49 protein-coding genes (2 of these 49 cut by a window edge) are annotated in these 57,671 nt (G+C 40.1%); 18 read left to right on the top strand and 31 right to left on the bottom strand.

Translation table 11 applies throughout. From position 1 onward, the window contains the following. Nucleotides 1–46 carry the 3' end of a pyruvate kinase PykF gene (pykF, locus tag PVK71_RS04910; protein WP_274419402.1) on the top strand. 1,367 nt of this gene lie to the left of the window's left edge, so the window shows 46 of its 1,413 coding nt (coding positions 1,368–1,413); its start codon lies off the left edge, out of view; it ends in the stop codon at nucleotides 44–46. 182 nt (nucleotides 47–228) lie between these two features. Further along, nucleotides 229–891 carry a GntR family transcriptional regulator gene (locus tag PVK71_RS04905; RefSeq protein WP_274419401.1) on the top strand — a complete coding sequence of 221 codons (663 nt, stop codon included), beginning with the start codon at nucleotides 229–231 and terminating at the stop codon, nucleotides 889–891. A gap of 370 nt (nucleotides 892–1,261) precedes the next feature. Here the strand turns inward: PVK71_RS04905 and ilvN are convergent, their stop codons facing one another. The 6 genes from ilvN to PVK71_RS04875 form a co-directional block, all read right to left on the bottom strand. After that, entirely contained in the window at nucleotides 1,262–1,756 is a 495-nt protein-coding gene (gene ilvN / locus PVK71_RS04900) for an acetolactate synthase small subunit (protein ID WP_274419400.1), read from the bottom strand. Continuing rightward, a complete protein-coding gene (locus PVK71_RS04895) occupies nucleotides 1,756–3,477 on the bottom strand; it encodes an acetolactate synthase 3 large subunit (RefSeq protein WP_274419399.1) in 1,722 nt (573 codons plus the stop codon). Before PVK71_RS04895 ends, ilvN begins: the two co-directional genes overlap by 1 nt. 349 nt (nucleotides 3,478–3,826) lie before the next feature. Continuing rightward, complete coding sequence (locus tag PVK71_RS04890; RefSeq protein ID WP_274419398.1) at nucleotides 3,827–5,677, bottom strand: AMP-dependent synthetase/ligase; 1,851 nt, start codon at nucleotides 5,675–5,677, stop codon at nucleotides 3,827–3,829. 247 nt (nucleotides 5,678–5,924) lie between these two features. Beyond that, complete coding sequence (gene leuO / locus PVK71_RS04885; RefSeq protein WP_443111725.1) at nucleotides 5,925–6,914, bottom strand: transcriptional regulator LeuO; 990 nt, start codon at nucleotides 6,912–6,914, stop codon at nucleotides 5,925–5,927. A gap of 348 nt (nucleotides 6,915–7,262) precedes the next feature. Continuing rightward, on the bottom strand, nucleotides 7,263–9,680 hold the full coding sequence (locus PVK71_RS04880) for a bifunctional aspartate kinase/homoserine dehydrogenase II (RefSeq protein WP_274419397.1): 2,418 nt from the start codon (nucleotides 9,678–9,680) through the stop codon (nucleotides 7,263–7,265). After that, nucleotides 9,680–10,846 (bottom strand): O-succinylhomoserine (thiol)-lyase, encoded by a 1,167-nt coding sequence (locus PVK71_RS04875; protein ID WP_274419396.1) that lies wholly within the window; start codon nucleotides 10,844–10,846, stop codon nucleotides 9,680–9,682. Before PVK71_RS04875 ends, PVK71_RS04880 begins: the two co-directional genes overlap by 1 nt. 184 nt (nucleotides 10,847–11,030) lie before the next feature. Between PVK71_RS04875 and metJ the strand changes: the two genes are divergently transcribed. The 4 genes from metJ (at nucleotide 11,031) to PVK71_RS04855 (ending at nucleotide 16,210) form a co-directional block, all read left to right on the top strand. Then, the gene (metJ, locus tag PVK71_RS04870; RefSeq protein WP_274419395.1) at nucleotides 11,031–11,351 is read left to right on the top strand and encodes a met regulon transcriptional regulator MetJ; all 321 of its coding nucleotides are present in this window, start codon (nucleotides 11,031–11,033) and stop codon (nucleotides 11,349–11,351) included. Between the two features lie 116 nt (nucleotides 11,352–11,467). Then, the gene (locus PVK71_RS04865) at nucleotides 11,468–13,489 is read left to right on the top strand and encodes an alpha-amylase family glycosyl hydrolase (protein WP_274419394.1); all 2,022 of its coding nucleotides are present in this window, start codon (nucleotides 11,468–11,470) and stop codon (nucleotides 13,487–13,489) included. Nucleotides 13,490–13,901: 412 nt separating this feature from the next. Beyond that, a complete protein-coding gene (locus PVK71_RS04860) occupies nucleotides 13,902–15,314 on the top strand; it encodes a carbohydrate porin (protein ID WP_274419478.1) in 1,413 nt (470 codons plus the stop codon). A gap of 71 nt (nucleotides 15,315–15,385) precedes the next feature. Then, the gene (locus tag PVK71_RS04855) at nucleotides 15,386–16,210 is read left to right on the top strand and encodes a MalM family protein (protein ID WP_274419393.1); all 825 of its coding nucleotides are present in this window, start codon (nucleotides 15,386–15,388) and stop codon (nucleotides 16,208–16,210) included. Between the two features lie 120 nt (nucleotides 16,211–16,330). On the opposite strand, the gene PVK71_RS04850 is transcribed toward PVK71_RS04855, so the two are convergent. Both PVK71_RS04850 and rpmE read right to left on the bottom strand, forming a co-directional pair. Continuing rightward, entirely contained in the window at nucleotides 16,331–17,578 is a 1,248-nt protein-coding gene (locus PVK71_RS04850) for a malic enzyme-like NAD(P)-binding protein (protein ID WP_274419392.1), read from the bottom strand. 234 nt (nucleotides 17,579–17,812) lie between these two features. Next, nucleotides 17,813–18,031, bottom strand: a complete 219-nt coding sequence (gene rpmE, locus PVK71_RS04845; protein WP_130047173.1) for a 50S ribosomal protein L31 — start codon at nucleotides 18,029–18,031, stop codon at nucleotides 17,813–17,815. A gap of 240 nt (nucleotides 18,032–18,271) precedes the next feature. Between rpmE and priA the strand changes: the two genes are divergently transcribed. The 5 genes from priA to hslU all read left to right on the top strand — a co-directional run bounded on the left by priA (nucleotide 18,272) and on the right by hslU (nucleotide 24,495). Then, nucleotides 18,272–20,473, top strand: a complete 2,202-nt coding sequence (gene priA, locus PVK71_RS04840) for a primosomal protein N' (RefSeq protein WP_274419391.1) — start codon at nucleotides 18,272–18,274, stop codon at nucleotides 20,471–20,473. Nucleotides 20,474–20,666: 193 nt separating this feature from the next. After that, on the top strand, nucleotides 20,667–21,674 hold the full coding sequence (cytR, locus tag PVK71_RS04835) for a DNA-binding transcriptional regulator CytR (protein WP_274419390.1): 1,008 nt from the start codon (nucleotides 20,667–20,669) through the stop codon (nucleotides 21,672–21,674). A 176-nt stretch (nucleotides 21,675–21,850) separates the two neighbouring features. Further along, a complete protein-coding gene (locus PVK71_RS04830) occupies nucleotides 21,851–22,426 on the top strand; it encodes an SPOR domain-containing protein (RefSeq protein WP_274419389.1) in 576 nt (191 codons plus the stop codon). Between the two features lie 191 nt (nucleotides 22,427–22,617). Continuing rightward, complete coding sequence (gene hslV / locus PVK71_RS04825) at nucleotides 22,618–23,142, top strand: ATP-dependent protease subunit HslV (RefSeq protein WP_005421069.1); 525 nt, start codon at nucleotides 22,618–22,620, stop codon at nucleotides 23,140–23,142. An 18-nt stretch (nucleotides 23,143–23,160) separates the two neighbouring features. Then, on the top strand, nucleotides 23,161–24,495 hold the full coding sequence (gene hslU / locus PVK71_RS04820) for an HslU--HslV peptidase ATPase subunit (protein ID WP_130047175.1): 1,335 nt from the start codon (nucleotides 23,161–23,163) through the stop codon (nucleotides 24,493–24,495). 80 nt (nucleotides 24,496–24,575) lie between these two features. Here hslU and PVK71_RS04815 read toward each other — a convergent pair whose 3' ends face one another. Then, nucleotides 24,576–24,977: an OsmC family protein gene (locus PVK71_RS04815; protein WP_130047176.1), complete on the bottom strand. Its 402-nt coding sequence runs from the start codon at nucleotides 24,975–24,977 to the stop codon at nucleotides 24,576–24,578. Between the two features lie 245 nt (nucleotides 24,978–25,222). Between PVK71_RS04815 and crp the strand changes: the two genes are divergently transcribed. After that, entirely contained in the window at nucleotides 25,223–25,855 is a 633-nt protein-coding gene (gene crp, locus PVK71_RS04810; protein ID WP_005421074.1) for a cAMP-activated global transcriptional regulator CRP, read from the top strand. 72 nt (nucleotides 25,856–25,927) lie between these two features. Here the strand turns inward: crp and PVK71_RS04805 are convergent, their stop codons facing one another. The 17 genes from PVK71_RS04805 to pilM all read right to left on the bottom strand — a co-directional run bounded on the left by PVK71_RS04805 (nucleotide 25,928) and on the right by pilM (nucleotide 42,868). Further along, the gene (locus PVK71_RS04805; protein ID WP_274419388.1) at nucleotides 25,928–26,722 is read right to left on the bottom strand and encodes a DUF1338 domain-containing protein; all 795 of its coding nucleotides are present in this window, start codon (nucleotides 26,720–26,722) and stop codon (nucleotides 25,928–25,930) included. A gap of 12 nt (nucleotides 26,723–26,734) precedes the next feature. Then, entirely contained in the window at nucleotides 26,735–28,192 is a 1,458-nt protein-coding gene (astD, locus tag PVK71_RS04800; protein WP_274419387.1) for a succinylglutamate-semialdehyde dehydrogenase, read from the bottom strand. 12 nt (nucleotides 28,193–28,204) lie between these two features. Beyond that, on the bottom strand, nucleotides 28,205–29,221 hold the full coding sequence (gene astA / locus PVK71_RS04795) for an arginine N-succinyltransferase (RefSeq protein ID WP_274421762.1): 1,017 nt from the start codon (nucleotides 29,219–29,221) through the stop codon (nucleotides 28,205–28,207). Nucleotides 29,222–29,371: 150 nt separating this feature from the next. Continuing rightward, nucleotides 29,372–30,586 carry an aspartate aminotransferase family protein gene (locus tag PVK71_RS04790; protein WP_274419489.1) on the bottom strand — a complete coding sequence of 405 codons (1,215 nt, stop codon included), beginning with the start codon at nucleotides 30,584–30,586 and terminating at the stop codon, nucleotides 29,372–29,374. 308 nt (nucleotides 30,587–30,894) lie between these two features. Beyond that, nucleotides 30,895–31,473, bottom strand: a complete 579-nt coding sequence (locus PVK71_RS04785) for an aminodeoxychorismate/anthranilate synthase component II (protein WP_274419490.1) — start codon at nucleotides 31,471–31,473, stop codon at nucleotides 30,895–30,897. 85 nt (nucleotides 31,474–31,558) lie between these two features. After that, nucleotides 31,559–32,575, bottom strand: a complete 1,017-nt coding sequence (trpS, locus tag PVK71_RS04780; protein WP_065594199.1) for a tryptophan--tRNA ligase — start codon at nucleotides 32,573–32,575, stop codon at nucleotides 31,559–31,561. A gap of 106 nt (nucleotides 32,576–32,681) precedes the next feature. Then, nucleotides 32,682–33,365: a phosphoglycolate phosphatase gene (locus tag PVK71_RS04775; protein ID WP_274419491.1), complete on the bottom strand. Its 684-nt coding sequence runs from the start codon at nucleotides 33,363–33,365 to the stop codon at nucleotides 32,682–32,684. 5 nt (nucleotides 33,366–33,370) lie between these two features. Continuing rightward, nucleotides 33,371–34,048, bottom strand: coding sequence for a ribulose-phosphate 3-epimerase (gene rpe, locus PVK71_RS04770; RefSeq protein WP_130043895.1), 678 nt, complete (start codon nucleotides 34,046–34,048; stop codon nucleotides 33,371–33,373). Nucleotides 34,049–34,197: 149 nt separating this feature from the next. Continuing rightward, the gene (gene dam, locus PVK71_RS04765) at nucleotides 34,198–35,028 is read right to left on the bottom strand and encodes an adenine-specific DNA-methyltransferase (RefSeq protein ID WP_274419492.1); all 831 of its coding nucleotides are present in this window, start codon (nucleotides 35,026–35,028) and stop codon (nucleotides 34,198–34,200) included. Between the two features lie 83 nt (nucleotides 35,029–35,111). Further along, entirely contained in the window at nucleotides 35,112–36,617 is a 1,506-nt protein-coding gene (locus PVK71_RS04760) for an SPOR domain-containing protein (protein WP_274419493.1), read from the bottom strand. Nucleotides 36,618–36,620: 3 nt separating this feature from the next. Continuing rightward, the gene (gene aroB, locus PVK71_RS04755) at nucleotides 36,621–37,709 is read right to left on the bottom strand and encodes a 3-dehydroquinate synthase (RefSeq protein WP_130043892.1); all 1,089 of its coding nucleotides are present in this window, start codon (nucleotides 37,707–37,709) and stop codon (nucleotides 36,621–36,623) included. 38 nt (nucleotides 37,710–37,747) lie between these two features. Further along, entirely contained in the window at nucleotides 37,748–38,266 is a 519-nt protein-coding gene (aroK, locus tag PVK71_RS04750) for a shikimate kinase AroK (protein ID WP_012551169.1), read from the bottom strand. A 224-nt stretch (nucleotides 38,267–38,490) separates the two neighbouring features. Beyond that, nucleotides 38,491–40,212, bottom strand: a complete 1,722-nt coding sequence (locus tag PVK71_RS04745) for a type IV pilus secretin PilQ (RefSeq protein WP_274419494.1) — start codon at nucleotides 40,210–40,212, stop codon at nucleotides 38,491–38,493. Between the two features lie 20 nt (nucleotides 40,213–40,232). After that, nucleotides 40,233–40,748, bottom strand: coding sequence for a pilus assembly protein PilP (locus tag PVK71_RS04740; protein WP_274419495.1), 516 nt, complete (start codon nucleotides 40,746–40,748; stop codon nucleotides 40,233–40,235). Next, nucleotides 40,745–41,323 (bottom strand): type 4a pilus biogenesis protein PilO, encoded by a 579-nt coding sequence (locus PVK71_RS04735; protein ID WP_274419496.1) that lies wholly within the window; start codon nucleotides 41,321–41,323, stop codon nucleotides 40,745–40,747. The genes PVK71_RS04740 and PVK71_RS04735 overlap by 4 nt, the downstream gene beginning before the upstream one ends. 1 nt (nucleotide 41,324) lies before the next feature. Then, complete coding sequence (locus PVK71_RS04730) at nucleotides 41,325–41,885, bottom strand: PilN domain-containing protein (protein WP_274419497.1); 561 nt, start codon at nucleotides 41,883–41,885, stop codon at nucleotides 41,325–41,327. After that, nucleotides 41,870–42,868 (bottom strand): type IV pilus biogenesis protein PilM, encoded by a 999-nt coding sequence (gene pilM / locus PVK71_RS04725; protein WP_274419498.1) that lies wholly within the window; start codon nucleotides 42,866–42,868, stop codon nucleotides 41,870–41,872. Before pilM ends, PVK71_RS04730 begins: the two co-directional genes overlap by 16 nt. Nucleotides 42,869–43,006: 138 nt before the next feature. On the opposite strand from pilM, the gene PVK71_RS04720 reads away from it, so the two are divergent. Beyond that, nucleotides 43,007–45,505, top strand: a complete 2,499-nt coding sequence (locus PVK71_RS04720; RefSeq protein WP_274419499.1) for a penicillin-binding protein 1A — start codon at nucleotides 43,007–43,009, stop codon at nucleotides 45,503–45,505. A 72-nt stretch (nucleotides 45,506–45,577) separates the two neighbouring features. Here PVK71_RS04720 and oxyR read toward each other — a convergent pair whose 3' ends face one another. Beyond that, the gene (gene oxyR, locus PVK71_RS04715) at nucleotides 45,578–46,474 is read right to left on the bottom strand and encodes a DNA-binding transcriptional regulator OxyR (RefSeq protein WP_130043885.1); all 897 of its coding nucleotides are present in this window, start codon (nucleotides 46,472–46,474) and stop codon (nucleotides 45,578–45,580) included. 170 nt (nucleotides 46,475–46,644) lie between these two features. Between oxyR and PVK71_RS04710 the strand changes: the two genes are divergently transcribed. The 3 genes from PVK71_RS04710 (at nucleotide 46,645) to PVK71_RS04700 (ending at nucleotide 49,360) form a co-directional block, all read left to right on the top strand. Beyond that, entirely contained in the window at nucleotides 46,645–47,373 is a 729-nt protein-coding gene (locus PVK71_RS04710; RefSeq protein ID WP_130043884.1) for a glutathione peroxidase, read from the top strand. Nucleotides 47,374–47,550: 177 nt separating this feature from the next. After that, nucleotides 47,551–49,017: a dihydrolipoyl dehydrogenase gene (locus PVK71_RS04705; protein ID WP_274419500.1), complete on the top strand. Its 1,467-nt coding sequence runs from the start codon at nucleotides 47,551–47,553 to the stop codon at nucleotides 49,015–49,017. Nucleotides 49,018–49,120: 103 nt separating this feature from the next. Next, entirely contained in the window at nucleotides 49,121–49,360 is a 240-nt protein-coding gene (locus tag PVK71_RS04700; protein WP_274419501.1) for a DUF3624 domain-containing protein, read from the top strand. 267 nt (nucleotides 49,361–49,627) lie between these two features. On the opposite strand, the gene argH is transcribed toward PVK71_RS04700, so the two are convergent. The 4 genes from argH to argC form a co-directional block, all read right to left on the bottom strand. Further along, on the bottom strand, nucleotides 49,628–51,502 hold the full coding sequence (gene argH / locus PVK71_RS04695; protein WP_274419502.1) for an argininosuccinate lyase: 1,875 nt from the start codon (nucleotides 51,500–51,502) through the stop codon (nucleotides 49,628–49,630). A 266-nt stretch (nucleotides 51,503–51,768) separates the two neighbouring features. Then, nucleotides 51,769–52,980 carry an argininosuccinate synthase gene (locus PVK71_RS04690; protein WP_274419503.1) on the bottom strand — a complete coding sequence of 404 codons (1,212 nt, stop codon included), beginning with the start codon at nucleotides 52,978–52,980 and terminating at the stop codon, nucleotides 51,769–51,771. A 67-nt stretch (nucleotides 52,981–53,047) separates the two neighbouring features. Next, nucleotides 53,048–53,830 carry an acetylglutamate kinase gene (argB, locus tag PVK71_RS04685; RefSeq protein WP_274419504.1) on the bottom strand — a complete coding sequence of 261 codons (783 nt, stop codon included), beginning with the start codon at nucleotides 53,828–53,830 and terminating at the stop codon, nucleotides 53,048–53,050. A gap of 15 nt (nucleotides 53,831–53,845) precedes the next feature. After that, complete coding sequence (gene argC / locus PVK71_RS04680; RefSeq protein ID WP_274419505.1) at nucleotides 53,846–54,850, bottom strand: N-acetyl-gamma-glutamyl-phosphate reductase; 1,005 nt, start codon at nucleotides 54,848–54,850, stop codon at nucleotides 53,846–53,848. Nucleotides 54,851–55,056: 206 nt separating this feature from the next. On the opposite strand from argC, the gene argE reads away from it, so the two are divergent. Together argE and ppc are read left to right on the top strand one after the other, a co-directional pair. After that, nucleotides 55,057–56,193 carry an acetylornithine deacetylase gene (argE, locus tag PVK71_RS04675; RefSeq protein ID WP_274419506.1) on the top strand — a complete coding sequence of 379 codons (1,137 nt, stop codon included), beginning with the start codon at nucleotides 55,057–55,059 and terminating at the stop codon, nucleotides 56,191–56,193. Nucleotides 56,194–56,372: 179 nt separating this feature from the next. Next, nucleotides 56,373–57,671, top strand: the beginning of a protein-coding gene (gene ppc, locus PVK71_RS04670) for a phosphoenolpyruvate carboxylase (RefSeq protein WP_274419507.1). It continues 1,332 nt past the right edge of the window; only the first 1,299 of its 2,631 coding nucleotides appear in the window; the start codon lies at nucleotides 56,373–56,375; the stop codon falls past the right edge of the window.

The raw sequence follows: 57,671 nt of genomic DNA, 5'->3' as shown, positions 1-57,671 counted from the left end.
AGTTCCATCAGGCACAACAAACACAGCATCTGTACACGTACTATAATTCGACTATTTAGATCGCTTTAACAATACGTTCAATAAAAGAGGGCCTTCGCCCTCTTTTTTTATGAAATTTATTGCGCCATATATACAACACGATATACTAGAAATAAATAACAGTATTTGTGACGGTATGTGATTTTCCATGTCTTTCATAAATAATACGAATTTATAAGAGAGCCTATTGTGTCTAGTCCAACCCTTACAGATAAAGTATCAAAAATGATCTATCAAGATATCCTTAATGGCGATCTTATACCTGGTCAAAAATTAGTTGTTGCCGAATTAAAAGAACGTTACCACGTTGGAGCATCCCCTATTCGTGAAGCTCTTGTGCAGCTATCTTGGAATAAATACGTAACATTAGAACCTCAAAAAGGCTGTTGGGTAGCCTCTATATCAGAAGCAGAGTTAAAAGATCTATTTGAAGGTTTACGAATTGTTGGCAAGGTTTTACTGGAAAAATCCATTTCAAATGGTGATGAAGCTTGGGAATTAAACATTCTTACTAGCTTTCATAAATTAAGCAAAGTAAGCCTAGAGGAGCCATCAGTTAATGTAATCAAAGAATGGGAAGATCGCCATTCCGCATTCCACAGTGCGCTCATTGAAGGTGCAAATGCGCCTATTATGTATAAATTTCATCAAGAATTAACCAATCAAATTAAGCGCTATCATCACCTACAATCTGATAACCAAAGCATTTATAAAGCACAAATCAACTACCTAGAAGATCATGAAGCTCTAATGAAGCTCGCTTTATCTCGTAATTCAAATAGATCCGTAGAACTTCTAGATAATTACTATTTAAAAACAATGGATATGTTATCAGCCTCTTTTTCGGCTTAGATATAAAAATAAAACGGAAAAAACCAGACAATGTCTGGTTTTTATTACCATCCGAAAAATTCTTTATTATGAGTACTAATTAATAGCACCATTAATAGGAAGTAAATCGCACTCAACTTAAAACCTAAAACAGCCAAACTTCCTACAGTAAGCCTTACTAAAAAGTCAGTAAACATAGAAGCCTCACATCATTTTCAGTCCTCTCCCATCACCCTACTGCCTGAGTAATGTTCTCTATAGACTTGTGTATCAGTAGCCATAAGTATAGACAAGGTTAGACTTTAGTCTAATAACCATTATCCAAACAAAATAAAACCCTCACAAGGAAGGCTTTATAGTTAAGATTAAAAAGTAACAAGTAATAAACAGATTATACTTTTAACGCCTTTTCTCCACGAGCAATGCCTACGACGCCACTTCTAGCTACCTCAACGACTTCAGTTACCTCTGCGACGGCCGTAATAAATGCATCAAGTTTCTCGGACGTTCCAGCAAGCTGAATGGTATATAGAGAACTGGTTACATCAACAATCTGTCCACGAAAAATATCTGCTGTACGTTTCACTTCTGCTCTTGCAAAACCACTGGCTTTCACTTTAACCAATAATAACTCTCGCTCAACATGTTCAGTTTCTGTCACTTCTTGAACTTTAATGACATCAATTAATTTATGTAATTGTTTTTGGATCTGTTCAAGCTCCATCGCATCACTTGCTGTTGTAATATTTAAGCGAGAAAGCGTTGGATCTTCTGTTGGTGATACGGTTAACGATTCAATGTTATAACCACGCTGAGAAAATAAGCCAACAACACGTGATAAAGAACCTGATTCATTCTCTAATAATAGTGAAATAATATGTCTCATTAGGTTCTCTCCGTTTTGCTTAACCACATTTTATCCATTGCCTCACCTTTGATCTGCATAGGATAAACATGCTCTGTTTCATCTACGTTTATATCAACAAACACCAGGCGTTCTGTTAATGACAGCGCCTTCTCTAATCCAGATTCAAGCTCATCAGGATGATTAATTCGAATACCAACATGACCATAAGCTTCTGCAATCGCAGCAAAATCAGGTACTGATGTCATGTAAGAATTAGAGTGGCGACCTTGATAGATGATATCTTGCCATTGCTTAACCATGCCTAAGAATCGATTATTTAGATTGATGATTTTTACAGGGATGTCATATTGCAATGCCGTTGATAACTCTTGAATGTTCATCTGAATACTGCCATCACCAGTGACACACACAACCACTTCATCAGGATGAGTAAACTTCACACCTAATGCTGCTGGTAAGCCAAATCCCATGGTGCCAAGACCACCAGAGTTAATCCAACGACGTGGTTTATTAAATGGGTAATATAGCGCAGCAAACATTTGATGCTGACCAACATCAGACGCGACATAAGCGTCACCATTCGTTAGTCGATGTAAGGTTTCAATGACTTGTTGAGGCTTAATACGGTCAGGTGAGGTTTCGTAAGATAAGCATTTTTTATCTTGCCATACTGAAATGTCTTTCCACCATTGTTCTAAAGCTGCCTCATCATTACTCCCACCTTGCTCAACAAGCAATTTCAGCATCGACTCTAAAACGACCTCTGCCGAGCCAACAATAGGCACATCAACTCGAACATTTTTAGAAATAGATGAAGGATCGATATCAATATGCATGATGGTGGCATCAGGACAATATTTTTCTAAATTATTGGTTGTTCTATCATCAAAACGTACCCCAACACCAAAAATAAGATCAGCATTGTGCATCGCCATATTTGCTTCATAGGTACCGTGCATACCTAGCATACCTAATGCATTTTTATGAGTACCAGGAAAAGCACCCAAGCCCATAAGCGTACTGACTACAGGTAAATTAAGTGATTCTGCTAATTTAATAACGTGTTGTTCTGCTGAGGAGATAACAGCGCCACCACCAATATACAGCACTGGTTTTTTTGCAGCTAAAAGGGTTTTAAGGCCTTTTTTAACCTGACCTTTATGCCCTGTTGTCGTTGGATTATAAGATCGCAATGACATCGACGTCGGATATTGATAAGGGAATTTAAACGCAGGGCTCATGACATCTTTTGGGATATCAATAACAACAGGTCCAGGACGGCCTGTTGAAGCAATATAAAATGCTTTTTTTATAATTTCAGGAATGTCTTCTGCTTTTCTAACTAAAAAGCTATGTTTAACTATCGGACGAGAAACACCTACCATGTCACACTCTTGAAAAGCATCAGTCCCAATCATGTTGTTTGGTACGTTTCCAGAAAGCACAATCATCGGAATAGAATCCATATAAGCGGTTGCGATTCCTGTAATCGTATTGGTTGCTCCAGGGCCTGAACAAACAAGAACCACACCCGGTTTACCGGTTGCACGAGCAAATCCATCAGCCATGTGCGTAGCTGCTTGCTCATGTCTTACCAACACATGCTGAATATCCTCAGATTTCATGTGTAGTGCATCATAAATGTCTAGCACTGAGCCACCAGGGTAACCAAAAATGTGCTCAACACCTTCATCAATCAGAGACTGTACGATCATCTCTGCGCCAGATAACATTTCCATATTTATCTCCAGACATTTAAACCCTCAACTTATACGAAATGAATTATCGATAAGTTCATGGTTTACATAGTTAGGGCTTATTTTTAGCCTAAACCGATATTAATTAAATTAAAATCCTATGTAGACAACAGTTATTGGTAACAAAAACCACCATCACGAAACAACTTTAACCTTTTATTAGCACCTTGGTCTAGAGGTGTTTTATTAAAATCACCTATATAGTTAACAATAAATACTAAAACTCTGATTTTGTATTTAATGCAATGCTCCTATTAACTTTGCTCTCAAATAAAAAAAACCAGCCTATATAAGACTGGTTTCTTTTATTATTCAGAAGGATAAAGATTAGTTATGATTTATCTTTCTTTCCTTTTTGATCTTTCTTCTCATCGTACATTTCTTCAATCTCGTCTTGGTAACGCTCATTGATCACTTTACGACGTAGTTTTTGAGTTGGCGTCAGTTCGCCTTTGTCCATCGAAAATTCTTTAGACAACAAAGTAAACTTTTTCACTTGTTCAAAACGAGCTAATTCTTTTTGTAAATTTGCTACGCGTTTTTCAAGCATCTCTACTATTTCACTGTGTTTTATTAATTCCATGCGGTCATGGTAAGCAATATTTAGTTCTTTCGCGTACTCTTCTAGAGCGTCATAGCAAGGAACAATAAGTGCAGATACAAATTTACGAGTATCGGCAATAACGGCAATTTGTTCAATGAAGTGATCTTTGCCAATCGCACCTTCAATCACTTGTGGTGCAATATATTTACCACCAGACGTTTTCATTAACTCTTTAATTCTGTCAGTGATATATAAGTTACCTTCTGCGTCAAACTCACCTGCATCACCGGTTTTTAAGAAGCCATCTTCAGTAAAGTTACTTTCTGTCTCTTCAGGTTTATTGTAATACCCCTTCATGACCATTGGACCACGAACAAGAATTTCACTGCTCTCACCAATTTTAACTTCGGCACCAGGCATTAATGTTCCGATAGAATCCGGATGAAATTTACCGTCTTCCCAGCATGAGATCGTTGCTGTGGTTTCTGTCATGCCGTAACCTAATTTTACATTTACGCCAAGTGCATGGAAGAAACGCCCAATTGTCGCATCTAATTTTGCACCACCACATGGCATAAAGTTGATCTTACCGCCTAAAATCAGGCGTAGCTTTGACAATACTAGTTTATCTGCAATCTTATGTGATTGTTTAAGTAGCCATGATGGTTCACGCTGTTCTTGCTGGCACGCTGACATTTTCGCACCCATGTTTACAGCCCAAGTGAACATCACTTTGCGATGAGCGGGTGCACGAGATACTTTTTCATGAACCGTTGAGAAAATCTTTTCATAAAAACGAGGAACAGCACACATGACTGTTGGTTTGACTTCTATCAACGCTTCTTTGATTAAGTTTGTATTTGGTAGGTAGCAATTTGTTGCCCCTTTATAAAGCACATAGAACGTCCATGCACGCTCAAACACATGAGATAAAGGTAAAAAACACAGTGACACATCTTTTTCTGTTAATGCTAAATTTGTGTTATGCGCCTCTAGCTGTGAACCGACATTAATATAATCTAACATCACGCCTTTTGGCTCACCGGTTGTACCTGAGGTATAAATCAATGTCAGTAAGTCATCCATTTCAGCGCTATCTAGACGAGCTTGAAGCTCCTCTTTATGTATATCATCAGCTTTAGAAACAAAATCATTCCACGAGATACCCGCTTGATGATCATTTAAATCAATATCATCACTCAATGCTACAATATGAGTCAATTGAGGGCATTGCTCAAAAATAACCACGGCGGCATTATATTGAGCTTGCTCACCAACAAATAAAATACGAATATCAGCGTCATTTATAATGTAAGCCGCTTGAGTTGGTGTATTTGTTGGGTAAATAGGTACAGGTACAGAACGCAATTGCATCGTTGCAAAGTCGGCAACCGTCCAACGAGGCATATTATTTGAGAATATCCCTACCTTTTCTTGTACTTTCAATCCATGAGCTAATAGGGCTAATGATAATGTATCCATTTGCTCACCAAATTGCCCCCAAGTAATATCACTCCACGCTTCGCACTCAGTATCAATTAAAATACTGCACTTACGTTCACGCAATGCGGTAGTATTTGGCTTATTAGCAATATGTTGGCGGATCTCTTTTACAATATGTGGGTTTTGGATAGTCATCTCGAATTCACCTTTAGGCTTACACTTGTAAGCTATAATCTGCACAAAGTGTACAATTGGTGGCAAAAAAGGCAACTGTTTCTCTGTATAAAATGTAAGTATTGTTGTGTGAAACCCATTTCACGAGTGTGCTATTAACAATTTAATTATTTAAAAGCTACATTTTATTTATATCGTATGAACACCGACAAAAAAGGCAGTGTAAATACACTGCCTAAAACACTTATACTATTTCTAATACCGTAAACTAAAACATCATACCTTTACTTGATGCTACGACTTCTTCACCACAAATAAGCATTAGTTGATCACGCATCCAAATATGCCCTTTGTCCTTTTGGTATGAATCGTGCCAGCTTAAGTAACCACTGATACTTTTTGATTCTACTGGTAAGTCAAGAATCGATAACTGAGCACGGTTTGGCATTGAGTTTACTAGCCATCGTGGTGCTACGGTAATCAACTCTGATTGAGAAACTACATAAAGAATGTTGCTGATACTCGCCCCTTTATAAGCTTGATCATAAATTGGGTCCATGTAAATATGATCAGCAAAACCTTTGGTATTCTCAAGACGAGCTGGCACGGCATGTTTCTCACTCGCCAATTGATCTTTTGTTATGCTTCCTTGAATTCGAGGATGATTTACAGAAGTTACAACCACAAGTTCATCAGTAAATAACTCGGTACTCATGTATCCCGGCTGATCAAAGCGCACATAATCAATAACAAAATCGACTTCTTGGTAACGTAATTTTTGAGCGATATCAGATTCATGCTCACCAGATAGCTTAAGGTTTATATAGGGCGCTTTTTGTTGGATCTCTCGCATAAGACGCGGAGCAAAACGGATGTCCGATGGACTGCAAATAGAGAGTTTAAATTGTCTTGCTGAAGTTTCAGGTGAGAATGTAGAGCTTGGTAATTCATTTTTTACTAATTGTAAGGCCTGGCGCATTGGAGCAAATAGTTGACGAGCTCGTTGTGTCGGTTGTATGCCTCTTCCATGACGAATAAATAATTCATCATTAAACATCACTTTTAATCGAGAAACCGCATTGCTTACTGCTGGTTGTGACATTCCTAAATTGTGAGCCGCACGTGTAATATTTTGCTCTTGCATCACAGCATCAAATACAGTCAATAGATTCAAATCGACACTTCGCAGCACTTGTTCTGAACTGACACTATTTCCTGCTATATCTCCAAGCATTGGGGTAATTTTTGGCGTATTCATTATGGTTCTCTCAATCTGCAGTGAATCAATTAATTCAAAAAATTAATAGCTAAAGAATGAGTGGCTACGCTTATTATTGTTATGTTTCGAACTATTTATCGTATATATGTTAGCCAACTCAGGGCCATCATCACTGAATAGATTTACAAAATCCATAGCATGCAAAATATTTTAATTTTAATTTATGCTTAATTTAATTTAACAGCCGCCAACTTATTGTAAATAAAAGAACATACAAGAAAATATAAAATAACCTAAAAACGCTTTAAATCCGTTTTTTCTTACAATAAGTAAAAAAAAGCCATGTGATATAACATGGCTCAAATAATAAGACGATCATTTAAGGTATTAAAAAAGTGCAGAAATACGATTTAAATCTGATTGGATTGCCCCAGCCGTTACCTCTCTTCCAGCACCCGGCCCTCGAATAACTAATGGATTATCTTTATACCATTTACTTTCAATAGCAAAGATATTATCGCAAGGTAATAAGTTTGCTAAAGCATGATATTCAGACAACGCTTCGATGCCTACTGTCGCACTGCCATCTTTATTTAAGCGAGCAACATAACGCAATACTTTCTGTTCTTTTTTGGCTCTCTCTAAGCGTTCGAGCAACTCTATATTAATGAGCTCTCCTTTTGATAAGAAATCGTCTAAGCTGACTTCTTTTAATTCAGTAGGCACTAAAGATTCGACTTTAACTTGAGTAGGTTCAATTTTTAATCCTGCCTCTCGAGCTAAGATAACTAGCTTTCTCATGACATCAGAACCATCTAAATCGTTTCTTGGATCTGGTTCAGTCAAGCCTTGCTGCCATGCAAGATCCACTAACTCTGTAAACGGCACATCACCATTATACTGCTGAAATAACCAAGATAAGGTACCTGAAAAAATACCGGATAACGCAAGGATCTCATCACCACTTTCTCGTAAATCTCTTACTGTGTGATTAATCGGAAGGCCTGCACCAACGGTTGCATTATATAGCCAACGACGACCTGTTTTAGCAAATGCATCAATCACGGCTTGATATTCATCGCTTGGCGCTGAGCCTGCGACTTTATTAGCAGAAATAAGATGAATACCTTGTTCTGCAATTTTTGTATATTGCTGTGATAGCTCGGCACTTGCTGTGACATCTAATACCACCACATCATCGTAACCCTGTATTGCACCAAGTTGTTCTATCCAAGAAAATTCTTGATAAGCAATCGCTTCATCATCAAAGCGTTTCGTTATCGCATCGCTCTCTAATCCATCAAAATCCAGCCAATGACGGTGACGGTCAATTACGCCAACAAGAGAAAACTGCATCCCATGGCGCTTTTCAAGATTACGTTTTTGTTGAGTAAACAAAGATAACCACTGAGATCCAATGTTGCCATGCCCACATAAAACCAGTGCTACCCGCTTTTGAGCCTGAAATAAATGCGTATGAATACCATTGATCACTGGCGTAGTATCTAGCGTGCGTAATATCGCCACCAAACTTAACCCAGATTCTGATTCACACACAAACTCAAGTGGACAGTTTTTTAGCTGATGATAGAAACCATGGCTATGAATAGCATTGCTTGTCACGCCAGCCCCAACGGCAGCGATCATTGAATAGCCTTCTTTGAGTTTAATCTCAGCATGAACAGCAGAGCTCTGTAATACGTCTAATGCTTCATTGACGACTTCAGAGGTATAAGCAAGTAATAATGTAAATTGATCCGCTTGTGCTTCTAAAGCCAAAGGCTGAAGCTGAGAGCGAGTAAGAAGGGAAAGCACCTCTTGTTTCGCACGTTCAAAATCTTGCCCTCGACCAAAGCCTAATTGAATTAAGTACACTTCTTCAAGTGATGTAACAATTTTAGCTCCGCGCCCTGAAGCTAATACTCGCTCAATTCTAGTTGAACCAGATTCTGGTTGATAACTGCAGCGTAAACTTAAATCAAGCGCACTCTGAGCAACAGGTTGTAATGTTCGACTGTGCAATACAGGAGCAGCTAACCGAGCTAACTCACTCGCTTCATCTAAACGAAGTAATGGCAATAAACACGCGTCGTCGACTTTACGAGGATCGGCACTAAATACCCCAGCAACATCGCTCCAAATGGTAACGCGAGAAACTTCAGCTAATGCGCCTATGACGGTTGCTGAATAGTCTGAACCATTACGACCAAGCAGAACGGTTTCTCCTTTTTGATCGCGAGCCATAAACCCGGTGATCACAATACGTCCATGAGGATGCTGAGCAATTTGCTCTTTGAATAATGGCCAAGAATGTGTGCGATCGACCTCTGGCTGAGCAGCTCGCTCTGCGCGTAAAAAAGTACGAGAATCGAGCGGAGTAGCTTGTAGATCAATTTGATTTAAATAAGCAGCAAGTAATCTTGAAGACCATACTTCACCATGACCAAGTACATCCGCTTGCTGAACATCTGTCAAAGGAGCATGTAATTGACCAATAGCGACCAACTCCTTATGCAGCTCCTCAAGTAATGGCTCTGCATTTTCAGCAGTCAATAATTCAGAGACTAAGCCTTGTTGGTATTGGCGTAAGGAACCCAATGCTTCATGCGCAAGGCGACCATCTTTTGATAGTGCCTCAAACCACTCTAAAATACGATTCGTTGTATTACCCGCAGCAGAGACAACCACTAAATCATGATCATGAGAATATTCTTTTAATATGGTAGCTACACGACGGTAACACTCTGGATCAGCAAGGCTACTACCACCAAACTTATGTAATTGGCGCGTGACGACTCCTGTCATTATTTCACTCCTGCTGCTACAAGGAAGGCTTGTTTAAGATCGGCAATCAGATCTCGGCTGTCTTCTAATCCAACGGAAATACGTAATAGTGTTGGAGCCAATCCAGCTTCTGCTTGCGCTTCATCAGACATCGCTCTATGGGTCATGCTACCCGGATGAGCAATGAGACTTTCTACTCCACCAAGTGATTCAGCTAAAGAGAAATATTTGAGCTCTTTTAAAAACACTTTTAGTTGTTCTAATGAACCATTTAACTCAAAGCTTAACATTGCACCAAATCCTGCTTGTTGGCGTTTAGCAATATCATGGCCCGGGTGTTCAGGTAAACTTGGGTGATAAATTGTGCCTACTAATGCTTCTTCTTGAAGACACTTAAGTACCTCCATTGCATTCTCTTCATGCACTCGCATACGCGCACCTAAGGTACGAATACCACGTAAGGTTAAGTAGCTATCAAATGCAGTGCCTGTTGCACCAATGCAATTCCCCCACCATGCGAGATCGTCTGCGTGCGCTTGTGTTTTTGCGATTAATACACCACCAACAACATCAGAATGACCATTAATGTATTTAGTTGTCGAGTGAAGGACAAAGTCAGCACCAAGAGTTAAAGGTTGCTGTAAGACAGGAGAAAGGAAAGTGTTATCAACAGCAACTAAAGCACCTACTTTTGCGGCTTTTTGACAAATTTCAGCAATATCTACCACTCGAACTAATGGATTAGAAGGGGTCTCTAATAAAATAAGTTTAGGCTTTTTAGCAATGGCGGCATCTAAAGCCTTAGTATCCGATTGATCAACAAATAAGGTTTGGAAGTCACCTTTATTAGCGCGAGTGTTAAACAAACGATACGTGCCGCCATAACAATCATGAGGGGCAACAATGAGATCATCAGGGCCAAGCAAAGCTGAAACCATAAGATTAAGAGCTGAAGTACCGCAGTTTGTCACAACCGCACCAGCACCACACTCTAAATCAGATAAGGTGGTCTCTAGTTGTGTTCGAGTTGGGTTTCCTGAGCGAGCATAATCGTACTTTGGTACATCACCAAATTCAGGGAAGCTGTAGTTAGTTGATAAGTAGATAGGAGGCACAACCGCGTTGTGTTGTGAATCGCTTTCAATGCCAGTACGAACTGCAATAGTTGCCGGTTTTCTCTCGCTCATAATTTCCCTTCCAAACTGCTAGGCAGTGGTATAATCTAATCCATAAGTTATATTCTTCTACTTTACCACTACAAAATGAGACGTCAATACTTCTAGACGTCTATATATCTTTGCTTATAGCCGTAAATATCGCTAGAATTAGAGACTCTAACTCAACATCAATAATTCTGAACGAAGGTGAACAATGGCTGATTGGAATGGTGACTATTTAAGTCCTTATGCCGAACATGGTAAAAAAAGCGAACAAGTAAAAAAAATTACTGTTTCTATTCCAACAAAGGTACTGCAAATCCTTACTGATGAACGTACGCGTCGCCAAGTAAGTAACCTACGTCACGCAACGAATAGTGAACTATTATGTGAGGCTTTCCTTCACGCTTATACAGGCCAACCTTTACCAACGGATGAAGATTTGCGTAAAGACCGTCCTGATGATATTCCTGCAGAAGCAAAAGCATTAATGACCTCAATGGGCATTGAATTCGAAGCGTTTGACGACGAGTAAATAACTTTCATCTCCGCCTCCTGTCTCCTCCTCATTTTTTATAAATCAGGAGGATTACATTTCTACTTGCTTAATAAACAATCACAGTGCCCTACTATAAATATAAAGGATTAACTGTGAAAAATAACATAGCAAAAACAGCGATAGCACTCGCTATTACTTCTCTACTGAGCGCTTGTAGCTCAACCTCAGAAACAACACAAACAACCTCAGCCTATCAATGTAATCCACAGATGATGGAAAAAAGTAATCATTTACGCATCTATCAAATCATGGTGGAAAGCTTTGTTAATGGTGACAGCAGTGTCGGTCATGGCACCGGCTATGGTCCGAGTCATCATAATGGCGACCTGCAAGGGATCATTGATTCATTAGACTATATTCAATCACTTGGTATGAATGCCATTTGGATGACGCCTATTTTTGAATCTGCTCCAATTGAGGGACAAGATCATTGGGCAGATAAGCTAGATGCTACAGGTTACTTTGCTACTGATTTCTTCAAAATTGATCCTCGCTTTGGCACATTAGAAAAAGCAAAAGAATTAGTAGAAGAAGCACATAAACGTGGAATGTATGTCTTATTTGATGGCGTATTTGGTCACCATAAAGAAGGCCTCATTAAGCCATCACCATCAGGCTTACTACCGAGTGGCAGCAATAATCCAGTTGACTATCCTGAGAGCGAAGATTTTTACTCTGAAGTCGCTGCTTATTGGATATCCGAATTAAAGATTGATGGCTGGCGATTAGATCAAGCTTACCAAGTCCCTACTGAATCTTGGATAAACATTAGAAAAGCCGTTGATAACGCATCACAAAATACGACGTATATTAATAATAAAGGCGAACAAGTTAACCCGCTCGGTTACATGGTGGCTGAGATCTGGAATAACGAAAGCTACATTACAGAAACAGGTTATGGTACTGAGCAAAACCCAGCGCTTTGCTCTGCTTTTGATTTTCCTTTACGCTTTCGTGTCGCTGAAACCTTTGCCGTCAATGAGAGTAGTGTAGGAAATAAAGGAGGTGATTGGCTTAATGAAGGAATGCAAATGCATGAACTCTATCCTTCACACGCAACGCCAAACCTAATGCTAGGCAACCATGATGTCGTTCGCTTTGGTGATTTATTACAACGTGGTGATATTGCAGAACCAAGTGACAGAAATTATTGGCTACGTCATAAAGCTGCTCTTTCATTTCAAGCAGCCTATACCGGCCCTATCACTCTTTATTACGGAGATGAAATTGGCGATCAAGTTGATGATTTCTCTAACAAAGAAAATAAAGACACTTGTGCTATTAAAGGAGTATGTGATGACCACATCGCTCGCTCATCCGCCAAAATTCATGGCCTTACTGCAACACTAACACCTGACCAACTTAACTTAAAAACCTACGTCTCAGAGTTAATGACTTTACGTATTGAAAACCCCGCGTTATCGGAAGGTGTCAGAACCAATATTATCGCTAATAAGGCGGTATATGTAGATCATAAGCAAGCAGAAAATAATACGATTTTATTCATGGTTAGCACTCAAAAGCAGAACCAAACGCTTTCTCTTAAAGCTGAACAGATAGGTTCAAAAGGTAATTTAGTCGACTTATTAACTAACCAAGTATTCACTCCCATTGAAGGAATATATACCATTCCGTTATCTAACTTCGAAAGCCGATTTTTAAAGATAGAAAAACCAAACCCTACAGGCCCGAAAGTAGAAGCAAAAGAAATTACTCTATATGGCACCGGTTTTATGGCCCAATGTGATAATCCGACAATGCCTATTACTAATGCGCCCATTAAAGACACTCTATACCTTGTAGGTGATTTCTCAGATTCTCGCTGGGGCCACAAAGAACCTAGATCCTATCAATATAAAGGAAACGGTATCTATCAAGTAGTGATAAACGAAAAACGAGGTCCTTATAAAATGCAATACGCAACAAAAGACTGGGGAGCTCAATACACTGTTGATGGATTATCACCAAAACTAGGCCAATCGAATGCATTGATTAACGGTGGCTACGGCCAAGATACCGCGATCTATCTTCCTGAAGATGGTAATTATGTATGGAGTTTAGAATTTAATCCTCAAGGAAAACCAAAATCAATGATGGTTTCGAAATGTAAATAATCGAATATAAAGTGAACTATTTCTAGCTAATGAGGTCAATTATTAGCTAGATCACATTTCTGATTATTTCCTATTTTCTTTATTTTCTCTATTTTTACATTAATTCCTATTTTTAAATATCTTCTCACGTGAGCACTATCTCATTTATATTCTGAATACACCCTACCAAGTGTGATTATTATCAACAGAAGACCTATCGCTATTTTTTCTCATCCCTAGCTCTACGCCCTCCCTTTTATAAAAAGAGGAGGAGTTAAACATTGTGATTTATTTTTAATCTGCTTCCCGTTCAATAACGAGAATAAATGTTTACTTCTCTTTCCTACACTGCCTTGTTTCGGAATTAAATTTGGGAGTAAACATTTTCAAATCAAAATATCCTCTAAAAAGGAAATAGGATTTTAAGATGAAAATGAATAAATACACATTGCTTGCCGCTGCTGTTTCTACAGCTCTATTTTCTGGCGCTACACTTGCTGAAACCGAAATAGCACTAGATGTTATTTCTGGTGACGAAGCTGCACCAAAAGTTGAAAAAGTAAATGGTACTGATGTTATTTCTGATGGTTGGGAAGTACACGGTTACGCGTCAATGAACTATCGTATGGTTGATGGTGAAACCGTTGATACTGAATTTGGTAAACCAGACTATAAAACAGCAGGTACTCACGGAAAAAGTACTAATCAAGTTGAATTTGTATTAAAGAAACATACTGAACACGCAAACGGTGTATGGTCAAATTTTAACGTACGAGCAGAATACGGTAATGGCAACTCTTACGCATACACTTCATCAGGGAGTCAAAAAGACAATACAACAGCACAATTTGAAATCAAAGAAACCTTCGTTGAAATTGGTGGATTATCGTATCTAGGTGAAGATACATCTATTTGGGGTGGTCAACGCTTTTTAAACCGTTCTGCAAGTGCGCTATCGGGTGAATTCTGGAAACAATCATCAGGTGTTGGTGCTGGTATCCAATCTAAACTCGCAGGCAATACCGCAGGATTTGCAGTAGTTAGTGCTGATCCAGATGCAGGTGCTGCAGACTCTTATTCCATTAATTGTAAACAACCAAATGGAAATATCTCAACAAATCCAAATGAATGTAAAATCGACAAAAATGGAGCAGCAGAACGCACAACGCTAACGTCATTTGATTTTTATTACTATGGTGTAGATGTTGGTTTTGGTAGCTTAGATTTTGATGTGAAATACATGCAACAAGCTAATAAAGATAGCTCATCTGAAGATGGTATTGGTGCTTCTATCACATTAAACTCTAGTTACTATGGCTTAGATGGTTGGTCACAAACAGCGATTGCTTATGGTAAAGGTGTAGCTCAAAACCGTGGTGTAAACTTTGGCGGATGGTCTGGTGGTAATGAAAATGCTGAATCAATCTTCTTCACTTCAGGCGGTGTAGTAAACATTTCTGAAAACTGGCAAATGGGTTCTGAACTTACCTATTTTGGTGCTCTAGATGAATTATTTGGCGCTAAAGATCTAAAACGCTATATTGCAGCGGTGCGTCCATCTTATAAAGTAAATGAAAACTTCCGACTAGAAATGACGGCATCTTATGGCCATGAAGAAGGCGCTGATGGCTACTGGGGACGAACTGGTGATGCTGTTGAAAGCGACATCATGAACCTAGAAGTTGCAACAGTATTTACAGTGAATGCGGACTACTTCGGTCGTCCACAAATCAAACCATACGTAAGTTATGTATCTGCTGATGATGAGGCAAGTGCTAAACTTATTGGTATCGATGATGGTAAGTCAGAAACAATTATCGGTGTTCACACTGAAATCTGGTTCTAATTACTTTAAAATTAAAGGCAGCCACATCGGCTGCCTTTTTGCGTTTATTTGTCGAATCATGGAGAGTCTTGATGAACACCAAAAAATTATTACTTAGCTTATTTATCGGTCTTTCTTTAACCGCCTGCTCTTCGACTCAAGTTATTCAAGAGCCAATGGTTCCAATTACCTCGTCAGAAGTGTGTTGCTCTGATTTTTCACAATACCCTTGGATACAACTGGCGACAACGGAAGATATCGATTTTCAATTAGATAAAGATTCACCTATTGGTCATTTTTCTGATGGAAACAGCTATTTTAATGCCTTTAAATTATCCGACCGTTCAGGAAAAGTACAATTACGTCTTTCAAGTTTAATGATTAATGACTCGGTTGTTGCTCCAAAACTCATTGCTCTTGATGACCAATTCAATATTGTTAGTACGACAAGTTTAGAGCAATTTGGTATTAAACCATCCGATGCGTTTACTCGTACTCAATTTCAATTAAATTTCCAACTTGATGCAACTAAAACCCCTTATTTTATTATTTACTCATCAGATACTTATTTAGGACAATCAATAAAAGTTAAACACCCAGCAAGAATGAGAGCTGAAGAATTAGGTGAAGCCATACCAATGGTGACGGACCCAACTTATACTTACAAACGCTTTGGAAAATTGAAACTATCTGTAAAAACACTTTCATTACAAGCGCATAAACAAACACCTCAACAACCTAAAGTAGCAATAAAATCAGCACAACCAGAAACGCACACCTTCTATAAAAAGGCTATTGTTGAAGCAGTAACAACAAACGACATACCTAAAGCACTAGCACTACTAGAAGAAGCTAAAGCATTAGGAATTAAAGATGCTCAAGATACGTTTGTTCAAGCTTTAGAAAGCCAAAAATAATGCCAATGTAATAAATAATTCATCGAATTAGTCACATTGATATAGTTTTTACTTAAATAAAAAAGGCTTCTAACTTAATTAGTTAGAAGCCTTTTTGCTAAACTGAAAGACAAAAGCGAATTACGCTTCCATGTACCCTTCTGGCATTTCAATTCGCGCGACGCCTGAATCAATTGCTGCTTGTGCTACTGCTTTCGCAACACGAGGAAGCAAACGAGGATCCATTGGCTTAGGAATGATGTAACCCTTACCAAATTCTAGAGACTCAATCCCAGCGGCTTTTAGTACTTCATCAGGTACAGGCTCTTTTGTTAACTGACGAATTGCTTCTACTGCAGCTAATTTCATTTCATCGTTAATTACGCTTGCACGAACATCCAGAGCACCACGGAAAATGAATGGGAAACAAAGCACGTTGTTAACTTGGTTCGGGTAATCAGAACGCCCCGTACCCATGATTAAATCATCACGAACTTCATGAGCAAGTTCTGGCTTAATTTCAGGATCTGGGTTTGAACATGCAAACACAACTGGTTTATCTGCCATTAATTTTAGCGCTTCAGGCGGTAATAAATTTGGGCCAGATACCCCTAAGAATAAATCAGCACCTTCAATCACATCTTCAAGTGTACGTTTATCCGTATTATTCGCAAAACGTTGCTTATATTCATTAATGTCATCACGGCGAGTGTGAATGACGCCTTTACGATCCAGCATATAGATCTTCTCACGCATTGCGCCACACTTAATCAGCATTTCCATGCACGCAACTGCCGCCGCACCAGCCCCCAAACATACAATGATTGCCTCCTCTAACTTCTTACCTTGAAGTTCGATAGCATTCAACATACCCGCAGCCGTTACAATAGCGGTACCGTGTTGATCATCATGAAATACTGGTACATCACAACGCTCAATTAAGCGACGTTCAATCTCAAAACAATCTGGTGCTTTGATGTCTTCTAGATTAATACCACCAAAGGTATCCGCAATGTTTGCTACCGTATCAACAAACTCATCGATTGTGCGGTGTTTCACTTCAATATCAATAGAGTCCAAACCTGCAAAACGCTTGAAAAGCAATGACTTACCTTCCATTACTGGTTTTGAAGCCAAAGGACCTAAGTTACCTAAACCTAGAATCGCTGTACCATTTGAGATAACTGCAACCATATTGCCTTTTGATGTGTACTTATAAACATCATCAGGATTCTTTGCGATTTCACGTACAGGCTCAGCAACACCAGGACTGTACGCCAGTGCAAGATCTTCTGCTGTATCTGCAGGCTTAGTCAGTGCTATTTCAATTTTACCCGGAGTTGGATAAGCGTGATAATGGAGAGCTTGTTCGCGAAAATCTTCAGACATGGCCTTTTTCCTGAATGCTAATAATTATAGGAGGATTGTTTCAAAACAGTAAATTGTATAATAGTTGATCTAGCTCAAACTTCATAGTCCTCACTTACACATCGTACCAACAAAAATGTGGACTTTAGTGACCGATTTTATTTCTTTATTTCAAACAAAAAAGTGACGCTACTCTGAATTTTAGGCATAAAAAAAGGAGCCCTATCGGACTCCTCTTTTATCGGAAACTGGTAATTATTTCTTAGAACCAATTGCACCGAAACGTTTGTTGAAGCGATCAACACGGCCGCCAGTATCAACGATACGTTGCTTACCAGTGTAGAACGGGTGACATTCGCCACATACGTCTAGGTGGATTGTGTCTTTGCCTAGTGCAGAGTTGAATTCGAACTCGTTGCCGCAAGAACAAGTAGCTTTAACAGCTTTGTACTCAGGATGGATACCTGCTTTCATGGGAAAACCTCAATAATTTAGGCCGTGTCGCCATCCGATTCTAATGCCGGACACCACACGTAGTTTAACAAAAATAATAAGCATAATTAGATTACACTTACTTAAGGTCGCGTATAGTAATGAATCTGGAGCGATCAATCAACTAATCTGTTACTTTTTTCGCCGTTTTTTTTACTAGTTTGCGATATTTTTATCTAAGGGTAGACTATTCTCATTCTGATCTCTTAATTAATGTTAGCCATGTCGTATTCAATTGCCCACATAGCACTTCCCGTTCCTCTTGATCGCACCTTTGATTATTTAATCAAGCCGGGTCAAACACCTGCTATTGGCGGTCGTGTAAAAGTGCCTTTTGGACGTCAACGTTTAATCGGCGTTGTGGTTAAACTAAGCAATGAATCAGAATTCTCACGAGAAAAGCTCAAAGGGATTGATGCTGTGCTTGATAATGCATCGCTATGGCCTCCTCATCTCTACAAATTGCTTAACTGGGGCTGTATTTACTATCAATATCCCCTAGGAGAAACTCTCGCGAATGCAATGCCAGCCTGGTTGCGCAAAGGCCGAGAAGCAAGTTTTGCAGCCTTAAAGGCATGGCAAATAACCGAATTAGGAAAAAACCAAGATCTTAATAAACTGACTCGAGCACCAAAACAAGCTAAAGCACTGAACTTAGTTCGTCATCAGTCATGCAGCCATGAACAAATGCTAGAAGAAGAGATCACCGCGGCAACATTAAAAGCGGTTGTAGATAAAGGTTGGATTGAAGAAATCTCCCTTGCCCCAAAGCCAAGCTATTGGCAGCGCAATGTTGAGGTAACCCAAGATAAACCACAGCTCAATGAAGAACAAGCTATTGCGATTGCAACCGTCAATGCAAACCCTGAGTTCGGCTGTTATTTACTGGATGGAGTGACAGGTTCTGGAAAAACAGAAGTGTATTTACAATTATTAGAGCCCATTCTAAAAGCAGGCCGCCAAGCTCTGGTTTTGGTTCCTGAGATTGGCTTAACGCCACAAACCATTAATCGCTTTAAACGTCGCTTTAATGTTCCTGTCGATGTCATTCACTCAGGCTTAAACGATACTGAGCGTTTAAATTCATGGCTAGCCGCACGAGACAATCACGCTGGCATAATTATAGGCACTCGTTCGGCTCTATTTACGCCTTTTCATGATCTTGGGATCATCATTGTCGATGAAGAACATGATGCCTCTTATAAACAGCAAGATAGCATGAGATATCACGCTCGCGATCTTGCAGTGATGCGTGCCAACTTAGATAACATCCCTATTATTTTAGGCTCGGCAACCCCAGCACTCGAAACGCTGCACAATGCGAAAGTAGGTAAATACCACCACCTAACGTTAACCAAGCGTGCAGGTACAGCAATTCCAGCTCGACATGGCGTATTAGACGTAAAAGGCCTGTATTTAAATAGTGGTTTATCTGCCCCTTTAATTGCTCAAATGAGAAAACACTTATCTGAGGGTAATCAGGTGATGCTGTTTTTAAATCGTCGAGGGTTTTCTCCCGCACTAATGTGTCACGAATGCGGTTGGATGGCAGAATGTAAACGTTGCGATGCCTATTATACTTTCCATCAACACAGCAATGAAATTCGTTGTCATCATTGTGGTTCACAGCAACCCATTATTCATCAATGTCAGAGCTGTGGCTCGACTCAATTGATCTCTGTTGGCGTTGGAACAGAACAGCTTGAAACACAACTCATGAATTTATTTCCTGAGTATAAGACTGTTCGTATTGACCGAGACAGCACCCGCCGAAAAGGCAGTTTAGAGAACTACTTAGATGCCATTAAAAATAACGAATACCAAATTTTAATTGGCACTCAAATGCTAGCAAAAGGCCACCATTTCCCCAATGTCACCTTAGTCGGCTTAATTGATGTAGACAGCTCATTATTTAGCAGTGACTTTCGTGCCCCTGAACGTTTAGCTCAACTATTTATTCAAGTGGCTGGCCGTGCTGGCCGTGCGAGTAAACCAGGTGAAGTTATTTTACAAACCCACCACCCAGAACATTCATTACTACAAAGCTTATTACATCAAGGCTATGGGCACTTTGCTGAGTATGCTTTACAAGAGCGTAAATTTGCTCAACTTCCGCCTTATACCCATTTATCTCTATTTAGAGCAGAAGCAAACAATAGTGATAACGTAGAGCAATTTTTACGACAAGTGCGCGATATACTAGAGAGTCACCCTCAATTTCATGACGCTACGCCGGTATTAGGGCCTATCCCTGCACCATTAGCAAAACGAGCAGGTAAATATCGTTGGCAACTACTTTTTCAAGCGCCAAACAGAACCGTAATGCAGAGTATGTTACGAGGAGCTAAGGCAGCGATTGAACTGCTCCCATTAGCTAAAAAAGTTCGTTGGACTTTAGATATTGAACCGCAAGACCTTAGTTAATATAAGGGTTTAAATCCTATTCATTTTTAATTAATAGGGAAAACAATCAGCCCTCATGTGAGTCAAGTCACAACGTAGATGTAATTTTTGTTAGATCGCTCGTATTTAATTCTTTATTTTACACATAAAATATCTTTTAAAATAAACAGAGCAATCGTTTACTTAAATTAGATTTTAGTTGGAGAGAATTATTATGGCGACAATGAAGGACGTTGCTCTATCCGCAGGGGTATCAACAGCCACGGTATCACGAGCATTGATGACACCAGAAAAAGTATCGTTAACCACTCGCAAACGCGTAGAGAATGCCATCATTGAAACAGGATACTCTCCAACGACGCTCACCCGTACTTTACGCCGTAATGAATCTAAAACAATAGTGACCATTGTGCCTGATATTTGCGACCCATACTTTAGCGATATTCTACGAGGCATTGAAGATACCGCCGTCGAGAATGGATATATCGTTTTGGTTGGCGACAGTAGCCAGCAACAAAAGCGCGAGCATTCTTTTGTAAATCTTGTCTATACCAAGCAAGTTGATGGCATGGTACTTCTTGGTTCCGATCTTCCTTTCAACGCCAGTCGCCAAGAACAAAAAAACTTACCCCCTCTGGTTATGGCTTGTGAATACGCGCCTGAATTAGAATTGCCAACCGTTCATATTGATAATTTAACCGCTGCATTTGAAGCCGTGAATTACTTAACTAAACTAGGTCATAAGCGTATTGCAGAGTTATCTGGCCCTGAAGACTCAGCCCTATGTCAATTCAGACACCAGGGCTACCAACAAGCATTGCGCCGAGCAGGCATTACTATGAACAGCGCTTACATTCATTATGGTGACTTCTCTTTTGAATCCGGTGCTAAGGCAATTAGCCAACTGCTTTCTCTCTCTTCACCACCAAGCGCCGTATTTTGTCACAACGATATAATGGCCATTGGTGCAATTCAAAAAGCAAAACAAATGGGTTTTCGTGTACCTCAAGATATCTCCATTATGGGATTTGATGACATTGAGTTTTCCCAGTACTGCGAGCCGTCATTAACCACAATTTCACAGCCTCGCTATGAAATCGGACGTCAATCTATGCTTATGCTTCTAGAGCTACTTAAAGGTCATGATGTTCGTTCAGGATCCCGATTATTAGAATCATCATTAGTAATAAGAGAAAGCACTGCACCACCAAAAAACCATTAATCATAAGAACCCTAAGCATCAACAAGAATAATTTATAAAGCGAAGTCATTGACTGGATCAATATTTTTCTCCAATTAGTGACTTTTTGCGTACTTTTTCACACAAATACTGGTATGAGTAGCGACAACTGATTACCATAAAGAACCTCCTTTGAATTCTGTATAAAGTAACGCACTGTGGCTAATAAAGATTACGTAAAACGTGGACGCACCCCCAAGAAACCGGCAAAAAAAACAGCCAAGAAAAAAGGCGTTAAGCAGCCGACATCACCGGGCTCTACTCCTTGGAAAGCCGTTGCTGTTGCAGGCCTATTGGTTGCGGTATTTGGCTATGCCCTTTACTTTTTAAATGACTCTCCAGCGCCAGAGCAAAAAGAAACCATAACGGAAGTCGCTCCAGCTAAACCCAAGAAAACAAGCTCTAACCAAGAAATTCCACCATTGCCAGAAGAGCAATGGAGTTATATGGATGAACTTCCAAATAAAGAAATTGAAGTAGAACAAAAAGAGCTAAAAGTATCTGAGGTTCCTTACATAATGCAATGCGGCGCTTATAAATCACGCTCACAAGCTGAAGAGCGCAAGATGAATATTGCTTTCCAAGGCATAACATCTACCGTTCGTCATGCTGAAGGCAGTAGTTGGTATAAAGTAGTTCTTGGACCGTATAAATTTAAACGTGATGCAGAAAAAGATCGCCATAAGTTACAACGAGCTAAAATAGAACCTTGCGCTATCTGGAAAGATCAGTAATCACTCACCAATAAGTGCAGCGACTAAAATCGCTAATAGCATCACACATTTAAAAAGGAGCGCATTGAGTGCTCCTTTTTTCTATCTATTCAACTTGAAAACCCTACTCCTTCCCCCCATTACAATAGTAATAATCATGAAGATGATGTCATGCTTTAATTAATGGCGTCGTCGAATAAGAGGTTTTACTCGTGACTACAATTGTTTCTGTACGCCGTGAAGGCAAAGTCGTGGTTGCTGGCGATGGCCAAGCATCTCAAGGTGATATGATCGCAAAAGGCAACGTAAAAAAAGTACGTCGTCTATACAATGATTCTGTTCTTGTTGGTTTTGCTGGTAGCACAGCAGATGCCTTTATTCTGTTCGACCTGTGTGAACGAAAATTAGAAATGCACCAAGGTAACTTAACCAAAGCTGCGGTTGAGTTAGCCAAAGAATGGCGTAGTGACCGAGCATTGCGTCGCCTTGAAGCAATGTTAATTGTGGCAGACAAAACCACTTCTCTTATCATCAGTGGTACGGGCGATTTAATCAACGCGGACAATGATTTACTGACTATCGGTTCTGGTGGCTATTTTGCTCGCTCTGCAGCGACCGCATTACTGGAGAATACCGATTTAGATGCTCGTGAAATTGCCACAAAAGCGTTAACTATTGCTGGTGATATCGACGTATACACCAACCACAATCATACCGTTGAAGAACTGAACGCTTAACCAAAATAAGGAATTCCCATGTCTGAAATGACTCCTCGTGAAATTGTACACGAACTAGATAGCCATATTATTGGTCAAGATAAAGCAAAACGTTCAGTCGCGATTGCACTTCGTAACCGCTGGCGTCGTATGCAATTGGAACCAAATTTACGTGCCGAAGTTACGCCTAAAAACATCCTAATGATTGGTCCTACTGGTGTAGGTAAAACAGAGATTGCACGTCGTTTGGCGAAGTTAGCAAATGCGCCTTTCATTAAAGTTGAAGCGACTAAGTTCACTGAAGTAGGTTACGTTGGTAAAGAAGTTGAGAGTATCATTCGTGATTTAACCGATGTTGCAATCAAAATGACACACCAGCAAGCCGTTGAAAAAGTAAAATTCCGAGCTGAAGAGCAAGCAGAAGACCGAATTCTAGACATTTTATTACCACCAGCGCGAGATGCATGGGGTAATAACGAAGAAGGCGATAATGATTCTGGTACCCGTCAATCTTTCCGTAAAAAACTGCGTGAAGGCAAACTAGACGACAAAGAAATTGAAGTGGATGTTGCAGCACCTCAGGTTGGTGTAGAGATCATGGCTCCTCCTGGCATGGAAGAGATGACAAACCAACTTCAAGGTATGTTCCAAAACCTATCAGGCGGTAATACAACCAAAAAGCGTAAGATGAAAATTGTTGATGCCCTTAAAGCACTAACAGAAGAAGAAGGCGTGAAACTGGTTAATCCTGAAGAACTAAAAGAACAAGCCATCTTTAACGTAGAAAACCACGGTATCGTATTTATCGATGAAATAGACAAGATCTGTAAAGGCTCAAACTCACATTCAGGTGATGTTTCTCGTGAAGGTGTGCAACGTGATTTACTGCCATTAGTTGAAGGCAGCACAGTAAGCACTAAACACGGTATGGTGAAAACCGATCATATGTTATTCATCACATCGGGTGCATTCCAGATGGCAAAACCGTCTGATCTAATCCCTGAGTTGCAAGGCCGTTTACCTATCCGTGTTGAGCTTGAAGCATTAACAGCAAATGACTTCAAACGTATCTTAACGGAACCAAACGCGTCATTAACTGAACAATACATAGCTCTATTGGCAACCGAAAATGTAAGCGTTGAATTTACTGAAGATGGCATCACTCGTATTGCTGAGTCCGCTTTCCAAGTAAACGAAAGTACAGAAAACATTGGTGCTCGTCGCTTACATACGGTGATGGAACGCCTAATGGAAGAGATCTCTTACGATGCTTCTGAAAAACACGGCGAGAGCTTAGTTGTTGATGCTGAATACGTAAGTTCGCGTTTAGGTAAGCTAGTCGCAGATGAAGATTTAAGTCGCTTCATTCTGTAATTTTTAGCCTTTACAGCTAGATGGAATAAAGCCTCGTTAATGAAAATTAGCGAGGCTTTCTCTTTAGGAAACGCATTATTTTAAGCTACGATTTCCCAAGAGTGCGTCATATCAATACCTTCACCTAGCATTAAACATACTGAACAATACTTCTGTAATGAATCAGCAGTAACTTGCTCAACAATGCTAGGATCCAGATTATCACCACTCACTTCAAAATGAATATTCACATGAGTAAACAGCTTTGGCGCAGTTTCACGACGCGCGCTTGATAACTTAGCAATACAGCCTGTTACTTTTTGATTTGCAGATTTAAGTCCATCTACAACATCAACAGAACTGCATCCACCAGCGGCCATTAACACCATTTCCATCGGGCTTGGGGCTTTTTCACCACCATTTCCATCCATTACCACAGAGTGACCAGATTGAGATTGACCTAGGAAAGTAAATCCCTCAATCCATTTAACTTCAGCGTTCATAAAAGCCTCTTTACTACATAAAAAGAAAACTCGTGATCCATTTCACGAAATTGTGCCCTTGGTCGCACATTTCATACGATCAAAGTCAAGAAATCAACGGCGAAACAGGGTATGATTTTATCAATTATCTCAACGAACATGCAGCCTTGTTCCGATAACCATATTGTATAGGCCAAACTGATATTTGGCTCAGTTATTTTAAAATGGACATCGCCTACTTGGCAAACGCAGAGGAAGTATAAAGTATGGTTCTAGGTAAACCTCAGACAGACCCAACATTAGAGTGGTTCTTATCTCATTGTCACATTCATAAGTATCCTTCAAAAAGTACTTTGATCCACGCTGGTGAAAAAGCTGAGACCCTTTACTACATCGTAAAAGGTTCTGTTGCTGTACTAATTAAAGATGAAGAAGGAAAGGAAATGATCCTTTCTTACCTTAACCAAGGTGACTTCATTGGTGAGCTTGGCTTATTTGAAGAAGGTCAAGAACGTTCAGCATGGGTTCGTGCTAAAAGCCCTTGTGAAGTGGCTGAAATTTCATTTAAGAAGTTCCGTCAGCTTATTCAAGTAAACCCAGATATTCTGATGCGTCTTTCAGCTCAAATGGCAACTCGTCTACAAATCACTAGCCAAAAAGTAGGTGATTTAGCATTCTTAGACGTTACAGGTCGTATCGCTCAGACTCTATTAAACTTAGCGAAGCAACCTGATGCTATGACTCACCCAGACGGCATGCAAATTAAGATCACTCGTCAAGAGATCGGTCAAATTGTAGGTTGTTCACGTGAAACTGTTGGCCGTATCTTGAAGATGCTTGAAGAGCAAAACTTGATTTCTGCACACGGTAAAACAATTGTAGTTTACGGTACTCGTTAATTTAACGTTGACCTTAAACAAATAAAAACGCAGCTAATTTAGCTGCGTTTTTTTATGCTCAAAGCTCAAAGCCTAACTATTTGTACTTTCAAAAATCTTGTCAGCAGAGGCAGCAACAAAACCGGTATATATTTTTCCATTTGGTAACGTATATCGCTTAGCAAACTCATAAAATCCACCAGGAATTTCAAACTCACCCTCAGCAAAATTCACTTTCACTTTATCCGCCATTGTTGATGACTGTTCTAAGTAAACCTCAGGAGAGCCTTTCACTTCACCACCCACTTCGTTCATTGCAAAACCTGCATCACGTAAGTGTTGGTTCACATCAACCACTTCAGCAAACTCTTCAAGCTGATTAACGTAAACCGTAAAGTGATTAGCGCCATAACCATGAGCTGCTAACCAAGAAGCGTATTCACTTTCTTTTGCTAATACTTGATAGTCTTCGAAACTTAATGTCCAAGGCCTACCGGAAGAAAGAAAATCACTGGTGGCAAAATAGTGGGCTGGTACCTGTTCAACCAAACCATGAATAATGTCCTGTGTTTCTGCTGATAACTCTTCTACTAATAATTCACTAATAAAAACGAGTGGTGCATTAGGATCTGGGTGCTCAAAATGCTGCGCTTTCAGTTTTTTAGCTTCAAAGTCATAAGTCTCACACGCTTTATAGCCTATTGCTAAAAATGGCGCAGCGAGAGTCTGTAGCCCAACTTTAGGTAAATTAAACGTACGTAGCGCAATATGATCGTTAATCAGTTCATCGTTATTAGACAATAATTGATGTACCTTCCCAGCTGATGGGGATAAGCGCGCAATATAATCTTGCCACAATGACGAAAATAAAGAGTTTACATTATTCATGTTTATCGCCTCTTATAGAGTTAAACCCGGAGAGAGTTGAGCTGGAATTTCACACGCATCGCCTTCCATTGATGCCATTGGGTATGCACAATAATCAGCAGCGTAATACGCACTTGGTTTCATGTTTCCTGATGCACCAGGACCACCAAATGGCGCGTCACCACTTGCTCCAGTCAGTTGACGGTTACGATTTACAATACCTGCACGAATATGCTCAACAAAATATTTCCACTCACTATCATCAGTTGAAACAAGACCTGCCGATAATCCATAACGAGTATCATTAGCAAGCTCTACGGCTTCTTCTAATGTCTCATAACGCACCACTTGTAGTAATGGTCCAAAGTATTCTTCATCCGGCAATTCAGCAACCTTAGTCGCATCAATGATACCGGGAGAAACAAAGGCATGACCTAAGCTTTTGGCTTCGAGTAAAGACTCTCCACCCAACGCTTGTAAATTCTTCTGGGCGTTTAGAATAAATTCTGCCGCTGCGACTGATATTTGCGAGCCCATAAACGGAGCATTATCAGCAAACGGTTGGTCAACAACGATTCTTTTTGCTACTTCAACAAGGCGAGCTAACAATTCATCGCCTGCTTTTCCAATAGGAACATATAAGCGACGAGCACACGTACAACGTTGACCCGCACTAATAAATGCCGATTGAATAATCGTATAAACTGCCGCTTCTTGATCACCAAAATCTTTTGAAATAACCATCGGATTATTACCGCCCATTTCTAGAGCCAGCATTTTCCCTGTATCTCCTGAAAATTGGCGATGTAAGATATGTCCAGTATTCGCACTACCGGTAAATAACAGGCCATCAATACCTTTAGCTCCCGCTAGCGCTTCACCTGTTGCACGAGCACCTTGTACTAGATTAATCACACCATTTGGCAAACCTGCTTGTTGCCATAGTTTCATGATCACTTCACTGGTCCATGGCATCTGCTCTGATGGTTTTAGCACAACAGTGTTACCAGCAAGCAATGCAGGAACAATATGACCATTAGGAAGGTGCCCAGGGAAGTTGTACGGGCCAAAGACAGCCATAACACCTAATGGACGATGTCTTAGCACTATTTTATTTCCCGCCGCTTCACGCTCTTTATAAGGCGTTCTTTCATGATAAGCACGAATAGAAATTGCGATCTTACCAACCATGGCGCCCGCTTCAGTTTTGGTTTCCCAAAATGGCTTACCCGTTTCTTTCGCGATAACTTCTGCTATCAGTTCAGCGTTCTCTTTTACCAATTCAGCAAAACGCTCGATAACCGCTTGGCGCGCTTCAAAAGGCTGTTTTTTCCACTCAATAAAGGCATGACGTGCCGCACTAACTGCTAACTCAACCTGCTCTTTGGTTGCGCTATCTCCTTCCCATACCACTTCACTGTTGTATGGGCTTACTGATTGTATGGTTTTACCTTGTCCTGAAACCCAATCTCCTGCAATCCAATGTGTCATATCCTTTGTCCCCTATTGAGCTAATAAACGTACGTAATCATCCACTTCTACTTGCAATGCCGTTGCCGCTTCTTGCGTTAAATGAACGGTATCAGTCGCTTTATCATAAGCGGCAGTGGTTGCTGTTGCTCTGAAATTCTCAAACGATGTGTTTGCAATTAAATACTGCTGTGAGCTGTTATGCTCTGTGATGATCACTTTAGCTTTAAATGAATTTCGCACCGATTCAATGCTGCGTAAATCACATTCAACCGTCGGCCCTGCATCAAAAATATCGACATAACCTCGACAACGGAAACCTTCATTTTCTAATAGTCTTAGAGCAGGTTTAGTGTTGTCATGCACCTTACCGATAACCGCCTGAGCCTCTTTACTTAATAAGCTAACGTAGATTGGTAGCTTAGGCATAAGATCAGCAATGAATCCTTTATATCCAATACCCGTTAGATAATCAGCTTCAGTAAAATCAATTGAGAAGAAGTGTTTTTGCAGCCACCTCCAAAATGGTGACTCCCCTTCTGTATCAGAAACACCACGCATTTCTGCAAAAATAGTGTCTGAAAATCGATGCGGATGTTCCGCCATCATTAAAAAACGCGCTTTAGACATTAAACGTCCATTAAGACCTTCACGAAATTCCGGACGCAAAAATAAAGTACAAATTTCAGTACTACCAGTATAGTTACTGCCAAAAGTCAGTACCTTCACGACATTATTAACATTGAGCTTACGTGAGAAATGAACCACTTTACTGATGTGATAATTATAGAAGGGAGAATCCAAACCAACCGCTGCTTCTATTCCTGTTGTTCTTGTAACTTCCCCCGTTACTGAATCTTGGCCAACCATTAGGTAACCTTCTGTTCCAGGCTCTTGAACTTCTTTTTCAAAACTATCTATGGAGTGATCAATTCGATTTCGTAATTGCTCTTCGTTAACGGGTAGCGAGGTGAAACCATGACCTGATTCCACAGCACACTGATGAAGCGCAGGATAATCTTCCTGAGTGATAGGACGAATAACAAGCATCAATATTCCCTCCGATGCGATGTTGCGTAGACTATGCTAAGTCCAATAGATAAAACTTCAAGACTATCTATTGGAGTGAGCACTAGATGATTAATCTAAATAAAAGAAGGGCAACCCATCTACTGGCGTCGCCCAAATCCTTATGTAAATCTATTTATTTAATGACGCAAGTGCTTTATCTAGACGCTCAAAACCAAGCTCTACGTCTTCTTTTGTGATAACAAGAGATGGAGTGAAACGAATAACATTGACTCCAGCAACAAGAACCATTAGCCCTTGTTCGCCTGCTGCTACAAGAACATCGCGAGCCCGGCCTTGCCACTCATCATTCAAGGCTGCACCAAGTAGCAAGCCTTTACCACGGATCTCTGCGAACATATCGTATTTTGCATTTAACGCTTCTAGCCCATCACGGAACCACTGCTCACGCTCTTTTACGCCAGCCAGTGTTTCAGGCTTTGCCACCTCTTCCACAACGGCTTCAGCAACAGCACATGCTAATGGGTTGCCACCATAAGTTGAGCCATGAGTACCCACTTTTAAGTGTTGAGCCAGCTCTGTCGTTGTTAGCATTGCCCCAATTGGAAAACCACCACCCAGTGATTTTGCAGTACTTAAAATATCAGGCGTAACGCCTAAGCCTTGATACGCGTAAAAATCACCCGTACGGCCATTACCTGTTTGTACTTCATCAAAAATAAGCAGTGCATTGTATTTATCACACAGCGCTCTAACACCTTCTACAAATTCTGATGTAGGGGAAATCAACCCACCTTCACCTTGCAATGGCTCCATCATAATTGCACAGGTTTTTTCTGACATGTGCGCTTCAAGCTCTGCAAGGTTATTGTATTCAAGATGAGAGATATCACCCGGCTTAGGGCCAAAACCATCAGAATAAGCCGCTTGGCCACCGACGGTTACGGTAAAGAAAGTTCGACCATGGAAGCCTTGTTTAAATGCGATGATTTCACTTTTTTCTTCTCCATGAACATCGACAGCCCATCGTCTCGCTAATTTAAGAGCGGCTTCATTTGCTTCTGCACCTGAGTTAGCAAAGAACACTTTTTCAGCAAATGACACCTCTGTGAGTTTTTTGGCCAAACGAATCGCAGGCTCATTGGTCATCACATTGCTAAGATGCCACAGCTTTTGTGATTGCTCTTGTAAGGCATTAACCATGATAGGATGACAATGCCCTAAGCAACTCACGGCAATACCACCAGCAAAATCAACGTACTCTTTGCCCGCTTGGTCCCACACTCGAGCACCTTCCCCTTTGACGGGGATCACTTCCATTGGGTTATAACAAGGTATCATTACATCATTAAAATCTTTACGTTCGACTTGTGAATTGGTCGTCATCACACTTTCCTTCTGCGTATGCCGTATTTCAGCATAATATTTACAAACCATTAACCTTTTCAATAGCACAAAATTCTTTTTTTGAACTAAAAAAGTTCCATTTTCTATATCATATTGACTGACAAGTCAGTTTATTAGAATAGTTATAGAATAACGCTATAGCAGGTAAGTAGATAAGTAAACGAATTTATAAGAATAGAAGACACAAGGCTTATGCATAAATCTTCATATAAATAAGCAGAAAAAAAGTCGGAAGAAAAAGTAAGAAGAGTGAACTAGATCGCTCTAGTTAACAGGAAAAATATTAATTATTTATTAATAAAATTAAAGAGGATATCGTGACCTTGCTCTGTCATTATCGATTCAGGATGAAATTGTACCGCTTCAATCGGCAGCGTTTTATGGCAAAACCCCATGATCTCATCCATTTCTCCCGCTTCATTTTCTGTCCATGCAGTGACTTCAAAGCATGAAGGTAATGTCTCAGCTTTAACCACTAATGAGTGGTAACGAGTCACGGTAAGAGGATTATTCAGCCCTTTAAATACGCTCTGATTGGTATGGATAATTGGCGAAGTTTTACCATGCATCACTTTTTTCGCACGTATCACGTCACCACCAAATACTTGAGCAATAGCTTGATGACCTAAACACACACCAAGGATTGGTAATTTCTCTGCAAAATATTCAATAGCTTGCAAAGAAATGCCAGCCTCGTTAGGAGTGCAAGGACCAGGAGAGATAACTAAGTGAGATGGATTAAGAGCCTCAATACCTGCAATGTCAATGTCATCATTACGAACTACTTTTACCTCTGCACCTAATTCACAGAAGTACTGATATAGGTTATAGGTAAATGAATCATAATTGTCGATCATTAACAGCATAAAGAACTACTTAAAAAGATGAATAAGAAATAAAAATTGCTCGCAGAGAAACCCTACGAGCAATCTATTTGATCAGAGCTAAAGACTATGGGCGAGTAACAAAACCAACCGCTTCAAACGCTTTTTTCAGTGTTACAGCAGCACGCTCAGAGGCTTTCTCAGCACCCGCTTTCATTACTGAATCCATGTAGGTACGGTCTTCACGAATACGCTTGTATTCAGATTGGATAGGCTCAAGCATAGTAACAATCGCTTCACCAACGTCTTTTTTGAATGGACCGTACATTTCAACACCTTGGTATTGCGCTTCGATCTCTTCAAACGTTTTACCTGATGCCGCAGAGTACAGACCCATCAGGTTTGAAATACCCGCTTTATTTTCCCAATCATGAGCAATACGCGGTGGCATTTCTGCATCTGTTTGTGCTTTATTAATCTTCTTAAGAATCGACTTAGGATCTTCTAGCAGCGTAATAACGTTCTTACGGTTATCGTCTGATTTAGACATTTTCTTCGTCGCATCTTGCAGACTCATTACACGCGCATTCACTTGTGGAATGTACGGTTCTGGCACGGTAAATAATGGCGCTTCAGGGCTGTAGATATTGTTAAAACGATTAGCAATATCACGCGCTAGTTCTAAATGTTGCTTTTGATCGCTACCAACAGGGACTTGATGTGCGCCATAAAGCAGAATATCTGCCGCCATTAATACTGGGTAATCAAATAAACCTACGTTAATGTCATTTGCATAACGCTTTGATTTATCTTTGAATTGAGTCATACGATTCAATTCACCCATTTGAGTGTAACAGTTAAGAAGCCAACCAAGTTGAGCATGCTCTGGTACGTGCGACTGAACAAATAGCGTGCTCTTCTTAGGATCAACACCAACCGCTAGACAAATTGCCAGTGCATCAAGTGTTGCTTCATGCAGCGCTTTAGGATCTTGGCGAACCGTAATTGCGTGAAGGTCTACTACACAGTACTGACAATCATAATCGTCTTGCATCTGTTGCCATTGACGTAGAGCACCCAAGTAGTTACCGATACTTAGTTCACCTGATGGTTGAACACCACTTAATACGATGGGCTTGCTCATGGTTATGATTCCTTGTTTAACTGTAAAAATTAAATGATCCACGATGGGATCATTTAATGGTTATTCTATTGTATTGATAGTCTTTATTTGTACTTATCAATGAATACTATCTTGCCACACTCATCACGGCTAATAAATGATTAAATTCATCACTTACCACATCAGGCTGACTATCTGCGATGGGCTCGCCATGGTTATAGCCATAAGTTAAACCAAAGCTATGGCAACCGGCTGCTTGAGCTGCTTGAATATCATTTCTTGAATCGCCTACCATCAGCATCTCAGAAGGCATTAATTGGTGCTTATCAAGTAACCAGTTAAGTGCAAATGGATTCGGTTTTTTCTCAACAAAGGTATCGCCACCGATCACATCGACAAAAAGATGAGCCAGTTGATGTTGTTGAAGTAATTCAGGAACAAATTGTGCGGGCTTGTTAGTAACAAGTGCTAATGCGTAACCTTGTTGATAAAACGCTTCTAGTGTCTCTTTCACATTTGGGTATAAGTGACTTAACTCATGACCACCATCATGGTAGTGATGATCTAAACGAGCTCGAGCTTGCTTAACCAATTCAGGGTCTAAGCCTTCTTGAACGGTGACACTTTGGCTTAGTGCGCGAGAAACTAGAACGTCAGCGCCATTTCCAATCCAATGAGACGCTTGTTCTAGCGTTACTCTTGGGTAACCCACATCTTGCATAGCAAGGTCAACCGCACGAGCTAAGTCTGGAACGCTATCAAGCAGCGTCCCATCCAAATCAAAGGCGATCAGTTTGATGTTTTCAAACATGATTCTTAATTACCTTTTACTTTTGCTAGCTCTGCACGCATTTCATCAATCACTTCTTTGTAGTTTGGTTGATTAAAAATAGCAGAGCCCGCAACGAACATATCCGCACCCGCTTCAGCGATTTCACGAATGTTATCAACTTTTACGCCACCATCGATTTCAAGACGAATATCACGGCCTGACTCATCGATCAACTTACGTACTGCACGTAATTTATCTAAGGTACTTGGAATGAATGATTGACCACCAAATCCTGGGTTAACTGACATAAGTAGGATCATGTCTACTTTATCTAGAATGTAATCAAGACAAGATAATGGCGTTGCTGGGTTTAATACTACCCCCGCCTGACAACCGTGCTCTTTAATTAATTGAAGCGTGCGATCAATATGCTCTGACGCTTCTACATGGAAGGTGATCATCGTTGCGCCTGCTTTAGCAAACTCAGGAACGATGCTATCTACTGGCTTTACCATAAGGTGAACATCGATTGGAGCCGTAATACCGTAATCACGCAGTGCTTTACAGATTGGTGCACCAAACGTTAAATTTGGAACATAATGATTATCCATTACATCGAAATGAACAACATCAGCACCTGACGCTAATACTTTTTCAACGTCTTCACCAAGACGAGCAAAATCAGCAGAGAGAATAGATGGTGCGATCAAAAAGTCTTTCATGTTGAGCCTCAGGTTAATAATTATTTAAGTATCGCCACAACGATATGGCGCAATCGATTAAATCGACGGCGCAATTCTACCTGATAATTATAAACCTGTCTTAAGCTCAATGAGTCTTTCGATGGGATTTTTGAAGGGTAACGATTAATTTACTCGCGGCACTCAGACGCGTGGAATAACGCCATTAGCTCATCAACCTTATTACGACCGGCGCCATTTCGACTGATCGTACGCTTCACCTTAATAGTATTAAGTGTTGCACCGTGGTAAAGGCGACGAGTCAACGTGGTGTCGTGATTAGAGATCAATACTGGGATATCACGCTCAAACGCGGCTTTTTCCGCAATATCCGCCAATGCTGCTTGGTCATCAAGAGAGAAGCCATTACCTGCATAAGAGGTAAAATTCGCAGTGGTTGAAAGCGGTGCGTAAGGAGGATCGCAATAAACAACGGCACCTTTACGTGCTCGTTTAAAGGTATCGACATAACCTTCACAGACAAACGTTGCTTTCTTTGCTTTTTCGGCAAAAAAGTACATCTCTTTCTCTGGAAAGTACGGTTTTTTATACGAACCAAAAGGCACATTAAAACCACCTTTTTTGTTATAACGGCATAAACCATTAAAGCCATGGCGATTCATGTATAAAAATAATAAAGAACGACGATAAGTATCTGTGCATTGATTAAATTCAATGCGCAAATCAAGATACACTTCTTTTTGATTATATTCTGGTTGAAATAACACTCGAGCGTCTTCAACAAAACGCTCAGGATCATCTTTAAGGTGATTGTAAAGATTGATTAAATCAGGGTTTATATCCGCAAGAAGATAATGATCATAATCTGTATTTAAAAACACAGAACCAGCACCAACAAAGGGTTCAATCAATTTTCTTGCATCAGGAAGATGACGTTGAATTTCTTCTACTAGGCTATATTTACCGCCAGCCCACTTTAGAAATGCGCGATGCTTTTTCATACGTCTTTTACGCCTTTTTACCTTAATTCAGAAAGCGGGGGATTGTACCCTATTTTTTCGCTAGGATCTGTTTATCTTAGCGCTTATTTTACAGAATCAATTTCACGATGCACTTGCACTAACGATTTAGCCCAAGGGCCCAAAGATTGAACCGAACTTGGAAGGTTTTGTACCGCACCACGAGCAGCAGAAATAGACGCATAATCACCAAAAGTAACGATATACCAAATAGAGCCATTACGAAGTGTTTGGTAGATACGAGCCGAGCCTTCAATTTGATGCTCATTCAGAAACTCTTGTACTGCAGTTTCATTGGTTAACGCTGCCAGTTGAAGAATATAGCGCTTATCTGAGATCGCTTTAAGCTCTTTATCTGCGATAACAAAAGTCGCCTTCGCTTCTTCTGGTTTAGGCACATCCGATTGAGATGTCTGACTCTTATCTTCTTCTACAATGGCAACCGTTGATTTCGTCGCTTCACCTACCTCTACTTGAGCTGAATTCGATAAGTCAGTGCTCATTTCAACTTCAGGCTCAATTGTCTCATTATCATCAATTAATGAGTCAACCAATTCAGATGGCACAACAACACGCTTTCCTTCTTCAACCTTAGAATCAACAACAATAGGCGTGTCGATTACTTCAGGCGGAATGGAACCCGTATCATCTTCAGGCAAGTTATTACTTTGTAATTCTTCATCATTAACCTGAACTAATTCAGCATTAAGTTTATCATCAAGAGTAACGACTAACGGCTCATCACCATCAACTAAAGTTTCAATAACAGGCAATTCTGATGATTGACTATTCAACCACCAATAGGTCCCTGCTGCACCTAGCAATAAAAGAGAAGCCAGGCCTAAAATACCAACAGGTGAATGCGTCACTGAGCGAATAATAATTCGGCGTTCTGCTTTTTTGTCTCCCAAAGCAATAAGCTCGGCTGGCAAATAATTACTTTTATCAACTAAATTACGGATGCGAAGTTTATCTTCTCTGCTTGGCGCAAAACGAACAACCAGCATCTCAGCAAATGCTGCCGCCTCTTCTGCTGTCAGTGGTTCAATATCAATATCAATATCAACAGGTTTATTATCTTGCCCATAAGACATGCGAGTCAATGCCGGTGCTAACTTGCCAGATTCTGAAAATAACAAGACATTGATTTGCCAATTTGGCGTTGATTGAGCTTTTTGAACTAAGAGCCATAACTCACCAAGCAGCTCAGAAGAAAGTAAATGAGCATCATCAATCACCAACACAAGATTGCATTTTTCTCCCGCCAACATGCGACCGATACTATCAACAACCGTATCAGATTCATTAAATAACGGATCTCGAACGACTTGCTTTAAAATAATGCCACGTTGCTGCTGAATCGATTGATTAGAATGACACATCAATAGTGCTTGATTTGCATCATCACACCACTTTTCAAGATATCGTTGAGCCAGCCATGATTTACCAGAGCCTTTCACCCCTTCAATATGTACTAAATTAGAACCAAACCGAGAAACAAATTGAATGCGTGATAGCACATCCAACTGACTTTCTAATTCCAATACAGTTAAATCATGACCAATACTCATATCTTACGCCTTACATTGCTCAATTACTTCGGCAAGCAGATCTTCAGAAACACCAGTCACCACTTCAGAACTGCCAATCGATGTTGGTAGAACTAAGCGTAACTTACCTGACAAGACTTTCTTGTCACGCATCATGTGCTTCATAAATGCATCCACTGTCATTTCTTTTGGGGCTTTTAATGGTAATTTCGCTTTTTCTAAAATAGAACAAATACGTTCAACATCAGATTGGGAAATTAACCCTTCTTTTTGCGCAGTTACCGCTGCCATTACCGTACCAGCAGACACCGCTTCGCCATGCAGCCAATTACCGTAACCCATTTCTGCTTCAATCGCATGACCAAAAGTATGACCTAAATTCAAGAGCGCACGCATTCCTGATTCTTTTTCATCTTTTGCCACGACATCAGCCTTGATTTGACAACAACGCGAAATCGCATAAACCAACGCATCATGATCCAATGCATACAATTTATCCATGTTCTCATCAAGCCAATCAAAAAACTCGCGATCGACAATAATGCCGTACTTAATCACCTCTGCCATTCCCGCGGCGAATTCACGCTCAGGTAAGGTTTTAAGGCAATTAATATCAATAATAACAGCTTTAGGTTGATAAAAAGCACCAACCATATTCTTACCAAGCGGGTGATTTATCGCGGTTTTACCACCAACTGACGAATCCACTTGAGAAAGAAGAGTTGTCGGTACTTGGATAAAATCAACACCTCGTTGATAACATGCAGAGGCAAAGCCAACCACATCACCAACAACACCACCGCCTAAAGCCACAATCGTTACATCACGGCTGTGGTTCTCTTCTAATAGAAAAGTAAGGATGTTATTGAAAGTATCTAAATTTTTATATTGCTCACCATCGTCTAATTCAAGCAGTGATACTTGGCATTCAAACGTTTGTAAGGTGTCGATGATTTGTTGAGCATATAACGGCGCAACCGTCACATTACTGATAACGACAACACGTTTTTTGGCAGGTATTACAGATGAAAAATGCGCCGGGTTGCAAAACAACTCGGCGCCGATAGAGATGGGATAGCTACGTTCTGCTAAATCTACATGAATCGTTTCCATGATTCGTTCCCAGTATCTGTCTTAGTAAATAACTTGAATTAACGCTCTTCAAGCATTTGGATTATTTGATTTGCAACTACTTTTGCACTTTGATCATCGGTGCGAACAACGTAATCAGACACTTCTTCATAAAGTGCATTACGCTCTTTCGCTAGTGCTTCTAACACTTCACGAGGTTCATCAGTTTGAAGCAACGGACGTTTTTTGTCGCGTTGTGTGCGAGCTAGTTGCTTCTCAATTGTAGTTTCAAGATATACAACGACACCACGAGCAGATAAACGATTACGACTCTCTTTACTAATTACAGAGCCACCACCCGTTGCAAGAACAATACCTTGCTCTTGGGTTAAATCGTTAATTACACCTTCTTCACGTATGCGGAAACCTTCTTCACCCTCAACGTCGAATACCCAAGCGATATCTGCGCCTGTACGTTCTTCGATTACCGTATCAGAATCAAGAAACTCCATATGAAGTTGCTGTGCTAAGTGCCTACCAATTGTACTTTTGCCGGCGCCCATTGGGCCAACAAGGAAAATATTTCGTTTTTCAGCCATTTTTTAGAAATTATGCAAAGTTCATTAACGACATTGCCAACAGTTGTCTCTTTCATAGACGCTTGTCTGTGGCACCATATTCCTCACAGATATTTCGTGATCAGACCGAAAATTATCTCAGTTTATAGCTAGTGATTGCAATAGCTAGATGAAAAGTTCAGCATAATAAATTGTTTGACACTCAATTTTACTTACAATTATGTACATTAAGTTACGCTATCTCATTACTGTATAACAACTTTTGGTGTTACAAAGATCAATAATTCTTTTTTGCCTATATTTTCAGAGCTACGACGAAATAAGGCACCAAGCAGAGGTAAGTCCCCAAGTAATGGTACTTTCTCTACACTATTGGATAAAGAGTGCTGATAAATCCCACCCAAAACAACGGTTTCACCATTATCGACAAGCACTTGAGTTCCTATTCGCTGAGTGTCAATCGCAACGGCTTCACCCGTTCCTGTTTTAACCACTTGTCCAGGCCTATCTTGAGTGACCGTTAAGTCTAAAACCAAGCGATTATCTGGCGTAATTTGTGGCGTAACCATTAGGCTCAATACTGCTTTTTTAAATGATACTGAGGTTGCTCCACTGGATGAAGCTTCTAAATAAGGAATTTCAGTACCTTGCTCAATATAAGCAGGTTTTTTATTGGTGGTAATTAACCTCGGGCTTGAAATGATCTCAGCTTTAGATTCAGCCTGTAAAGCAGAAAGTTCTAAATCTAGTAATAAGTTAGACCCTAATTTTGCTACCTGAAAAGCAATACTTGATGCCGCAGGATTAGCCAATCCTAAATTTACATTTAAAAAATCATCAACGGGTAATCCGCCACCGCTACCGCCATCATAAAGGCCTACGGCCGCTAAATTACTTTCAATTGAACCGCCAACCGTGGTGCTACCATTTGTATTCGTGATCCCCCAGCGAACTCCTAACTCATCGAGGTTACCTTCATTTACCGTTACAATTCTTGCTTCTATTTGAACTTGTTTAATAGGGATATCCAAGGTTTCTATGATCTCTTTAATAACATCAATATTTTCAGGCAAATCTCGTAACAATAAAGAGTTAGTTCGCTCATCAACCGTAATACTGCCTCGGCTTGAAAGCATAGTTATATCTCCTTCACCAACCAACAGTTCGGCAATATCAGAAGCTTTAGCATAACTCACAGAAATGATTTCAGAAGAGAGTGACCCCAACTCTGAAGCCATTTGAGCTTGCTCTAATACTTTTTGCTCTTGTGCATCCAACTCTGATTTAGGCGCAACTAAAACAACATTACCTTCCACTCGCTTATCTAGGTTTTTAACTTGTAAAATAATATCCAATACTTGTTGCCAAGGTACCCCGTCTAATCGCAACGTTAAGTTGCCTTTCACAGAATCAGCGACGACCAAGTTAAAGTCATTATAATCCGCTATTAATTGTAAGACATGTCTAACAGGGATGTCCTGAAAGTTAATCGAAATAGGTTTGCTCTCTTGAGCATCAGAGGTGTTAGTTGTCTTTGCGCTAACCTGTGGCTTTGAAATCACAACCTGTAAAGAACGATCTTTTAAAAAATAGTCATATTGAAAATCACCTTTGATATCTACTGACAGCAATGTACTTTTAGACTCTCGAAAGGTTTCAATTCGAGACACCAATGTCGAAAAATCTTCAACATCTAAAATAACCAACTTATCATTACTGACTTTCGTATCATGCAGCTCTATCAATAATTTCCCTTTTTCTTTTCGTAAATCAACCGTGGCTGCTGCCGAGGCAAGATCAACCGAAATCACTCCTTCTTTTTTCTTTGTCGACTGAAAGTTCACATTAACGAGTTGGTTAAGTTCTATATCTTCTGCAAACGAAGAGTGGCTGAAAAAACTAAATATAAACAGCAAACATAGTTGAATATAAAGTAATTTACTGCTTGTTTTGCATCCTAGCAACATACGTATTCCTTGGTATCCCGTTAATGTTTTAGAGCTAATTTAACGTATCTTTTTTGCCAACATCCCATGCCATCAGGCAGGGTTTCCCTTAATGTCATGTACTGTGGTTTAATATCAACCACTTGACCATTATTGCTTCCCATGTATTGCCCTTTATGAACTTTCACTACGCTTCCCTTTGGCGTTTGTATTAATGCAGTAATATTATCGTTTGAGCCCATCACGCCTTTTAATCGTAATTTTCTCAACGCATATCGTTCAAGTAACCCATTTTTTTTCCTATATTTTGGTTGCCAACATGATTTTTTCTTTATTGGCTGCGTTGCAATTTCAGGTTGTTTTGGCAAGACAAATGGCGATCTCCCAGTGAGTTGAGCATAAGGAGTCACCGCAAATAATGTCACCTCCTCAAGCTGCTTAACCTCAGCATCTCCTTGCTTTTTAGCCTCTACATAAAAGACATCAAGTGGATCGGTATTAGCTTTACATCCCACCAATAGAAAGACCATCACTGCTATAAAGCATCGATTTCTCATTCCTTCCCCTTAAATTGATAGGTATAAGCCATTACTCGAAAATGCAATGTACTACTCTCTGTGCTGACTCGCTGCATATCAATATTTTCCAAACTCACGATCCTCGGAAGATCGGCCATCGCTTCAGAGAATGAACCTATATTGTGATACTGACCTGTTAACTCAATATTCAGTGGCAACTTATAAAGAAAGGCTTTATTTTGCTTCTCGCCCCAATCAATTCGTGTAAACGTTAATTTATTTTGAATCCCAACTTGGTTAATGCCTGAAAGCATGCTCGCTAGCTCTTTTTGAGCAGGAAGTTGTTGTGCTAAAAACTCATAACGCAAGTTCAATTCATTCAGCTGGTTTTCCATTTTTGGCATTGCTGCCACTTGGTTATATTTATATTTCACCGTGCTTTTTAAGCTAAGCTCTTTTTGCTTTAGCTGCTCAATATCTTGAATCATTGGTTTTATCCAAAACCAATAGCCCATCCCTTGAACTACAAAACATAAAATAACAATAACTAATAACTGAGGAAGCAATGGCCATTCAGTAATTTCATCTAACTCAAGATCTCTCCAATCACTCATACTAGTCACCCTTAGCCATTGGAAGTAATTTAAATGAGAGTTCAAAGCTACTTACATCATGACCAAATATCTGTTTACCAGAGACAATTGAATGCATTTCTACTGATTCAATTTCGAGCGACCGTTCTAATTTATCCAATATGGTGGCTAAACGGGCATTACTATCACTAAAGCCTTTTATTTCAATCGATCTTTCGTGCATTCGCACCTTATTCAAATAAATTCCTTCCGTAATAATCCCTGGAAGAAGATTTAATAATTGCGTCGTTTTGTTTCTATTTTGCTGCAACTCTTCAACAACCGCCAATCGAGTTAGTATTGCTTCGTGTTGTTTTCCAATCTCATTCAGCTCTTTTAATTCGCTATTTAACCAATTAATATGATTATCTAATGATTGATTACGGTTTACTTGAGTTGAGTGCTGTAAATTTAAGTATTGAGCCCATCCCCATTGAAAAGAGACTGATAACAATACCCCAAAGGATAAGACCAATAAAAAGCGACGCTTGTATTTCTCTCTTTCTTTCTCGCGCCAAGCTAATAAGTTTATTTGGTAAGCCACTCAACACCTCTTAATGCAAGCCCTGCAGCTAATGCATATTGATTTTCTAATGTATTAAGTTGAGCCTCTCGCCTTTTCGTACCATGAAATAAAGACATAATATTGAGCTGCTCTGTCGGCAGAGAGAGCTCATAACTCAATAAATCTGATAATTCAGGGAGCATTGAACCTCCTCCTGTTAACCAAACCCCATCAACTTTATGATTATGAATAGAGGAATATAACGTGAGTTGGCGGTGAATATGCTCAGCCAATAACGCAATAAATTGAGTGTACTTTTCTTCATTTAATGGTGTTAACGGAGATAATTCAATATCGCTCTTTTGATGTGAAGCCCCAAACAAAACCTGTTTACTATAAGCGTGCTGATTAGGAGAAGTAATACAGAAGGTAGTTTGACAATGACCAATATCAATCAACATCCAATTTTTTTTACTTGGAGATTGAGTGATACTTTGTCGCCACAGCGTTAATAATGCATGGGAATGAACCTCAGCAAGTACAGGTAAAAAACCCGTTCTCTTTAAACACCCTTCACGACTCTCAACCAACTCTTTTTTTGCTGCAAAAACTTGATACATTGATATTTGCTCGCTATTAACCCCTTTCTGCTCCATTGCAACAAAATCAATGTTCAACTCCTCGGCTGCAAAAGGCGTTTGTTGTTCAAATGTATGTATCACTGTGAATTCAGTTTCTTTTTCATCAAGCTGACTATCCACTTGGATAACCTTACTCATAATGCTGTTATCAGGAATTGAAAAAGCGACCTTTTTTTGATTTCGTTTTATTCCCTTTTTTAAATGGCATAGGTAAGGGATTACCTCTTCGATATGTAAAGTATTAACATCTAAAAAAGCAGATTCAGGCAGCAATACCTCATGGCTATCAATTAGTTCTAATTGACCCTTTTTTAACCTCGCTGACACAGCTTTAATGCTATGATGCCCGATATCCAAGCCTGTGATCGTGGGATAAATCATCCTGATTTAACTCCAAGTAATAAATAAATATCTCAAAATTAAGCGTTAATTTACGTTATTTTTTGTTGTGTTATATTTATACTACTCAGTTATGGGTTAGAAACGACAATACAGATTAAAGTAAACGGGAATTATCAGGTGAAGTTCATAAAGGCACTGCTTATAGCGACATTGGTTTGCATTATTCTTGGAGTCACAACAATTTTTGGTTTTTACCAATATGTGAAACCAGAATTACCAGACGTGGCAACATTGAAAGATGTACAACTACAAACACCAATGCAGGTATATAGCCGCGATGGTAAATTAATTGCTCAATTTGGCGAGAAGCGTCGCATTCCTCTAACATTAGAAGAGATGCCTCCTCATTTGCTTGAAGCAATTATCGCGACTGAAGACAGTCGTTTTTATAGCCATTATGGGTTTGACCCTATCGGTATTACTCGTGCTGCTTTTGCTGTTCTAGCTTCAGGCTCGGCGAAACAAGGGGCGAGTACCATTACTCAGCAATTAGCTCGAAACTTCTTTTTATCTAATGAAAAGAAAATAATGCGAAAGATTAAAGAAATCTTTATTGCTGTCCATATTGAACAACTGCTCACCAAACAAGAAATTCTTGAGCTGTATTTAAACAAAATCTATTTAGGCTACCGTTCTTATGGTGTCGGCGCCGCAGCGCACGTGTACTTTGGTAAAGAAGTAAGCCAACTGACATTAGGTGAAGTTGCGATCATCGCAGGTTTACCAAAAGCCCCATCAACAATGAATCCTATTTACTCGGTTGATCGTGCAACGACACGTCGTAATGTTGTTCTTTCTCGTATGCTTGATGAAGGCTACATCACTAAGCAAGAATTTGATGACGCAAGAGCAGAAATTGTTATTTCTAAATATCACGGTGCCGAAATCGAGCTTCAAGCACCTTATATTGCAGAAATCGCTCGTGCATGGATGGTAAATAAATACGGTGAGGAAGCGGCTTATACCTCTGGTATGAACATCTACACAACTGTAGACTCTAAAATGCAAGCGGCGGCAAACAAAGCATCAATTGATAACCTATTAGCTTATGACGAACGTCATGGCTTCCGTGGTGCAGTGAAAACAGTGTGGGAACCAAAAGCCACACCGCTGGATGAAAAAGCAATAGCTAAACACCTTAGAAATGAACCTTCTTATGGTGAGTTAATGCCTGCTGTTGTTTTATCTGTTAAAGGAAAAACAGCAACGGTTGATATTAAAAACAACGGTATCGCTACCATTCCATGGGATGGTTTAAAGTGGGCTCGTCGCTTTAAAACAGACAAACGTCAAGGTCCTGCACCTCATCGTGCAGCAGATATTTTAGCGGCAGGAGAGCAAGTGTATGTTCGTCCATTAAGCCAAGAAACTACCGATGACGTAACAACGACGGTCTGGAAACTAAGCCAAGTGCCTGCTGCCAATACCGCGTTTGTTGCTATGGACCCAACAGATGGTGCAATTACTTCATTAGTTGGTGGTTTCAACTTTGTTCATAATAAATTTAACCGTGCAACGCAATCTGTGCGTCAGGTCGGTTCTAGTATTAAGCCATTCATTTACTCTGCTGCGCTTTACCATGGTAAAACACTAGCAAGCTTAGTAAATGATGCCCCGATCAATACTTGGGATCAAAGCCAAGGTACGGCATGGCGACCAAAAAATTCGCCACCTACTTATGTTGGCCCTGCACGCTTACGTATTGGTTTAGCTCAATCTAAAAACGTAATGGCGGTTCGTGTATTACGTGAAGTTGGCTTAGATGAAACCATTGATTATCTCACTCGCTTTGGCTTTAAAAAAGAAGAGATCCCTCGCTCTGAAACAATCGCTCTGGGTGCTGGCAGCTTAACACCAGTTCAAATGGCACAAGGTTTCGCTGTATTTGCCAATAATGGCTATTACGTAGAACCTTATTATATTGACCATATCATGGGGCCTTTTGGTGATGAAGTGTATAAAGCAACACCAAAAATCATTTGCCAAACAAATTGCTCAAATCAAAATGATGAAGACTCGCCTTATGCGAAGAAAGTGATTTCTGCACAAAACGCATTCTTAACTAAAGAAATGATGTACAGCAATATTTGGGGCGGTGGTAGCTGGCGAAAAGGTACAGGCTGGAACGGCACTGGCTGGCGAGCACAAGTATTAAAACGTCGTGATATTGGTGGTAAAACAGGGACAACCAATGACTCTGTTGATGCTTGGTATAACGGCTATGGACCAAATGTAGTAGCAACTGCATGGGTTGGTTTTGATAACCCATCACACCGTTTAGGTTACACCACAAAAAATGACAACATGACCAAAGAAGAAATGTCCTTTGGTGGTGAAGCGGGTGGCAAAACAGCTATCTATGCGTGGATAAACTTTATGAAAGTGGCGCTTGAAGGTGTACCAGAAGAGCAACAACGCCTTCCAGCAAACATCATTAAAGTCAAAATAGACCGTGAAACAGGCCTATTGACCAATAAAAATGATGAAACTAGCATGTGGGAATACTTTGCTGGCGGCACTGAGCCGAAAGAGTACGTGAAACAAGATTTCCAAGACACAATCTACTCATCCAATGATGCGGATGGCGATGGAATGGAAGACGAAAGTCTATTCTAACCTAGCTATCAACAAGCAATAAAAAAGGACGCTAATTTAGCGTCCTTTTTGTTTCTTATAGATCAATAAGGTCTAGCAAATAACCTCTGCCATTTTCTTTTCGATCTCTTTAGCTAAATCTTCATAACGAGATCGCAGTGGTGAACCTGGGCGATAAGCCAATACTATTTGTCGATGCGGTACAGGATCTTTCGCTGGCAAATAGCACACTCCATCACGTACTTTTTCTTTAGGCACTGAAAGATACGGCATTAATGTAATTCCACTGCCCGCGGCAACCATATTGCGCAATGTTTCTAGACTGGTTGCTTTGAAATGGTCATCATCCTTAGCCCCAGCAGCAAAACAAAAACCTAATGCTTGATCTCGTAAACAATGCCCATCCCCTAACATTAAAACTGACTCGCCACTTAATCGAGACATATCTATTGTCCCTTCATCCGCCCATTTATGATCGGTTGGTACCGCAAGCACCATTGGCTCGTCATAAACTGGTATTTCAATAAATGCGCTTGTCTCATCAACAGAGGCCAATATCATGCAGTCAATCTTGCCCTCTTCTAACATTTTAACTAATTGATGCGTTTGAGCCTCATGCAGGTACAGATTTAAGTCTGGAAATCTTTCTTTTAATGTTGGTACGATCCAAGGCAGTACATAAGGGCCAACCGTAGGAATAAAGCCAAGATGCAATGGCCCAGACATATCCTTACCTTGTTGGTTAGCTAATTCAGAAAACAACTTAACTTCAGTTAAAATTCGCTTAGCCTGCTCTACTAATTGTAAGCCTGCATCGGTAAATAACACCTTACGACTGGTTCTTTCTAATAAGGTTAATCCAACCTCTTCTTCTAGCTTCTTTATCTGCCCACTTAATGTAGGCTGACTAACAAAGCAAGACTCTGCCGCCTTACGAAAGTGTTTATGCTCAGCAAGTGCGACCAAGTACTCAAAATCACGGATATTCATGTATTACACTCCTGATAGCTTTGATTCATAATATGACATTACAACTTGATAGATTTTAACGATTGAAACGATAACACCAAACGATTAGAACTATCAAGTAAGGTTTTGCATAATAGCTACATCAACCGGGAAGACCCCGAATAAGAAATTAAAATTTAAAGGACATCATTATGTTTACATCTAAAGAAGGTCAATCAGTTCCTCAAGTTACTTTTCCTACACGTAAAGGCGATGCTTGGGTTAATGTAACAACAGAAGAACTATTTAAAGACAAAACCGTTATCGTATTTAGCCTTCCAGGTGCATTTACTCCAACGTGTTCTTCTAGTCACCTACCTCGCTACAACGAACTACACTCTGTATTTAAAGAGAATGGCGTAGATGACATCTTATGTGTTTCAGTAAACGATACGTTTGTAATGAACGCATGGAAAGCAGACCAAGAAGCAGAAAACATCACCTTCATTCCAGATGGTAACGGCGAATTCACAGATGGCATGGGTATGCTAGTTGAGAAAAATGACCTTGGTTTTGGTAAGCGTTCATGGCGTTACAGCATGCTAGTGAAAAACGGCGTGGTAGAAAAAATGTTCATCGAAGAAGACGTAGCAGGCGACCCATTCAACGTTTCTGATGCAGATACAATGTTGAACTACCTAGCTCCTGAACACAAAGAGCAAGAGTCAATCACAGTATTCACTAAACCAGGCTGCCCTTTCTGTATGAAAGCGAAACAGAACCTAATCGATAAAGGTCTGAACTATGAAGAAGTGGTACTAGGCAAAGACGCGACAACAGTTAGTCTACGTGCAATCTCTGGTCGCACTACCGTTCCTCAAGTATTCATTGGTGGTAAACACATCGGTGGCAGCGAAGAACTAGAAGCTTTCCTAGGCTAATAGATTAAGACAAAGCCATAACTAGCCCACCGCCTTGTGGGCTAGTTAACCACCTCAATAATTAGAAAACTCAGCAAAACCAAATAACTAAACTAACAATTCAGACTGACTTTAAAAAATAATAAAAAGTCGGAGGGGTTAGTGCATCCAAAACAAAGCGATTACGAGAGAATTATTATGAAACAAGTCAATGTAGATGTAGCTGTTATCGGTGGCGGTACAGCAGGTTTAGGCTCTTACCGTGCAGCAAAAGCACATACTGACAGTGTTGTCATGATCGAAGGCGGCCCTTACGGTACCACTTGTGCTCGCGTTGGTTGCATGCCGTCAAAGTTATTAATTGCAGCAGCAGAAAGCGTTCATCAAATTGAAAAAGCCCCGAAATTTGGTATCCACCCTCAAGGTGAAACCATCATTAATGGCCGTGAAGTAATGGAACGTGTTAAATTTGAACGTGACCGTTTTGTTAGTTTTGTTTTAGAAGGCGTTGATGAAATACCAGCAGAAGACAAAATCTCTGGCTACGCTAAATTTTTAGATGACAATACGTTACAAGTTGACGACCACACTATCATCACTGCAAAACGCATTGTAATTGCAACAGGCTCTCGCCCTGCTTACCCTGCAGTTTGGAATGAACTGGGTGATCGTTTAATCATCAATGATGATGTATTTAATTGGGATGATTTACCAAAATCAGTCGCGGTATTTGGCCCTGGCGTGATTGGTCTTGAACTTGGTCAATCACTTCACCGCTTAGGTGTTGAAACCAAGCTATTTGGTCTAGGTGGTCAAGTTGGTCCTGTAACAGACCCAGAAGTGATGGCTTATGCAAACAAAGCCTTCAATGAAGAGTTTTATCTTGATGCTGATGTAAAAGTAGAAAGCATGAAGCGTATTACGATTGAGTCAGGCGAAGATCGTGTTGAAATTAAATTCATCAACAAACAAGGTGAACTCGAAACTAATATTGTTGAATATGTATTAGCGGCAACGGGACGTCGTCCAAATACCGACAAACTCGGCTTAGAAAATACATCTATTGAACTAGATGAGCGTGGCGTGCCAACGGCAGACCATTACACGCTACAAACCTCACTATCAACCGTATTTATTGCAGGTGATGCAAGTAACCAACTACCATTATTACACGAAGCCGCTGACCAAGCACGTATTGCAGGTGATAATGCAGGCCGCTTCCCTGAGATCCGAGCAGGCCTTCGCCGCTCGAAAATCTCAGCAGTATTCTCTGACCCGCAAATTGCAATGGTTGGTGAAACGTATAAAGAAATCACAACACGTTTAGGTACTTGTGGCTGTTTCGCTACCGGTGAAGTGTCTTTTGAAAACCAAGGCCGCTCACGAGTAATGCTGCGCAATAAAGGTATTCTTCATGTATATGGTGAGCAAGGAACTGGTCGTTTCCTAGGTGCAGAAATGATGGGACCAAATGCCGAGCATTTAGCGCATTTATTAGCTTGGGCACACCAAAATAAGATGACGGTATCAGAGATGCTAGATATGCCTTTCTACCACCCAGTAATTGAAGAAGGTGTTCGTACTGCACTTCGTGATTTAAATGCCAAATTACATTTAGGTCCTGAAATGATCAAGCACTGCATGGATTGTGGCCCAGGTTGTTAATCTGATTAGATAACCTCTAAAAAATAAAAGACCAATGTTTGCGCATTGGTCTTTTTGCATTTAAAGTTCAGATCATTGCGTATTAGTCTAAGAATCTATCATCATGTCATGTAAAACTTGTCGTTCAGACATCTTTAAACAAAAGCTCGGTCGTTGCCCTCGTTGCATGAAACAACTAATGTTTCTCTCTATTGGTGGTTGGCTTACATGGATGGAGTTTTTTCAAGCAACGCCTTATCAAATCGAAGCGATTGCCACTTTTATGATAAGCAGTGCTTTTACTGGCTTACTGACTTTGCACTTACTGCTAATGGGATACTATCGTTTCACATTAAAGAACTAATACCATTCTGGATAAGTAGTTGTTCAGATAATTGCGTAGGAAAAATCGATTTTAACCAGCAAGAATGATCAAATACTTATGTAGATTGGAATAATACAAGCCATAAAAAATAAAGCCCTGACATCAATATAGATGTCAGGGCCTCTTAGAATCTTTCTAAGAAAAAGCAGTATTAATAAGACTAGTATTAAATGGAAAAGTTCACCACTTTTTCTTTTTTATTTTGACTAAATAGCTAAGCGTATCGCATAACTATTGTAATACTCATTAAGCAACACAGGTTTTTATGATCACTTGCTCTTGCAGGTTAACCTCAAGTGCAACTTCATCACATGCGTGTTGACGAGGGCATTGGTCACAATCTTTTAAAACCTTCTCAGGCAGCAGTGAGCGAGACGTTGGAATAAAGTCTTGCTTCATAAAGAACTCAGGAACACGAGTCAGTACAAATACTTTCTTAATCGCCATTTCACGAGCTTTCTCAACTAAGTGTTGAACAATCGCTTTACCTTGACCTTGGCTTTGCCAACCCGCTTCAACACCTAACGAACGAATCTCCGCTAAGCCAGAATCGTACACATATAAAGATGCACAGCCAGTCACTTCTCCATGATGCTCTGATACAGCAAACGAGCCGATATCACGCACTAATTCATTACGATTACGAGGTAAGTTCTCACCAAGGCCGGCCCAATACGCGACCATTCCTTCTAATGCATCTAAATCGGTTAAACGAGCAGGACGTACTTTTACACCCGTTGAATCACGCTCTTCTAAACGTTTACCAGCTTGCTCTACAGCATAAGCGACCTGCTCTGGTGCAACACCACCAAGAGCACAACGTTTAGCAAGACACGATTCAATGGTTAAGATCTGATATACGTCTTCCTCTATTACATCAGAGAAGGCTTTTAACTCTGCAATAGACAGTTCTTCTAGTGCGCACCCTTTCTCTATTGCGCCAACAACAGCCACGCCGACAATATGATGCGCCTCACGGAATGGGATCCCTTTTGCTACTAAATAATCCGCTAACTCTGTTGAGTTTGCATAACCTTGTTTTGCAGCTTCAAGGGTACGCTCACCATTGATTTTGATGCCTTCAAAACACAGTGCAGCCATTTCAATGCAATCAGACCAGCTATCTAACGCATCAAATAAGCCTTCTTTATCTTCTTGCATATCCTTGTTATAGGCCAGAGGCAGTGCTTTTACTGTCATCATCATGCCAGCCAATGCTCCGTATACACGGCCACATTTACCACGAATAAGCTCTAACGCATCTGGGTTTTTCTTTTGTGGCATTAATGATGAACCCGAGGTTACCGTATCTGCCAACTCTATGAAGTTTGATTCACCAGAGTTATAAAAAATCATATCTTCTGCAAGACGAGATAAGTGAACCATAGAGATAGAAGCAATCGACATTAACTCCATCACATGGTCACGATCCGACACTGAATCTAGACTGTTACGAGTCGCACGTTGAAAGCCAAGGTTACGAGCCAGTTTCTCACGATCCATTGGATAAGCCGTACCCGCTAAGGCACCAGAGCCTAATGGACAAGTATCTAAACGGTTAACCGCATCTTCAAGACGAGAGTAATCACGTTCAATCATCTCAACATAAGCTAAACACCAATGAGCAAATGTTACAGGTTGCGCACGTTGTAAGTGCGTATAACCAGGCAATACCGTTGCTTGATGCTCAGATGCAACATTAACTAACTGATTAAGAAGTAAATCAAGAGTACGAAGCAGTTGATGGCCTTGTTGGCGACACCATAATTTTAAATCCGTCGCCACCTGATCATTACGCGAACGGCCTGTGTGTAATTTTTTACCTAAATCACCCACTTTACCAATCAGCTGAGTTTCAACCCAGCTATGAATATCTTCCGCATCAGATAATAAAATCTGCTCTGGATCTTCCATTACTTCAAGCTTAAGTTCATTTAAAGCTAATTCAAGTTGTTGCTGTTCAAGTTCATTAATCACATTGACAGAAAGTAATGCTTTAGACCATGCAATAGAGCCAACAATGTCTTGTTCTGCAAGGCGATAATCGATACGAAGTGAATCGTTAAATTGTTTAAATCTTGTGTCTGCTGCTTGACTAAAACGTCCGCCCCATAATGCCATGGTGTCTCTCCTAAATGCACAGTGCTCACTGCTTTTTGCAAATATTAATTCTGATTCAATTCAGTATTTTTCTTGATAGTTCAAACTTACGGTAATTCTTGTAAAAAATAAAGATTTAATTCATTTTATTTACATATTTATTCACTAAATTACTCGTCACCCTAATTACTAATGCTTAGATAAAAAAATCGAAGCGCATTTAGTTATTAAATGCACTTCGATTAGTGTAAATCAATTTGTTTAAGTATTGTTACTTAACGTGAAAATTATTTGCTATTCAATGCACGAATACGACTTGATAGTGAGTAAAGACGAATAAAGCCTTCTGCATGGCTTTGGTCATATACTTCATCAGCACCAAAAGTAGCAAACTCTTCAGAATACAAGCTGTTATCTGAACGCTTTTGAGTAACTGTCGCTTGACCTTTGTAAAGCTTAATCACTACTTCACCATTTACGTCTTGTGCTAACTCTTCTGTTGCAGCTAGGATGGACTTACATAGCGGCGTAAACCAACGACCATCATATACAAGGTGAGAAGCTTTAATTCCCAACTCTTCACGAAACTCAAATGAAGCTTTATCTAAAACCAGTTGCTCTACAGCACGCAATGCTTCATTGATGATCGTTCCACCTGGAGTTTCATAACAACCACGAGACTTCATGCCTACCAAACGGTTTTCAACGATATCAATACGACCAACACCGTGCTTAATGCCTTTCTCATTTAGGTAAACAACGACTTCATAAGGCGTCATTGCTTTACCATCAACAGCAACCACTGCGCCTTTTTCTACTTTAATTGATACTGTTTCTGATTCATTTGGTGCTTGTTCTGGATCAACGGTCCATGCCCAGCAATCATCATTTGGTGCATTCCATGTATCTTCAAGAACACCACCTTCTGTTGAGATGTGCCATGCATTTGCATCACGAGAATAAATTTTAGTAAGTGATGCTGAACAAGGGATATTACGCTCAGCAAGGTAATCTAAACACTCTTCACGACTGACTAGATCCCACTCACGCCATGGTGCAATCACATGCAGGTCAGGGGCCAGTGCAGCAAAAGCACCTTCAAAACGAATCTGATCATTACCTTTACCTGTACAGCCATGACACAATGCATCAGCTCCCACATTACGTGCAACTTCAACTTGTGCTTTAGCAATAATAGGACGTGCCATTGATGTGCCTAGTAGGTATTTACCTTCATAAAGCGCACCTGTTTTTAACGTTGGGAAGATATATTCTGATACCATTTCTTCTTTTAGATCAGCGATATAACATTCAGTAGCACCTGATGCGATGGCTTTTGCTTCAATGCCTTCTAGCTCTTCAGCACCTTGACCAACATCAGCGACAAATGCGATAACTTCACAGTGGTAGTTTTCTTTTAACCACGGAATGATCACCGAGGTATCTAGGCCACCTGAGTATGCAACAACAACCTTGTTTACTTTTATTTTCTTGCTCATTCTATTCTCCTTGCTCCGCATACTCGCGGCGACTGTATTCTAAAAACTAAAAATTGAAACTCATTGCCTACTTAGGCTGAAACTGTGTGCCGATACTGTTGCCAATAAACAACTCAGCTAATTTTTCTGGCGAGCGCCATGATGCCACCTCTATCGCTCGACCTAATTCTTGTGCTGCTTCTAATGCCGCTTTTACCTTGACGATCATGCCATCCGTAATCACTTCTTGCTGAATCAATGCTTCTGCTTTCTCTGAATCTAAACTGGTGATCAATTGCTTCTTGCTATCCAATACACCAACGACATCGGACAATAAAACGAGATCAGCATCTAATGCCATTGCCACAGCCACTGCTGCTTGATCTGCATTAACGTTCATTAATTCGCCTTGTTCGGTAATACCAATAGAGCTAATTATTGGGGTCACCTTTGTCGCTAAAATGGCGTTCAACACACTTGCATCACCTGCTGCGGCTAAACCTACATTACCTAGTTCAGGATTAAGCTGTGTGATTTTACATAGACCACCATCAGCCAAACTCAAACCAATTGCATTCACTCCACTTTTCATTGCTTGGCCTTGCAACATTTTATTTGCCGTACCAGCCAGAGCACCTGTGATATAGCCAATTTGGTCTTTTGGTGTCACACGCAAACCTTCTTTTTTAATGGTTTCAAGTTGAAGTTTACCCATCAACTCATCCACTAAATAGCCACCACCATGAACAATAACCAACGCACGGTTTGCTTTCTGCTGATAGTTTGAAACCGTTTTAAACAATTGTGTTAACGTTTCGGTTGATGACAATACGGCGCCACCTAACTTAATCACTAAAGGACGTTGCTTCATACTAAATACCATACCTTATATTAAAGACGTTAACATTGGAAAGCCAAAACGAATATTAATGCACTGCATTGCTTGGCTTGAGGCACCTTTTAATAAATTATCAATCGCAGAAACAACAATCAGATGCTCACCTTGCACTTTCCAGCCAATATCACAGAAAGGTGTTTTTTCAACAGATTGAATTTTGGGCATCTCATTACCAAGTAAACGAACCACTGGTGTTTTTGCATAGGCGCTATTAAATGCCATTTGAATGTCTGCTTCTGTTACGCCTTTCTCTAACTTAGTAGTAATCGTTGCTAAAATTCCGCGCTTAAAATTGCCAAGATGAGGCGTAAAAATGACATCACATCCTAAATGCGCGGCAATTTCAGGTTGATGACGGTGATTAAATACACCATAAGGTTGAAGGCTAACTTCACAAAAGCTGCTGGTTAAATTCGCTTTACGCCCAGCTCCAGTAACACCACTGATCGCATTAATAACTGGCCATTGATTTTTATCTAATAAATCAAATTCAACTAATGGTTTTAGTGCTAATTGTGATGCAGTTGGATAACATCCTGGTACGGCAACCAATTGAGCTTGAGTGATCGCTTCTGCATTCCACTCAGCCAAACCATAAACTGCTTTATCTAACCACTCTTCATATTGATGCTCAAAACCATAAAACTCAGAATAAAAACCATCTTTTTTTACCCGAAACGCACCTGATAAATCAAAAACTACGCAATCATGCTCTAAAAACGTCGCCGCTAAATCGTGGCTAACTTCATGAGCAGTCGCAAGCAACACAACATCAGATTCTTTTGCTACTTGAGTAACATCCAATAGTGGTTGCAACACATCATCGACAATACCTTTTAATGAGCCATACAATTCACTAATCGCTTTGCCTTTATCTAAGCTGTTTTCTGATACATACAAACCCGCTAAAGAAAGGTGTGGGTGCTTAAATATCATCAGCGCTAATTCTGCACCTGTGTATCCGCTTGCTCCGATGATGGTTGTTTTCAACATAATACGTCCGTTTATCTCTTCATCTATTGAAGGAAAATGCCATTCAGGGTAACTTGAGCGTTACACATATTTGATACTGGCTTTCCTTTTTATAATTTAGTTTATTCATTAAAATTAAACTAAATTGTATTTCTATTCACTTTATGTGATTTAATATGTGTTTTACAGGGTTCTATCTTTTGTGTCAACAGTGGATATATGAATAAATGAAATTTCCAGAATTTAAAGAGTATTATCAGCAACTCATTTCTACCTCATCGATCAGCTCAACCGATTCAAGTTGGGACGAAGGCAATGCCGAAGTCATCCACAAATTAGCGCAATGGTGTGAAGACTTGGGCTGTGAAGTTGAGATTGAAGAGATCGAAAAAGGCAAACTGAACTTATTGGCTAAACTTGGCTCAGGAGAAGGAGGGCTATTATTAGCAGGCCACACAGATACCGTACCTTATGACCAAGGTCGTTGGAATTACGAACCTCACGCATTAACCGAAGCCAATGATAAGTTCTACGGTCTTGGGACTGCTGATATGAAGGGGTTCTTTGCTTTCATTTTAGAAGCAATTAAAAACATCAATTGGAAAGACCAATCCAAACCACTTTATATTCTGGCTACCTGTGATGAAGAAACCACTATGCTTGGTGCTCGCCACTTTGCATCAAATACTCAAATACAACCGGATTACTGCATTATCGGTGAGCCTACGAGCTTAAAACCAATACGAGGTCATAAAGGTCACGTCGCCAATGCGATTCGAGTAACAGGTAAGTCAGGGCATTCTTCTGATCCTGCTCATGGGGTTAATGCTTTAGAAATCATGAATGAGATCATGTTTGCATTAATGGGTTTAAAAAATAAACTAGTAAAGGAATATCATAACCCTGGTTTTTCCATCCCATACCCAACACTCAACCTTGGTCATATCCATGGCGGAGACAGCCCTAACCGTATTTGTGGCTGTTGTGAATTGCATTATGATGTTCGTCCATTACCAGGGATCAGCCTTGATGGACTCGACAATATGCTGCGTGATGCGCTAAAAGAAGTTGAAGCTAAATGGCCGGGACGAATCGATATCACTCCTCTTCATGAGCCTATTCCAGGTTATGAATGCAGCCCAGATAGCCCAATTGTTACAAGTACCGCAGAACTTTGCGGTCAAGAGGTGGAAACTGTGAACTATTGTACCGAGGCTCCTTTCTTACAAGATCTGTGTCCAACGTTAGTTTTAGGTCCTGGGTCAATTGAACAAGCACACCAACCTGATGAATTCTTAGCATTTTCTTTTATCGATCCAACGATCAATGTATTAAGTAAATTGATGTATAAACACTGTTTCTAAGCTGAAATAAATTTACAAAAACCGTCAATATCAAAATGAATATTCGATGATCTACGGCAATAATTTGTTTAAAAAGTCATCGTTTATTCTTCAATATTTGACGAAGCGCCGTAAATTCGGATAGATTGGAGTCAGGAAAAAATTTGGATGTAACAAAATTACACGTATAGGAAGTATGTATGAATGAAAAGTATTCTGCTTTAAAAAGTAATGTCAGCATGTTGGGTCATTTACTTGGTAATACGATTCGAGACGCACATGGCGAAGAATTATTAGCAAAAGTTGAAACCATTCGTAAGCTGTCGAAAACAGCACGCGCAGGAAGCGATGAAGACCGTAATGCACTGATTGAAGAAATCAAAAGTCTCCCAGATGATCAATTAACACCAGTAGCTCGTGCATTCAGCCAATTCCTTAATCTTACCAATATGGCAGAGCAGTACCATACGATTTCACGCCATTGTGAATCACATGTATGCGAACCTGATGCGATTAGTACCCTTTTCTCTAAATTAAATCAAAGTGATATAAGTAAATTAGATACTGCACAAGCCGTTCGTGAACTGAATATTGAACTGGTATTAACGGCGCACCCAACAGAAATTGCCCGTCGCACCATGATCAATAAGTTGGTGAAAATCAACGAATGTTTATCAAAACTTGAGCTTGGTGATATCTCTTTCTCTGAGCGAGACAAAACAGAACGTCGTCTTGAGCAACTGATTGCACAAGCGTGGCACTCTGATGTTATTCGTCAAGAACGTCCTACACCATTAGATGAAGCTAAATGGGGTTTTGCCGTTGTTGAAAACTCTTTATGGCAAGGTATTCCGGATTTCTTACGTGAATTCGACCAACGTTTAGAAGATCACTTAGGTGAAGGCCTTCCTATTGATGCTCGTCCTGTTCATATGTCTTCTTGGATGGGAGGGGACCGTGACGGCAACCCATTTGTAACGCACAAAATTACGCGTGAAGTCATGCTTCTTTCTCGCTGGAAAGCTGCTGATCTTTACCTAAAAGACATTAACGAATTAGTCAGCGAACTTTCAATGGTCAAATGCTCTGATGAGGTTCGTGAACTGGCTGGCGATGAGCACGAACCTTACCGTGCGATCCTAAAACAACTGCGTGTACTTTTAAGCAATACGTTAGAAAACTTAGACGCACAAATGAAAGGTGAGCTTGTACCAAATAAAGCCATCTTAACTGATGCAGATCAGCTATGGAACCCACTATACGCGTGTTACCAATCTTTACATGCTTGTGGTATGGGCATCATTGCAGATGGATCTCTATTAGATACACTTCGCCGCGTGAAAACGTTTGGTGCTCACCTTGTTCGTCTTGATATTCGCCAAGAAAGTACGCGTCACTCAGATGTTTTATCAGAACTTACTCGCTATTTAGGCATTGGTGATTACGACCAATGGAGCGAACAAGATAAGATTTCTTTCCTTGTTAATGAACTCAGCTCT

It is taken from the genome of Aliivibrio sp. S4MY1 (genome assembly GCF_028765545.1).
In the GTDB taxonomy this organism is placed as follows: Bacteria; Pseudomonadota; Gammaproteobacteria; order Enterobacterales; family Vibrionaceae; genus Aliivibrio.
The sequence above is the reverse complement of the archived record's forward strand: the minus strand, read 5'-3'. Positions and strand labels throughout refer to the sequence as shown.

Bases quoted from the DNA above. Each gene is read 5' to 3' on its own strand.
- argE (WP_274419506.1), top strand. From the start codon at position 55,057: ATGAAATTTCCAGAATTTAAAGAGTATTATCAGCAACTCATTTCTACC.
- aroK (WP_012551169.1), bottom strand. From the start codon at position 38,266: ATGGCTGAAAAACGAAATATTTTCCTTGTTGGCCCAATGGGCGCCGGC.
- PVK71_RS04745 (WP_274419494.1), bottom strand. From the start codon at position 40,212: ATGTTGCTAGGATGCAAAACAAGCAGTAAATTACTTTATATTCAACTA.
- astA (WP_274421762.1), bottom strand. From the start codon at position 29,221: ATGCTTGTTATTCGTCCTATCACTCAGGAAGATTATCCTGCGCTTCAT.
- PVK71_RS04805 (WP_274419388.1), bottom strand. From the start codon at position 26,722: ATGAATAATGTAAACTCTTTATTTTCGTCATTGTGGCAAGATTATATT.
- oxyR (WP_130043885.1), bottom strand. From the start codon at position 46,474: ATGAATATCCGTGATTTTGAGTACTTGGTCGCACTTGCTGAGCATAAA.
- PVK71_RS04895 (WP_274419399.1), bottom strand. From the start codon at position 3,477: ATGGAAATGTTATCTGGCGCAGAGATGATCGTACAGTCTCTGATTGAT.
- PVK71_RS04855 (WP_274419393.1), top strand. From the start codon at position 15,386: ATGAACACCAAAAAATTATTACTTAGCTTATTTATCGGTCTTTCTTTA.
- PVK71_RS04735 (WP_274419496.1), bottom strand. From the start codon at position 41,323: ATGAGTGATTGGAGAGATCTTGAGTTAGATGAAATTACTGAATGGCCA.
- argB (WP_274419504.1), bottom strand. From the start codon at position 53,830: ATGAAGCAACGTCCTTTAGTGATTAAGTTAGGTGGCGCCGTATTGTCA.
- PVK71_RS04710 (WP_130043884.1), top strand. From the start codon at position 46,645: ATGTTTACATCTAAAGAAGGTCAATCAGTTCCTCAAGTTACTTTTCCT.
- PVK71_RS04880 (WP_274419397.1), bottom strand. From the start codon at position 9,680: ATGACAGGAGTCGTCACGCGCCAATTACATAAGTTTGGTGGTAGTAGC.
- PVK71_RS04815 (WP_130047176.1), bottom strand. From the start codon at position 24,977: ATGAACGCTGAAGTTAAATGGATTGAGGGATTTACTTTCCTAGGTCAA.
- PVK71_RS04890 (WP_274419398.1), bottom strand. From the start codon at position 5,677: ATGACTATCCAAAACCCACATATTGTAAAAGAGATCCGCCAACATATT.
- PVK71_RS04785 (WP_274419490.1), bottom strand. From the start codon at position 31,473: ATGCTGTTAATGATCGACAATTATGATTCATTTACCTATAACCTATAT.
- pilM (WP_274419498.1), bottom strand. From the start codon at position 42,868: ATGATTTATCCCACGATCACAGGCTTGGATATCGGGCATCATAGCATT.
- argH (WP_274419502.1), bottom strand. From the start codon at position 51,502: ATGGCATTATGGGGCGGACGTTTTAGTCAAGCAGCAGACACAAGATTT.
- PVK71_RS04740 (WP_274419495.1), bottom strand. From the start codon at position 40,748: ATGAGAAATCGATGCTTTATAGCAGTGATGGTCTTTCTATTGGTGGGA.
- trpS (WP_065594199.1), bottom strand. From the start codon at position 32,575: ATGAGCAAGCCCATCGTATTAAGTGGTGTTCAACCATCAGGTGAACTA.
- PVK71_RS04700 (WP_274419501.1), top strand. From the start codon at position 49,121: ATGTCATGTAAAACTTGTCGTTCAGACATCTTTAAACAAAAGCTCGGT.
- astD (WP_274419387.1), bottom strand. From the start codon at position 28,192: ATGACACATTGGATTGCAGGAGATTGGGTTTCAGGACAAGGTAAAACC.
- leuO (WP_443111725.1), bottom strand. From the start codon at position 6,914: ATGAATACGCCAAAAATTACCCCAATGCTTGGAGATATAGCAGGAAAT.
- PVK71_RS04760 (WP_274419493.1), bottom strand. From the start codon at position 36,617: ATGAGTATTGGTCATGATTTAACTGTATTGGAATTAGAAAGTCAGTTG.
- PVK71_RS04690 (WP_274419503.1), bottom strand. From the start codon at position 52,980: ATGAGCAAGAAAATAAAAGTAAACAAGGTTGTTGTTGCATACTCAGGT.
- ilvN (WP_274419400.1), bottom strand. From the start codon at position 1,756: ATGAGACATATTATTTCACTATTATTAGAGAATGAATCAGGTTCTTTA.
- aroB (WP_130043892.1), bottom strand. From the start codon at position 37,709: ATGGAAACGATTCATGTAGATTTAGCAGAACGTAGCTATCCCATCTCT.
- PVK71_RS04775 (WP_274419491.1), bottom strand. From the start codon at position 33,365: ATGTTTGAAAACATCAAACTGATCGCCTTTGATTTGGATGGGACGCTG.
- crp (WP_005421074.1), top strand. From the start codon at position 25,223: ATGGTTCTAGGTAAACCTCAGACAGACCCAACATTAGAGTGGTTCTTA.
- PVK71_RS04875 (WP_274419396.1), bottom strand. From the start codon at position 10,846: ATGAGCGAGAGAAAACCGGCAACTATTGCAGTTCGTACTGGCATTGAA.
- rpe (WP_130043895.1), bottom strand. From the start codon at position 34,048: ATGAAAGACTTTTTGATCGCACCATCTATTCTCTCTGCTGATTTTGCT.
- hslU (WP_130047175.1), top strand. From the start codon at position 23,161: ATGTCTGAAATGACTCCTCGTGAAATTGTACACGAACTAGATAGCCAT.
- argC (WP_274419505.1), bottom strand. From the start codon at position 54,850: ATGTTGAAAACAACCATCATCGGAGCAAGCGGATACACAGGTGCAGAA.
- PVK71_RS04790 (WP_274419489.1), bottom strand. From the start codon at position 30,586: ATGACGACCAATTCACAAGTCGAACGTAAAGATTTTAATGATGTAATG.
- cytR (WP_274419390.1), top strand. From the start codon at position 20,667: ATGGCGACAATGAAGGACGTTGCTCTATCCGCAGGGGTATCAACAGCC.
- PVK71_RS04850 (WP_274419392.1), bottom strand. From the start codon at position 17,578: ATGTCTGAAGATTTTCGCGAACAAGCTCTCCATTATCACGCTTATCCA.
- PVK71_RS04705 (WP_274419500.1), top strand. From the start codon at position 47,551: ATGAAACAAGTCAATGTAGATGTAGCTGTTATCGGTGGCGGTACAGCA.
- dam (WP_274419492.1), bottom strand. From the start codon at position 35,028: ATGAAAAAGCATCGCGCATTTCTAAAGTGGGCTGGCGGTAAATATAGC.
- priA (WP_274419391.1), top strand. From the start codon at position 18,272: ATGTCGTATTCAATTGCCCACATAGCACTTCCCGTTCCTCTTGATCGC.
- rpmE (WP_130047173.1), bottom strand. From the start codon at position 18,031: ATGAAAGCAGGTATCCATCCTGAGTACAAAGCTGTTAAAGCTACTTGT.
- metJ (WP_274419395.1), top strand. From the start codon at position 11,031: ATGGCTGATTGGAATGGTGACTATTTAAGTCCTTATGCCGAACATGGT.
- PVK71_RS04860 (WP_274419478.1), top strand. From the start codon at position 13,902: ATGAATAAATACACATTGCTTGCCGCTGCTGTTTCTACAGCTCTATTT.